The 57,671-nt window shown below is 34.1% G+C and carries 58 protein-coding genes, 1 tRNA gene and 1 other annotated feature (2 of these 60 cut by a window edge); of the genes, 6 read left to right on the top strand and 53 right to left on the bottom strand.

Annotated elements, in window-relative coordinates; all coding sequences use genetic code 11:
* The 14 genes from trmD to ACVPPR_RS04060 form a co-directional block, all read right to left on the bottom strand.
* On the bottom strand, window positions 1–167 hold the start of the coding sequence (gene trmD / locus ACVPPR_RS04125) for a tRNA (guanosine(37)-N1)-methyltransferase TrmD (RefSeq protein ID WP_462297513.1). It extends 565 nt beyond the left edge of the window; only the first 167 of its 732 coding nucleotides appear in the window; its start codon is at window positions 165–167; its stop codon lies beyond the left edge, outside the window.
* A gap of 2 nt (window positions 168–169) precedes the next feature.
* Complete coding sequence (gene rimM, locus ACVPPR_RS04120; protein ID WP_462304718.1) at window positions 170–685, bottom strand: ribosome maturation factor RimM; 516 nt, start codon at window positions 683–685, stop codon at window positions 170–172.
* Between the two features lie 71 nt (window positions 686–756).
* The gene (locus tag ACVPPR_RS04115) at window positions 757–1,002 is read right to left on the bottom strand and encodes a KH domain-containing protein (RefSeq protein WP_462304717.1); all 246 of its coding nucleotides are present in this window, start codon (window positions 1,000–1,002) and stop codon (window positions 757–759) included.
* 10 nt (window positions 1,003–1,012) lie between these two features.
* On the bottom strand, window positions 1,013–1,288 hold the full coding sequence (gene rpsP / locus ACVPPR_RS04110; RefSeq protein WP_409022599.1) for a 30S ribosomal protein S16: 276 nt from the start codon (window positions 1,286–1,288) through the stop codon (window positions 1,013–1,015).
* 139 nt (window positions 1,289–1,427) lie between these two features.
* Window positions 1,428–2,864, bottom strand: coding sequence for a signal recognition particle protein (gene ffh / locus ACVPPR_RS04105; protein ID WP_462304716.1), 1,437 nt, complete (start codon window positions 2,862–2,864; stop codon window positions 1,428–1,430).
* A gap of 15 nt (window positions 2,865–2,879) precedes the next feature.
* On the bottom strand, window positions 2,880–3,221 hold the full coding sequence (locus ACVPPR_RS04100; protein ID WP_462297517.1) for a putative DNA-binding protein: 342 nt from the start codon (window positions 3,219–3,221) through the stop codon (window positions 2,880–2,882).
* A gap of 112 nt (window positions 3,222–3,333) precedes the next feature.
* Window positions 3,334–4,341, bottom strand: coding sequence for a signal recognition particle-docking protein FtsY (ftsY, locus tag ACVPPR_RS04095; protein ID WP_462304715.1), 1,008 nt, complete (start codon window positions 4,339–4,341; stop codon window positions 3,334–3,336).
* 32 nt (window positions 4,342–4,373) lie between these two features.
* On the bottom strand, window positions 4,374–7,910 hold the full coding sequence (smc, locus tag ACVPPR_RS04090) for a chromosome segregation protein SMC (protein ID WP_462304714.1): 3,537 nt from the start codon (window positions 7,908–7,910) through the stop codon (window positions 4,374–4,376).
* 24 nt (window positions 7,911–7,934) lie between these two features.
* Window positions 7,935–8,627, bottom strand: coding sequence for a ribonuclease III (gene rnc / locus ACVPPR_RS04085; protein WP_462297520.1), 693 nt, complete (start codon window positions 8,625–8,627; stop codon window positions 7,935–7,937).
* A gap of 144 nt (window positions 8,628–8,771) precedes the next feature.
* Window positions 8,772–9,014 carry an acyl carrier protein gene (acpP, locus tag ACVPPR_RS04080; RefSeq protein ID WP_462297521.1) on the bottom strand — a complete coding sequence of 81 codons (243 nt, stop codon included), beginning with the start codon at window positions 9,012–9,014 and terminating at the stop codon, window positions 8,772–8,774.
* Between the two features lie 60 nt (window positions 9,015–9,074).
* On the bottom strand, window positions 9,075–10,085 hold the full coding sequence (gene plsX, locus ACVPPR_RS04075; RefSeq protein WP_462297522.1) for a phosphate acyltransferase PlsX: 1,011 nt from the start codon (window positions 10,083–10,085) through the stop codon (window positions 9,075–9,077).
* Between the two features lie 21 nt (window positions 10,086–10,106).
* Entirely contained in the window at window positions 10,107–12,140 is a 2,034-nt protein-coding gene (gene recG, locus ACVPPR_RS04070; protein WP_462304713.1) for an ATP-dependent DNA helicase RecG, read from the bottom strand.
* A 77-nt stretch (window positions 12,141–12,217) separates the two neighbouring features.
* The gene (locus tag ACVPPR_RS04065) at window positions 12,218–13,897 is read right to left on the bottom strand and encodes a DAK2 domain-containing protein (protein WP_462304712.1); all 1,680 of its coding nucleotides are present in this window, start codon (window positions 13,895–13,897) and stop codon (window positions 12,218–12,220) included.
* Window positions 13,898–13,936: 39 nt separating this feature from the next.
* Window positions 13,937–14,299 (bottom strand): Asp23/Gls24 family envelope stress response protein, encoded by a 363-nt coding sequence (locus ACVPPR_RS04060; protein WP_462297525.1) that lies wholly within the window; start codon window positions 14,297–14,299, stop codon window positions 13,937–13,939.
* Between the two features lie 239 nt (window positions 14,300–14,538).
* Between ACVPPR_RS04060 and rpmB the strand changes: the two genes are divergently transcribed.
* Window positions 14,539–14,724, top strand: coding sequence for a 50S ribosomal protein L28 (gene rpmB, locus ACVPPR_RS04055; RefSeq protein WP_462297526.1), 186 nt, complete (start codon window positions 14,539–14,541; stop codon window positions 14,722–14,724).
* A gap of 46 nt (window positions 14,725–14,770) precedes the next feature.
* Here the strand turns inward: rpmB and ACVPPR_RS04050 are convergent, their stop codons facing one another.
* The 11 genes from ACVPPR_RS04050 to gmk all read right to left on the bottom strand — a co-directional run bounded on the left by ACVPPR_RS04050 (window position 14,771) and on the right by gmk (window position 26,739).
* Window positions 14,771–15,424 carry a thiamine diphosphokinase gene (locus tag ACVPPR_RS04050; protein ID WP_462304711.1) on the bottom strand — a complete coding sequence of 218 codons (654 nt, stop codon included), beginning with the start codon at window positions 15,422–15,424 and terminating at the stop codon, window positions 14,771–14,773.
* Window positions 15,421–16,071, bottom strand: coding sequence for a ribulose-phosphate 3-epimerase (gene rpe / locus ACVPPR_RS04045; RefSeq protein ID WP_462304710.1), 651 nt, complete (start codon window positions 16,069–16,071; stop codon window positions 15,421–15,423). The genes ACVPPR_RS04050 and rpe overlap by 4 nt, the downstream gene beginning before the upstream one ends.
* Before the next feature lie 9 nt (window positions 16,072–16,080).
* A complete protein-coding gene (gene rsgA / locus ACVPPR_RS04040) occupies window positions 16,081–16,968 on the bottom strand; it encodes a ribosome small subunit-dependent GTPase A (RefSeq protein WP_462297529.1) in 888 nt (295 codons plus the stop codon).
* A gap of 101 nt (window positions 16,969–17,069) precedes the next feature.
* On the bottom strand, window positions 17,070–19,070 hold the full coding sequence (pknB, locus tag ACVPPR_RS04035; protein WP_462304709.1) for a Stk1 family PASTA domain-containing Ser/Thr kinase: 2,001 nt from the start codon (window positions 19,068–19,070) through the stop codon (window positions 17,070–17,072).
* Complete coding sequence (locus ACVPPR_RS04030) at window positions 19,067–19,813, bottom strand: Stp1/IreP family PP2C-type Ser/Thr phosphatase (RefSeq protein ID WP_462297533.1); 747 nt, start codon at window positions 19,811–19,813, stop codon at window positions 19,067–19,069. Before ACVPPR_RS04030 ends, pknB begins: the two co-directional genes overlap by 4 nt.
* A gap of 15 nt (window positions 19,814–19,828) precedes the next feature.
* Window positions 19,829–21,181, bottom strand: coding sequence for a 16S rRNA (cytosine(967)-C(5))-methyltransferase RsmB (gene rsmB, locus ACVPPR_RS04025; protein WP_462304708.1), 1,353 nt, complete (start codon window positions 21,179–21,181; stop codon window positions 19,829–19,831).
* On the bottom strand, window positions 21,178–22,125 hold the full coding sequence (gene fmt, locus ACVPPR_RS04020) for a methionyl-tRNA formyltransferase (protein WP_462297535.1): 948 nt from the start codon (window positions 22,123–22,125) through the stop codon (window positions 21,178–21,180). The genes rsmB and fmt overlap by 4 nt, the downstream gene beginning before the upstream one ends.
* Before the next feature lie 15 nt (window positions 22,126–22,140).
* Window positions 22,141–24,564 carry a primosomal protein N' gene (priA, locus tag ACVPPR_RS04015; RefSeq protein ID WP_462304707.1) on the bottom strand — a complete coding sequence of 808 codons (2,424 nt, stop codon included), beginning with the start codon at window positions 24,562–24,564 and terminating at the stop codon, window positions 22,141–22,143.
* 26 nt (window positions 24,565–24,590) lie between these two features.
* On the bottom strand, window positions 24,591–25,793 hold the full coding sequence (gene coaBC, locus ACVPPR_RS04010) for a bifunctional phosphopantothenoylcysteine decarboxylase/phosphopantothenate--cysteine ligase CoaBC (protein ID WP_462304706.1): 1,203 nt from the start codon (window positions 25,791–25,793) through the stop codon (window positions 24,591–24,593).
* Between the two features lie 113 nt (window positions 25,794–25,906).
* Window positions 25,907–26,122 (bottom strand): DNA-directed RNA polymerase subunit omega, encoded by a 216-nt coding sequence (gene rpoZ, locus ACVPPR_RS04005; protein ID WP_462297541.1) that lies wholly within the window; start codon window positions 26,120–26,122, stop codon window positions 25,907–25,909.
* Complete coding sequence (gmk, locus tag ACVPPR_RS04000; protein WP_462297542.1) at window positions 26,119–26,739, bottom strand: guanylate kinase; 621 nt, start codon at window positions 26,737–26,739, stop codon at window positions 26,119–26,121. Before gmk ends, rpoZ begins: the two co-directional genes overlap by 4 nt.
* Window positions 26,740–26,918: 179 nt before the next feature.
* On the opposite strand from gmk, the gene ACVPPR_RS03995 reads away from it, so the two are divergent.
* The gene (locus tag ACVPPR_RS03995; protein WP_462297543.1) at window positions 26,919–27,251 is read left to right on the top strand and encodes a hypothetical protein; all 333 of its coding nucleotides are present in this window, start codon (window positions 26,919–26,921) and stop codon (window positions 27,249–27,251) included.
* 39 nt (window positions 27,252–27,290) lie between these two features.
* Here the strand turns inward: ACVPPR_RS03995 and ACVPPR_RS03990 are convergent, their stop codons facing one another.
* The 20 genes from ACVPPR_RS03990 to ACVPPR_RS03895 all read right to left on the bottom strand — a co-directional run bounded on the left by ACVPPR_RS03990 (window position 27,291) and on the right by ACVPPR_RS03895 (window position 41,743).
* The gene (locus tag ACVPPR_RS03990; protein ID WP_462297545.1) at window positions 27,291–27,947 is read right to left on the bottom strand and encodes an ABC transporter permease; all 657 of its coding nucleotides are present in this window, start codon (window positions 27,945–27,947) and stop codon (window positions 27,291–27,293) included.
* Window positions 27,947–28,879 carry an osmoprotectant ABC transporter substrate-binding protein gene (locus ACVPPR_RS03985; RefSeq protein ID WP_462304705.1) on the bottom strand — a complete coding sequence of 311 codons (933 nt, stop codon included), beginning with the start codon at window positions 28,877–28,879 and terminating at the stop codon, window positions 27,947–27,949. The genes ACVPPR_RS03990 and ACVPPR_RS03985 overlap by 1 nt, the downstream gene beginning before the upstream one ends.
* A 13-nt stretch (window positions 28,880–28,892) precedes the next feature.
* Window positions 28,893–29,522 carry an ABC transporter permease gene (locus ACVPPR_RS03980; protein WP_462297549.1) on the bottom strand — a complete coding sequence of 210 codons (630 nt, stop codon included), beginning with the start codon at window positions 29,520–29,522 and terminating at the stop codon, window positions 28,893–28,895.
* Between the two features lie 2 nt (window positions 29,523–29,524).
* Window positions 29,525–30,736 (bottom strand): betaine/proline/choline family ABC transporter ATP-binding protein, encoded by a 1,212-nt coding sequence (locus tag ACVPPR_RS03975; RefSeq protein WP_462304704.1) that lies wholly within the window; start codon window positions 30,734–30,736, stop codon window positions 29,525–29,527.
* 58 nt (window positions 30,737–30,794) lie between these two features.
* Entirely contained in the window at window positions 30,795–32,474 is a 1,680-nt protein-coding gene (gene recN, locus ACVPPR_RS03970) for a DNA repair protein RecN (protein ID WP_462304703.1), read from the bottom strand.
* Window positions 32,475–32,532: 58 nt separating this feature from the next.
* Window positions 32,533–32,988: an arginine repressor gene (locus ACVPPR_RS03965; protein WP_462304702.1), complete on the bottom strand. Its 456-nt coding sequence runs from the start codon at window positions 32,986–32,988 to the stop codon at window positions 32,533–32,535.
* A gap of 87 nt (window positions 32,989–33,075) precedes the next feature.
* The gene (locus ACVPPR_RS03960) at window positions 33,076–33,900 is read right to left on the bottom strand and encodes a TlyA family RNA methyltransferase (RefSeq protein WP_462297556.1); all 825 of its coding nucleotides are present in this window, start codon (window positions 33,898–33,900) and stop codon (window positions 33,076–33,078) included.
* Between the two features lie 8 nt (window positions 33,901–33,908).
* Entirely contained in the window at window positions 33,909–34,796 is an 888-nt protein-coding gene (locus tag ACVPPR_RS03955) for a polyprenyl synthetase family protein (RefSeq protein WP_462304701.1), read from the bottom strand.
* Complete coding sequence (locus tag ACVPPR_RS03950) at window positions 34,789–35,022, bottom strand: exodeoxyribonuclease VII small subunit (protein WP_462297558.1); 234 nt, start codon at window positions 35,020–35,022, stop codon at window positions 34,789–34,791. The genes ACVPPR_RS03955 and ACVPPR_RS03950 overlap by 8 nt, the downstream gene beginning before the upstream one ends.
* Before the next feature lies 1 nt (window position 35,023).
* Window positions 35,024–36,367 (bottom strand): exodeoxyribonuclease VII large subunit, encoded by a 1,344-nt coding sequence (xseA, locus tag ACVPPR_RS03945; RefSeq protein ID WP_462297559.1) that lies wholly within the window; start codon window positions 36,365–36,367, stop codon window positions 35,024–35,026.
* Entirely contained in the window at window positions 36,360–37,211 is an 852-nt protein-coding gene (locus tag ACVPPR_RS03940; protein ID WP_462304700.1) for a bifunctional 5,10-methylenetetrahydrofolate dehydrogenase/5,10-methenyltetrahydrofolate cyclohydrolase, read from the bottom strand. Before ACVPPR_RS03940 ends, xseA begins: the two co-directional genes overlap by 8 nt.
* Window positions 37,212–37,316: 105 nt before the next feature.
* Complete coding sequence (gene nusB / locus ACVPPR_RS03935; protein WP_462304796.1) at window positions 37,317–37,754, bottom strand: transcription antitermination factor NusB; 438 nt, start codon at window positions 37,752–37,754, stop codon at window positions 37,317–37,319.
* A gap of 8 nt (window positions 37,755–37,762) precedes the next feature.
* Window positions 37,763–38,194, bottom strand: a complete 432-nt coding sequence (locus ACVPPR_RS03930) for an Asp23/Gls24 family envelope stress response protein (protein WP_462297562.1) — start codon at window positions 38,192–38,194, stop codon at window positions 37,763–37,765.
* Window positions 38,195–38,214: 20 nt separating this feature from the next.
* Window positions 38,215–38,775, bottom strand: coding sequence for an elongation factor P (gene efp, locus ACVPPR_RS03925; RefSeq protein WP_462297564.1), 561 nt, complete (start codon window positions 38,773–38,775; stop codon window positions 38,215–38,217).
* An 80-nt stretch (window positions 38,776–38,855) separates the two neighbouring features.
* Entirely contained in the window at window positions 38,856–39,635 is a 780-nt protein-coding gene (locus ACVPPR_RS03920; RefSeq protein ID WP_462304699.1) for a M24 family metallopeptidase, read from the bottom strand.
* Window positions 39,636–39,686: 51 nt separating this feature from the next.
* Complete coding sequence (locus ACVPPR_RS03915; protein ID WP_462304698.1) at window positions 39,687–39,905, bottom strand: aminopeptidase P family N-terminal domain-containing protein; 219 nt, start codon at window positions 39,903–39,905, stop codon at window positions 39,687–39,689.
* A 72-nt stretch (window positions 39,906–39,977) separates the two neighbouring features.
* Window positions 39,978–40,265 carry a 50S ribosomal protein L27 gene (rpmA, locus tag ACVPPR_RS03910; protein WP_462297568.1) on the bottom strand — a complete coding sequence of 96 codons (288 nt, stop codon included), beginning with the start codon at window positions 40,263–40,265 and terminating at the stop codon, window positions 39,978–39,980.
* Window positions 40,266–40,293: 28 nt separating this feature from the next.
* Entirely contained in the window at window positions 40,294–40,623 is a 330-nt protein-coding gene (locus tag ACVPPR_RS03905; protein WP_462304697.1) for a ribosomal-processing cysteine protease Prp, read from the bottom strand.
* Window positions 40,624–40,644: 21 nt separating this feature from the next.
* Window positions 40,645–40,953 carry a 50S ribosomal protein L21 gene (rplU, locus tag ACVPPR_RS03900; RefSeq protein ID WP_462297571.1) on the bottom strand — a complete coding sequence of 103 codons (309 nt, stop codon included), beginning with the start codon at window positions 40,951–40,953 and terminating at the stop codon, window positions 40,645–40,647.
* Window positions 40,954–40,971: 18 nt separating this feature from the next.
* Window positions 40,972–41,057 (bottom strand) — a sequence feature (ribosomal protein L21 leader region).
* A gap of 53 nt (window positions 41,058–41,110) precedes the next feature.
* Window positions 41,111–41,743, bottom strand: coding sequence for a TetR/AcrR family transcriptional regulator (locus ACVPPR_RS03895; RefSeq protein ID WP_462297572.1), 633 nt, complete (start codon window positions 41,741–41,743; stop codon window positions 41,111–41,113).
* A gap of 187 nt (window positions 41,744–41,930) precedes the next feature.
* On the opposite strand from ACVPPR_RS03895, the gene ACVPPR_RS03890 reads away from it, so the two are divergent.
* The 3 genes from ACVPPR_RS03890 to ACVPPR_RS03880 all read left to right on the top strand — a co-directional run bounded on the left by ACVPPR_RS03890 (window position 41,931) and on the right by ACVPPR_RS03880 (window position 43,959).
* Window positions 41,931–42,004, top strand: a tRNA-Arg gene (locus ACVPPR_RS03890).
* 321 nt (window positions 42,005–42,325) lie between these two features.
* A complete protein-coding gene (locus tag ACVPPR_RS03885) occupies window positions 42,326–43,096 on the top strand; it encodes a sunset domain-containing protein (RefSeq protein ID WP_462304696.1) in 771 nt (256 codons plus the stop codon).
* Window positions 43,096–43,959: a DNA/RNA non-specific endonuclease gene (locus tag ACVPPR_RS03880; RefSeq protein WP_462304695.1), complete on the top strand. Its 864-nt coding sequence runs from the start codon at window positions 43,096–43,098 to the stop codon at window positions 43,957–43,959. The genes ACVPPR_RS03885 and ACVPPR_RS03880 overlap by 1 nt, the downstream gene beginning before the upstream one ends.
* A 127-nt stretch (window positions 43,960–44,086) precedes the next feature.
* Here ACVPPR_RS03880 and ACVPPR_RS03875 read toward each other — a convergent pair whose 3' ends face one another.
* From ACVPPR_RS03875 to ACVPPR_RS03855, 5 genes are all read right to left on the bottom strand, one after another.
* Window positions 44,087–45,775, bottom strand: a complete 1,689-nt coding sequence (locus ACVPPR_RS03875; protein WP_462304694.1) for an alpha-glucosidase — start codon at window positions 45,773–45,775, stop codon at window positions 44,087–44,089.
* A gap of 31 nt (window positions 45,776–45,806) precedes the next feature.
* A complete protein-coding gene (locus ACVPPR_RS03870) occupies window positions 45,807–47,198 on the bottom strand; it encodes an SLC45 family MFS transporter (RefSeq protein WP_462304693.1) in 1,392 nt (463 codons plus the stop codon).
* A 160-nt stretch (window positions 47,199–47,358) separates the two neighbouring features.
* Window positions 47,359–48,327, bottom strand: a complete 969-nt coding sequence (locus ACVPPR_RS03865; protein WP_462304692.1) for a LacI family DNA-binding transcriptional regulator — start codon at window positions 48,325–48,327, stop codon at window positions 47,359–47,361.
* A gap of 909 nt (window positions 48,328–49,236) precedes the next feature.
* Window positions 49,237–50,598, bottom strand: a complete 1,362-nt coding sequence (locus ACVPPR_RS03860; protein ID WP_462304691.1) for an MFS transporter — start codon at window positions 50,596–50,598, stop codon at window positions 49,237–49,239.
* A 15-nt stretch (window positions 50,599–50,613) separates the two neighbouring features.
* A complete protein-coding gene (locus tag ACVPPR_RS03855; protein ID WP_462304690.1) occupies window positions 50,614–52,668 on the bottom strand; it encodes a glycoside hydrolase family 31 protein in 2,055 nt (684 codons plus the stop codon).
* A gap of 146 nt (window positions 52,669–52,814) precedes the next feature.
* On the opposite strand from ACVPPR_RS03855, the gene ACVPPR_RS03850 reads away from it, so the two are divergent.
* Window positions 52,815–53,702 carry a helix-turn-helix domain-containing protein gene (locus tag ACVPPR_RS03850; protein ID WP_462304689.1) on the top strand — a complete coding sequence of 296 codons (888 nt, stop codon included), beginning with the start codon at window positions 52,815–52,817 and terminating at the stop codon, window positions 53,700–53,702.
* 146 nt (window positions 53,703–53,848) lie between these two features.
* Here the strand turns inward: ACVPPR_RS03850 and ACVPPR_RS03845 are convergent, their stop codons facing one another.
* The 3 genes in view from ACVPPR_RS03845 to ACVPPR_RS03835 are tightly spaced (at most 35 nt apart) and all read right to left on the bottom strand, a layout consistent with a single transcriptional unit that may run on beyond the window.
* A complete protein-coding gene (locus ACVPPR_RS03845) occupies window positions 53,849–55,195 on the bottom strand; it encodes an MFS transporter (RefSeq protein WP_462304688.1) in 1,347 nt (448 codons plus the stop codon).
* A gap of 35 nt (window positions 55,196–55,230) precedes the next feature.
* Window positions 55,231–56,091, bottom strand: coding sequence for an AraC family transcriptional regulator (locus tag ACVPPR_RS03840; RefSeq protein WP_462304687.1), 861 nt, complete (start codon window positions 56,089–56,091; stop codon window positions 55,231–55,233).
* A gap of 28 nt (window positions 56,092–56,119) precedes the next feature.
* On the bottom strand, window positions 56,120–57,671 hold the 3' portion of the coding sequence (locus ACVPPR_RS03835; protein ID WP_462304686.1) for a hypothetical protein. It continues 806 nt past the right edge of the window; 1,552 of the gene's 2,358 nt are visible here — the last part of the coding sequence; the start codon falls outside the window, past its right edge — the gene reads right to left on this strand; its stop codon occupies window positions 56,120–56,122.

Here is a 57,671-nt window from a genome sequence, read left to right as displayed (position 1 = left end):
CCGCCATATGGGTAATCATCAACATGATTTTGTTTGTCAGTTGTGAAGTCTCTAAAATTAGTGACTTTCAAATCAAGCACCTTTTTTTCGATTGCTTTACCAACAATTGATTGTTTCATTGGACCATCAAACATTTCTGGAAATAAACTTAAAACGTCAATTTTCATATTTAGTCGTCCAATCCTTCTAAAAGTTCAACCGTTACAATATTATGCTCAACGTCGACATTTTTAATAACATCTTTAATAACTGGCAATAATAAATCACCTTTACCTTGACGTTTTACAACCCAGACGTCATTGGCACCTGGACTTAAAATTTCATAAATTGTCCCTATTTTTTCTTTGTTTTCGGTTTGGACATCTAACCCGATAATTTGGTGATAATAGTAATTATCTTCTTCTAATTCTCGAAGACCTTCATCAGCGACTTTTAAATCAAGCCCTTTATATTTTTCAACCAGGTTAATATCTTGTAAACCTTCAAACGTCACGAGTTCAAAATTTTTATGATGTCTATAAGTCATAACCGTTAACGAAATAATTTGTTTCCCATTCTTATCGAACAGATACAACACGGTTCCCTTTTTAAAACGCTCAGAAACGAAGTCAGTTGTAGCCATAACTCTGACTTCTCCTTTGATTCCATGAGTATTGACGATTGTTCCTACTTGATAATAAGCCATATTTGCTCCTTTTCATTGTAAAATAAAAACTCCTAAACAAAACATTGCTGCTTCATTCAAGAGTTACTATTTTAATCTAATATGTTTAGACGCACTCGTTTCGAACTCGTTAAACGCACACCATAGATTATTGTTCTAATAGCCTGCGCAACCTGTCCGTGCTTCCCAATAATACGGCCAATATCATCTGCACTCACAGATAATTCAAAATAGACATAATGATCATCTTGTTTCTGCCCTACTTGGACATCATCAGGATTTTCAACAAGCGGTTTGACAATTGTTAAAATTAAGTTTGTCACTTCTGCTTCAGTCATTTAATTGTCCTTATTTTTTAGAGAATTTAGCTTCATGGAATTTCTTCATGATGCCTGCATTTGAAAGAATGTTACGTACAGTATCTGATGGTTGTGCACCATTGTTCAACCAGTTTAAAATACTTTCTTCTTCAAGTGTTACTGTTTGTGGTTCTGTTAATGGATTGTAAGTACCCACGTTTTCGATGAAACGGCCATCACGTGGTGAACGTGAATCAGCTACAACGACACGGTAGAACGGTCTCTTTTTAGAACCCATACGTTTTAAACGAATTTTTACTGACATTAATATACACCTCCTGATATCTACTTCAACAGTAATTAATATACCAGTTATTTATCAGCTTGTAAAGGTTTTTTTCTTGACAGTTAAAATAAATTTCAAAAATACCTTTAAAGCCATACCAGTATTAGTTATTTTATGCTTATTTTCTAGAATTTTTATTTTTTTTCATGCGTTTTTTCTTGTTTTTCTTGTTCTTACGGACCATTGAATTCATCGACATCTTAGCTAAGCGACCTGTTACGCCTTTACCAAGCATACCTTCCATGCCTTCAAAATTACCACTGTTCATTTTCTTCATCATTTTCTTCATCTCGCCAAATTGTTTAATCATTCGATTAACTTCAACGATCGGACGACCAGCACCTGCAGCGATACGGCGACGACGACTTGGGTTCAAGACGTCTGGATGTTCTCGCTCTTGTGGCGTCATTGAATACACGGTTGCACGCATATGATCAATATCCTTTGGATCCATTTTAACATTCTTCATAGCTGGATTATTAGCCATCCCTGGAATCATCTTCATAATATCTTCCATAGGACCCATATTTTGTAGTTGATCCATCTGGCTTAAGAAATCATTAAAATCAAATGTATTTTCTTGGAATTTTTCAGCCATTTTAGCTGATGCTTTTTCATCAAAATCTTGTTGCGCTTTTTCAATCAGCGTAAGCATATCACCCATGCCCAAGATCCTTGATGCCATACGATCCGGATAGAAGACATCCAAATCAGTCATCTTTTCACCTTGACCAATAAATTTGATAGGTTTACCCGTTACTGAACGGATTGATAATGCAGCACCACCACGAGTATCACCATCTAATTTAGTTAAGACAACACCAGTAACATCTAATTGCTCATTAAAGCCCTTAGCAACGTCTACAGCGCTTTGTCCAGTCATTGAATCAACAGTTAAAAGAATTTCATTAGGCGTAGCTAACGCTTTAATTTGAGCTAATTCATCCATTAAGGCTTCATCGATTTGTAAACGACCAGCTGTATCAATAATAATATAATCATTTTTATTTTCTGCCGCTTGTGCTAACCCTTGTCGGACAATTTCAACAGGGTTAACTTTTGTCCCTAATTCAAAAACTGGAATTTCTAAATCACGGCCTAAAACTTGTAATTGATCAATAGCCGCTGGACGATAAACATCAGCTGCAATCATTAAAGGTCTTGCGTTTTCTTCTTTTTTTAATTTTAAAGCTAACTTACCAGCTGTTGTTGTTTTACCAGCCCCTTGTAACCCAACCATCATAATAATTGTTGGAATCTTAGGTGATTTATTTAGTGGAACAGCTGTTTCACCCATTACTTTAGTTAATTCTTCATTAACAATCTTAACGATTTGTTGCGACGGTGTTAAACTTTCAAGTACTTCCGCACCGATTGCACGTTCTCGAACAACTTTGACGAAATCTTTAACAACTGTAAAGTTAACATCAGCTTCAAGTAAAGCCAAGCGAATTTCACGCATAACCTCCTTTAAATCAGTTTCAGATATTTTACCTTTACGACGAAGCTTCGTCATCGCATTTTGTAATCTTTCTGTTAATCCTTCAAATGCCATTTTACCTACCTACCCTTACTCTTCGTCTAATTCTTCTAATTGATTAATTAGATCGGTTAATTTTTTGTCTTCTTTATAGGCACTATCCGTATAGTGCTTAATTTGGTCTAATTTTTCATTACGTTTAATAAAATTATGATACAAATTTAACTTGGCTTCATAATCCTCTAAAATCTTCTCAGTCCGCTTAATATTATCGTAAACGGCTTGCCGACTCACATCAAAATTATCCGCAATTTCACCAAGAGAAAAATCATCGCCATAATACATGGCCATATATTCAGCCTGCTTCTTAGTTAATAATGATTCGTAAAATTCAAATAATGCATTGACTCGATTGGTTTTATCAATCGCCACTAAAAAAACTCCCTCATTTTGTTTCGTTTAGTCCTACTAGAAGAGTACCGACTTTAAACCTAAACGTCAATAGTAAAAAGAAGTCAGATTAGATTAAATCCGACTTCTAAGCTTATTCTTCTTTTTCTGGTTGTTCACGAACGAGGCCTTTGAACAATCCATAAACAAAATCTTCTGCATTAAAATCACGCAAATCATCCATTTGTTCACCTAAACCAGCAAGTTTAACTGGTAAGTGCATTTCATTACGAATGGCTAAAACAATCCCACCACGAGCAGTGCCATCAAGTTTTGTTAAAACAATCCCACTGACATCCGTTGTTTCTTTGAATTGTTTAGCTTGGATTAAAGCATTTTGCCCAGTTGTTGCGTCCAAAACAAGTAGAACTTCATGCGGTGCATCTGGAATTTCTCTAGAGATAATGCGCTTAATTTTATCTAATTCGCTCATTAAGTTCACTTTATTTTGCAAACGACCGGCTGTATCAACTAACAAAACATCGTAGTCTTCTTCTTTAGCACGTTTGACAGCATCAAAAATAACAGAGGCAGGATCACTTTTTTCTGGTCCCCGAACAACAGGAACATCGACGCGACGGCCCCATTCAGCAAGTTGTTCAATTGCTCCGGCTCTAAATGTATCTCCAGCAGCCAAAAGCACTTTTTTACCTTCTTCATGGTAGCGATGTGCCAATTTACCAATCGTAGTTGTTTTACCAACACCATTAACACCAACAAATAAAATAACCGTTGGACCTGATTCAGCTTGGGCAATCGAATTATCTTCGCTTTGACCTTCTGATTCATATAAATCAACTAATTTTTCAATGATTGCGGCGGAAACGGCATCAGGATTACTAACATTACGCAATTTAACTTCTTCTTGCAGTTCACGACTAATTGTCATCGCCGTTTCAAAACCGACATCAGCTTCAATTAACGTTTCTTCTAATTCTTCAAAAAAAGCTTCATCAACTGTTCTAAAATTGGCGAATAGTGAATTTAAACGTTGACCAAAGGTTTTTCTTGATTTTTCAAGACCTTTATCATATTTTTCTTGGTTGGATGATTCTGTCTCTTCACCCGTAAAGGCTTGTTTAATTCTACTAAATATTCCCATTCATAACGCCTCCTAATCTTTTATATAGTATATCAAACCGCTCTATCTAATGATACCGAGACCATTTTAGATATACCCGATTCTTGCATTGTGACCCCATATAAAGTATTGGCTTCAACCATCGTTCCGTTTCGATGCGTAATCACAATAAATTGTGTTTCTTGATGAAATAATTTTAAATAACTCGCAAAACGAGCCACATTAGCTTCATCAAGAGCGGCTTCAGCCTCATCTAAAATACAGAAAGGCACTGGTTTAACTCTTAAAATAGCAAATAATAACGCAATCGCTGTTAATGCTTGCTCTCCACCAGAAAGTAAACTCAAACTTTGCACTTTTTTACCCGGCGGCTGTGCCAAAATATCAATTCCTGTGGTTAAAAGATCCTCTGGATTCGTTAACTGAAGTTTGGCCTTTCCACCACCAAACATAACTGGAAAGACTTTTTCAAATGCTTTAGAAATATCATCAAAACTAACTTTAAAGCGTTTTTCAACTTCAGCATCCATATTTGTCATAGTCTTTTTCAATTGTTCATCGGCTTCTAATAAATCAGCCTGCTGTTTCAATAAGAATGAATAGCGTTCATTGATTCTTTCAAATTCATCAATAGCTGCGACATTCACGTCACCAATTTCTTTCAACCCTTTTTTTAATAACTTTTGTTGCGCTAAAATAGTCTCCAGTGTTTGATGATTTTCTGATTTTTCAGCTTCTTCAAAAGTTTGCTGAAAGTCAGTCGCTAACTGATTCAACTTCTCGTCCAGTGACTGATCAATTTGTTGTTTTTGATTTTCAGTTTGACTTTTATCAGCAATAACATTGCGCTGTAAGTCGGATAAACGGGACAGATTTTCAGTTTCTTCAGTTAATGACTGATTAATCTCAGTTCGATTTTGCTTGAAATTAGCTAATCGTAAATCAGCATTATCTGTTTGCGTTTGAAATTCTTGAAGTTTTTTTTGACTCTTGCTCTCTTGCATTTGGCTACTTTCTGTATAATTAAGTAATGCTTGATAGCGCTCCTTAACTATTGTAACTTCTTCAGTCAATGCTTGAATTTCCTTACTCAACAGAACACCGTTATGATTTTGTTGTTTTAATTGTTCTTGAAAAACTAATAAACTCTCACGATGATTTTGTTTCTTAACTTGTTGTTGCTTTTCAAATTGATCAGCATTTTTTAACTGTAACTCAATAGCAGCACTATCGTCATTCGCCGCTTGGATTTGATTGCCCAATGTCGTGATTTCTTGTGTATTATCTTTACGTTTTGCTTCATTACTTATTTTAGTCAATTGACTTTTTTTAAATTCACTGCGTATTTCAGTTAACTTAAGTTCCTGTTGTTCTAAAATCAAACGACTAGTTGTTAACTGAGATTGTGTCTCTTGATACTGATTTTTAAAATCAACAATCATTAGTTCAACTGATTCAATCACTTGTTTCTGATTTCCAACAGAAACGCCAGCTTGATTACCTCGAACCTCACGAACTTCTAGTTCTTGTTGCATTTTTTGAATACTTTCATCCAATTGTGTGATAGCTTGTTTTTGGTCCAATAAACCGCCAGCTCGTTGTTGTTTACCACCAGTCATTGAACCACCAGCATTCATAACTTCTCCGGTAAGTGTCACAACTTTAACGCGATGATTCAGATGACGACTAACTTCAATCGCTACATCCAAGTCTCGAACGATTATCGTCGTCCCCAACAAGGATTGACTAATTTCAGCAAATTTTGGTTCCACCTGAATAAGCTCGGAAGCAATCCCAATGACACCCTCATGACTTAACACTGAACGTTGCCCCTCACTCATAAAGCGCCCTTTAATGATTGAAATGGGTAAAAATGTTGCTCGCCCATAATTTTTCTGTGTTAAGAATTTAATTGCACGCTTTGCAACAGATTCATCTTGAACAATTATTTGTTGTAACTGCGCACCTAATGCTGTTTCAATTGCTTGATTAATTTCCTTTGGTACCGTCATTAATTCAGCCACTGCACCATATAAACCAGGAAAATTCCTTTTTTCTTTTAAAATAGCTTTGGCACCCTGATAGTATCCATTATAACTATTTTGCGCTAAGTGTAGATTATCTTTTTTATTTTTTGCCTGTTGTAAGATATTGGCTGCTTCAAACCAGCTTCGTTGTTGTGCTTCATAAGACTCTGTATCAACCTTTAAAGTAACTTTCAATGCAGCCAATTTTTGCTCCTCATCCCTTAATTTGGTATTAATCACATTGAACGACTCATTTTTAATTTCAAAATCACTTCGTACTTGATTTAACCTTTTTTCCTCGGTAACTATCCGATTATCATTTTCACTTAATATCACATCAGGATTTAACAATTTTTTTAAAAACTCATTTTCACTCTGCAATCGTGTCTGTTGTTGAATCGCATCATTAACAAATCGTCCTAATTCCTTCAAACGTTCTTGACCAGACAAATCATTAGTCACTATTTTTTTATCAATAGCTTCAATAACGTTATTTTCATCGATAATATTTTGTTGTAATTCTAATAAACGTTTGTTTAAGTTCACTAATGCGTCTTGCTTAAATTTAATTTGATTATTCAATGCCGCTTGTTCATTTTTTAATTCTGTTATCTGCTGTTTTTCAAACGCTTTTTTTTGCGTTGATACGTTGTTTTGACCCAGTAAACGTTCTTTATTAATTGTTAAATCTAGTAATTCATTTTGAGTTTGATCAATACTTTTTTCAATATTGCCTAACTGTAAACGATAATCAGCGACTTCTTGCTCTTTTACCGTTACTTTTGTTTTATAGCTGAGATTCATTTTAATTAACTGTTCCAATGAACGCGTCACATCATTTTTCTGCAATGATTGGCTTTTAATTTCTTTTACTAAGCGACTGCGTTCTAATTCATCATATTGTTTCTTTTGAGCTAAGTAATCTTTTGCTAAACTACTTTGCTCTCGTAAAGGATCAACCTGCCCTTTAAGTTCAAAGATAATATCAGAAACACGATTAAGATGATCCTTTGTTTCTTCTAATTGACGAACAGCAATATGTTTCTCTTGCTTATATTTAAGAACACCAGCAACTTCTTCAATAATTGACCGTCTATCTTCTGGTTTACTACGAAAAATTTCAGCAACACGGCCTTGAGAAATAATCGAAAATGATTCTTTTCCAAGCCCAGTATCCATAAATAAATTCGTAATATCTTTAAGACGACATTGCTTTTGATTAATCAGAAACTCACTATCGCCTTCTCTAAATAAGCGTCTAGTGACCGTTATTTTTTCAGAATTCTCTTGAATATAAAAATCAGAATTATCAAAAGTAATGCTAACTTCAGCACGATTAACTGGTAACCGATCTTTTGACCCCGCAAAAATAACATCAGGCATTTTGCCACCACGTAAATTTTTAGCAGATTGTTCACCAAGAACCCAACGAATAGCTTCAACAATATTACTTTTCCCACTACCATTAGGGCCAACAATACCAGTCATCCCGTCTTTAAATTCAATTGTTGTTTTATCTGCAAATGATTTAAACCCATTAATGACTAAAGACTCTAATTTCATTCGTCACTAACCTCCTGAACATCTTTATGATCTTAACGACTCCAATGCATTACTTGCTGCTTGTTGTTCCGCAATTTTTTTAGAATGGCCGGCACCTTGCCCAATAATCTTGCCATCAGCACTAACAGTCATCACGTACTGTCTATCATGTTCCGGTCCAAGATCATCAACAACATCGTACGTTATCACGATATCGCCATTTTTTTGTAAAAACTCTTGTAGCGACGTTTTATAATCCATGACATGGTCAAACCAACCCAAATCTAATTTAGGAAAAATGACTTTTTTAATAAATGTTTCAACGGCCAATTTACCTTGATCTTGATAAAGCGCTCCTACAAAAGACTCAAAAATATCACATAATAATGCAGGTCTTTGACGTGCATTAGCTTTTTCTTCACCCTTACCTAAGCGAATAAATTCGTCAAATCGGCATTCTTTGGCAAATGCACTGAAACTCTCTTCACAGACCATTGCGGCTCTTAGACGCGTTAATTTGCCTTGTGGTAGCATTGTGTAACGTTGATATAAATATTCTGAAACGGTTAACTGCAAAACAGCATCCCCTAAAAACTCAATTCGTTCATAAAATTTTAAATTTTCTTTTGGATGTTCATTCACATATGATGCTTGCGTGAACGCTTCATCTAAAAGCGCACCGTTCGTAAACTTAATACCAAAATCTTCTGCTAACATTTCATTTAACCCTTTAATCATTTATTATCCTCCATTACTATCATTAACGTTCTCATAATTATACCCGTTTTACTGGTTAAAAGGTACTCAATACGCAAAAAAGCGCTGGCAAGCTAAACTGCCTAGACGCTTTTATAAACCTATTCAATTAACTACTTTTAATTATTATTTTGTATTCGTTTTAATATACGTAACAACGTCTCCGACGGTTGTTAAACTTTCTGCATCTTCATCAGAAATTTCTGCACCAAATGTATCTTCAAGTTCTAAAACGAACTCAACAACATCAATTGAATCTGCATCTAAATCCTTTTTAAAATCTAAGCTAGTCGTAATTTTTTCTACTGGTAAATCAAAATGTTCTTCGATTATTTTAGCAATTTTTCCAAAAATTTCTTCTTCTGTCATCCCAATAGCCTCCTTTTGAATCATGACGTAATTTTAACCATTTTTCAAAGAAATGTCTAGTTAATTTTCTTTTTTACTAGTCTCTTTTTCAAAGTAGTCAACAATATTGGGTACCATATTTGCGTTTACCATGTCATTAATTTGTTTGATTGTATAATAAATGACTTCAGCCTTACTTGATCCATGAGCCTTCACAACAGGCGCTTTAATTCCTAATAAAACTGCACCACCATACTTGGGTGAATCCATTTTATGCTTCAATTGTTTCAAGCTAGGTTTCAGTAAAAGTGCGCCGATTTTAGCACGTAACCCACCACTCATGATGGCACTTTTTAGTAATGAGAACATCCCCAAAGCCGTTCCTTCAACTGATTTCAAAACCGCATTACCAGTAAACCCATCAGAAACAATAATATCAGCCTTACCAGAAAGTAAATCATTTGATTCAATATTACCCACAAAATTCAATTCAGGATCATTTTGCAATAATTGATGTGCCTCTTGTGTCACTTTATTACCTTTATGTGGTTCTGTCCCATTATTCAATAACCCAATTTTAGGATTAGCAATGTGACGGACATTTTTAGCATAATAATTACCTAACACCGCATATTGATGCAAATGTTCAGGTTTACTTTCTGCATTTGCACCAGCATCCAATAAATTCACAGTACTATCACTTGAGATAACAGGCAACGTTGCTAGCAATCCTGGACGTGAAATGCCTTTAATTCGGCCAATCACAAAGAGACCCGCAGCAAGTAATGCGCCTGTATTCCCACATGAAAAGATAGCGTCATTTTCACCATCTTTAACAGATTGAGCTGCCAAAACCATTGATGCCTTTTTCTTTGAACGAATCGCTTTGACAGGTTCATCGTTGCCATCTATTTCTTCATCCGTGTGTACAATGACAATATTTTTATCATCTTTCAAAAATTCACGAATTCTTTTTTCATCCCCATACAATGTAAATTGAATGGTATTATCTTCATTTCTAGCGCGCTCTACACCTTCAACGATTGATTGAGGCGCAAAATCGCCGCCCATTGCATCGACTGCTAATTTCATAATTGAATTCTCCTAACTCGTTTAATCGAATTTTAAATCCGTATTTTGATGTCCTTTTAAATAATCGTTCAGTGGTTTAAATTCAGGATTACTTGCAAAATCATCCCTAAAAACAAGTTCATGTGCTTCTTGTTGCGCGACTTGTAATGCATTAATATCACCAATTGGATCGCCAATTTTAAAATCAGGTATCCCCGATTGTTTCCGTCCTAGAACGTCTCCAGCACCTCGCAATTCTAAATCCTTTTGCGAAATCACAAAACCATCTGTTGTCTCTGTCATAATTTGCATCCGTTGTCTCCCAAATTCATTTTTAGGGTCAGCAATTAACACACAATATGAGGCCTTTTTTCCACGTCCCACTCGACCTCGTAATTGATGTAATTGTGCCAAACCAAATCGCTCAGCATTATAAATCATCATCACTGTGGCATTCGGCACATCGACACCAACTTCAATAACTGTCGTCGATACTAGCAGCTGATATTTATTGGCTTTAAAATCAGTCATCATTTGATCTTTTTCATCGTTTTTCATTTTACCATGCAAAAGACCCACTTGATATTTTGGTTCAAATACTTCTTTCATATTCTCATATAGTGCCAACGCATTTTTTAAATCTAACGTTTCAGATTCATCAATTAAAGGTGTAATTACATAAGCTTGTGACCCTTGAGCTAACTGTTCTTTAATTAAATCAATTCCTTTACCCACTTGTGAACTTTTCAACCACGAAGTCGTAATCGGTTGGCGTCCTGCAGGTAATTCATTAATCGTCGACACATCCATTTCACCATAAGACGTAATAGCTAACGTTCTTGGGATTGGCGTAGCCGTCATCGCTAAGACATCAGGTTCAGCACCTTTTTCTCTTAAAATCCGGCGCTGATTCACACCAAATCGATGTTGCTCATCGGTAATAACCAGCCCAACACGCTTAAATGAAACGTCGGGTTGAATGATTGCATGCGTCCCAACAATTAAATTGACTTCACCAGATTCAAGATGCGTCAACAATTCACGTCTGGCTTTAACCTTCATTGAACCAGTTAAAAGAGCAACATTAACTGGAAAATCTGCGAATAACGCTGCCAAATTGTTAGCGTGTTGTTCAGCTAAGATTTCTGTTGGTGCCATTAAAACAGCCTGATATCCAGCTGTAATAGCGGCATACATAACAATAGCCGCAACAATCGTTTTACCTGATCCAACATCACCCTGAAGCAACCGATTCATATGAATGGGTTGCTTCATATCAGCACAAATTTCGTTAACCACTCTTTTTTGAGCCGCCGTTAATTCAAAAGGTAGCGTCTGAATAAATTTTTTTAATTCAGCATTTCGATAATTAATTTTAATGCCATAATTTTTAGTATCACTCTTTTTGACATATTGTAATTTCAACTGAAATAAAAAGAATTCTTCAAAAATAGCTGTTCGTTTGGCATCATGAAAATTTTTTTCATCCTGCGGAAAGTGGATATCATGTAGCATTGTCTGACGATCAATTAGCCGATACTTCTGAATTAATTCATTGGGTAATAACGAATCTATCTGATCAGCATATTGTTTAAATGCTTGCGTTATTAATTGGCGTATAGCTGTTTGATGAATATCTTTAGAAGATCGATAAATCGCAGCTAGTCCATCATCAGTTTGTTTAGTCAATAACTTCATGCCTGATAAACTTTTTCGCTTGTCATCCCATTTACCATATACAGCCACTTCTTTACCTATCTCAAACTGTTTTTGTAGAAAAGGTTGATTGAAAAAACTAACGGTTATATTACCGTCGTCTACTAATAATCGCACATTTAACAAATTTCTTTTTTGACCAAATCGAATTAAAACGGGTTCAGAAGAAACAGTTCCTTTTAAAGTCACTTTTTCTTGATCCGTAATTTCAGATAATTTTTTTGCTTTTAAATCGTCATATCGATAAGGATAAAAGGTTAGTAAATCAGCAATTGTATTGATACCTAATTGATTAAGCGCCGTTAATTTTTTAGGCCCAACGCCAGTTAAAACACTCACCGAATCATTCAATGAAGACATTATGATTCCTCACTTTCTACAGAATATAAAAAACAGGAGAGAACACAGTCTCATCCCGCCTTTATTTTGTTCTATTTTTATTCAACTGAAATTAAGTAAGGATAGACCGGTTGATTTCCCTCATGAATTTCAACTTCTAAATCTTCATCAATCGTGTAAATAGCTTCTTCAATTGCTTTAGCTTCATCTTCAGAGCCATCTTCACCCACAATAATGGTGATGATTTCACTATCTTCATTTAACATTTTTTTAGTCATTTCAATGGCAACTTTTTTACGATCATTATCAGTTACTTTGATGTTCCCATCAATAATACCCATATAATTATCTTTTTTAATCGCTACACCTTCGATGGTTGTATCACGAACGGCAATCGTTACTTGACCAGAAGTTACGGTATCCAAGTTTTCAATCATTGCGTCTTTATTTTCTTCCAATGTGCTATCAATATTAAATCCAAGCATTGCTGTCATCCCTTGCGCAATTGTGCGACTTGGCACAACAACTGCAGGAACAGCAGAAACATCAACAGCTTGTTCAGCAGCTAGGAAAATATTTTTATTATTAGGTAAAATAATCACATTCTTAGCTCTAGTTGCTTCAATTGCTTTAACAATATCCTCCGTACTTGGATTCATCGTTTGTCCACCACTTAAAATGTAAGACACACCTAAGCTCTTGAACAATGTCGCAACACCCGCACCAGATGAAATTGAAATAACCGCAATTTCACTAGGTTCAACAGCCTCAGACTTCACTTCAGCTTCTTCATCATTTTCTAAAATTGTTTCATGTTGTTGACGCATGTTATCAACTTTAACTTTCATCAATGACCCATAATGTTGACCGTAAGTCATCACTTCACCGGGATGTTCTGTATGAACGTGAACTTTAACGACTTCATCATCAGCAACCACAAGAAGAGAATCACCGATTTCACTCAAATGATTTCTAAATTCATCGTAATCAAACTTTTGATCAACTAAGCGACCAGCACCCAATTTAAGCATAATTTCCGTACAGTAACCAAATTTAATATCTTCTGTACTTAGTTGACTTTGCACGCTTTGATGATGGCTAGCATTAACCATTTCATCCATTTCTTTTTCGTTTGGTTTGTATTCTTCACTAACCGTTTCTTTCCCCGTTAATGCATCGTAAAAGCCTTCATAAACGAATGTTAACCCTTGGCCACCTGAATCAACAACCCCGACTTCTTTTAAAACAGGTAATAAGTCTGGCGTTGTTGCCAATGCTTTTTTAGCAGCTTCATAAGTAGCTTCCATAACAACGATAACATCGTCGCTCTCAGAAACAGCTTTATTTGCTGCCTTAGCGGCTTCTCTTGCAACTGTTAAAATAGTTCCTTCAGTTGGTTTCATGACAGCCTTATAAGCGACTTCTACGCCACCTGTTAAAGCATCTGCTAGATCAGCAGCTGTTAAAACGTCTTTAGCTTCAATTCGTTTATAGAAACCTCTAAAAATTTGCGATAAAATAACACCTGAGTTGCCTCGAGCACCCATTAATAAACCTTTAGCTAAAATTGATGCTAACTCCCCAACATGCTCAGAAGGTGAATCTTGAACATACTTTGCCCCACTTGCGAACGAAAGGTTCATATTTGTACCTGTATCACCATCTGGAACTGGAAAAACATTTAATGAATTAATAAATTCGGCATTTTTAGCCAATCGTTGCGAGCTAACTTGGATCATTTGTCTAAATTCTTGATCCGTAATTTTTGTAACAGTCACTTCGTTTTCCTCCTTGGTCCCTACTAAAATAGCTGGTTACTAATCGCCTAGTACGCGAACACCTTGCACTAATACGTTAACTGAATTAGCAGATACACCTAGCATTGTTTCTAAATTGTACTTCACTTTTTCTTGGACATTTCGACAAACTTCAGATATTTTTGTGCCATAACCAACAATAATATAGACATCAATAGCCACACCATTATCTTCTTGACGCACAACAACACCTCTAGAATAATTATCTCTTCTTAAAATTCCATTCACATTATCACGAATTTGATTTTTACTTGCCATTCCGACAATACCAAAAATCTCAGTTGCAGCACCGCCAACAACTGTTGCAATAACTTCATTATCAATATCAATCGTACCAAATTGCGTTTTGATCTTAACAGCCATAAGAATAGCCTCCTTATATTTTCACACAATCAATAAGAGTATTTTATCATAGGATATGATAGAATAAAAGAAAAATAGCAACCAAGAAAATTCAATTCCCCGACGTTTGGGAATTTCAAGCTGTCAAGCAAATTTACTTGAAAGAAAAGTATTGCATTATATGGCCAAATATGATATTTTGGTTTAGGTAAGTAAGCATAGCTTTGCTTTTTAAGTGAATTGCAGAGGAGGATATGAATATGGCAAAAGATTTTATTACAGGACGTAAGACTACTTTCGGTAAGAAACGTTCTCATGCATTGAACCAAACAAACCGTAGCTGGAAACCTAATTTACAAAAAGTTCGCATCTTAGTTGATGGTAAACCTAAAAAAGTTTATGTATCTGCTCGCGCTTTGAAGTCAGGTAAAGTTACTCGTGTTTAATTCAAATTAAAAAGACTCAGCATTATGCTAAGTCTTTTTTTTTACCCTATTTCTCATCATCACGGCTTTGAATCACGACAACAACACCCGATTCAAAGCTAAATTCCCCTGTATCTCCCATAAATTCATTACTAGCTAATGATACCGGATTCACAAAATCAACTTGATTCAAGGTATACTTTTCATCTACCAAGCTTAAACTTGTAACTGGCGTCAATGGAATAAAGGCAAGATACTTTTTGTTATTTTCTTTAGTTAAATGATAACTTCCCGGTTTAAAAAAACGAATTGAATTTTGTTTATCAACTAAACAAATTTTTTCAAACATCGTCTTAAATGGCTCTCTAAAAATAAAGAATAGATTTGCCAATAAATGATCAATTCGACCACCCGTTGCACCATAAATCGCAACTGAATCAAAATCAAATACCTTAATCGCTTCTTTCAAAGCTAATTCAGTATCCGTATCATCTTTTTCAGGGTTAGCCGTTTTAACTTGTTTACTATGATTAGAAACTAATTCAAACTCATTTTCAGTCATTGAATCAAAATCACCAATCGACAACTCCGGTGTAATCCCCAAATGAATGAGCCGTAACGCCCCTCTATCGACCCCAATCCACGAGCCCTGTACATTGCCAGCAATCAATTCTTCTGGCCACTGTTCTTTAGGTCCACCAACTAAGATATTGAGTTTCATTTTGTTGCTTCTCTTAATTTGTTAATTTGTTCAGTTGGATCATCACTATTGTAAATGTATGAGCCTGCAACTGCGACTGTTGCGCCGCTTTCAAGACATTCTTTGATTGTTTGTTCATTAATACCACCATCAACTTCAATATCAAAATTATAATCTTGAACTTGTTTAATACGGTCTAATTGATCAATTTTACGCTTCATTTCTGGAATAAATGATTGCCCCCCAAATCCAGGGTTAACAGTCATTACTAATACCTGATCAACAAATGGTAAAACTTGTTTAATAGTTTCCAATGATGTTCCTGGATTAATAACAACTTCAGCTTTAACACCCAATTTTTTAATTTGTTGGATTACACCAAAAATATGTGCCGTTGCTTCAACGTGCACGCCAATAATATCAGCACCAGCTTTAGCAAATTCTTCAATATAATTTTCTGGATTTTCAACCATCAAATGACAGTCTAAAACCATTTTTGTTAATGGGCGAATAGCTTCAACAACATTTGCGCCAAAAGTTAAATTAGGTACAAAATGACCATCCATAATATCGATATGCAAGTATTCAGCACCTGCTTGATCGACTACTTTAATATCCTTTTCCAAATTTGCAAAATTAGCGCTTAAAATCGAAGGTGATAATTTCATTTTGACATCTCATTTCTTATAGTTTGGTTTTTGAGCAACAATTAATTGATTAAATTGTACATAATTATCATAGCGACTTTGCAATAAGTCGCCTTGTTCAAGTGCCGCCTTGACTGCACATTTAGGTTCCTTAATATGTAAACAAACTCTAAATTTACATCCGACAGATAATTCATTAAATTCTGGGAATAATTTTGGCAACTCTTCTTTTGACATATCAAACAAATCAAAAGATGAAAAGCCAGGCGTATCAGCAATTAATCCACCGGCAATTGGCATCAACGTGACTTTACGTGTTGTATGTTTTCCACGATGTAGCGCTTTTGATATTTCAGCCGTTTGTAACGCCAATTCTGGCATAATTTTGTTTAATAAAGTTGATTTTCCTGCTCCCGTTTGACCCATCACAACAGCAATTTTACCTGGAAAAGTATCTTGTAATTCTTTAACAACAGCATCTTCATTTTCACCCAATGGAAAAAACGTTGGATAAATTTGGCTATAAGCCTGAATAATAGTACTTAATTCAGCTATTTTTTCTTCAGGAATTAAATCACCCTTTGAAAAATACAATACAGGTTTAATATGATGTGATTCTAACATAATCAACTGTCTATCCAATAAATTACTTGAAAATGCGGGTTCGACACATGATGTCACAACAATGGCTTCGTCGATATTCGCCACTGGTGGTCGAATTAAACTATTCTCACGATCATGAATATTAAGAATATAACCTTCTTTTTTATTTTCAGCTTTAAAATCAACCCAATCACCAACTAAGGGTGCCTGATTTGAATTTCTAAAATTACCTCGAGCTCTTGTTCGATAAGTTTCTCCTTCGACATCAATGTCGTAAAAGCCACTTAATGATTGTCTAATTTGACCTGTTACCAATAAATAATCCTCCTTTAACCGAATTGATGTAACCGTTTTATATCAAAAGTTTAAAAATAGGTGAGTCATTACCTCACCTTTAATTTTACCACATCTTGAATTTAATTCTTAGTCACATTATCATTTTCCGCAATAACTTTATCATCACGTAAAATCCTATAACTTCCTGATTTGCCAGAATCTAAAACAAATGACAATTTAAAATCAGTATTTTTTGTAATTATTTTACGTTCATACAAAGTATCTATGCTGTGTGTCTTATCTTTAATATACACTTCAATGACATTCTCATTCGTTTTTGATTCTGAAGAACTGGAACTAGTGCTTGAACTAGAACTGCCATCTGACGAAGAATCTTTATCTTTAGCAACTGAACTAGCACTTTCTGAAACAATCGACTTAAATGGAACAGCCACCGTTTTTACAAACTCATCCGTTGTATCTTCTTTACCTTTTGAAATAGTAACTGCCAAACTACCACCTTTAGAAAATGAAGTTCCAGCTGCTGGAGATTGTTTGATTACTTGACCCTTTTCAATCGTATTTGAATAAGCGTCACTAATTGATAAGTTAGCTCCAATTTCATCTACGTAATCCTGAACACTTTTTTTCGTGTATCCTGATAAGTCTCTAAGTGTATATACTTTAGCACCTGAACTAACCGTCAAAGTAATAACGGTATCACTAGGTACTACTTTTTTGCCTGCTAAAATATCCTGCGCCATAATTTCATTTTCAGGTACAGAAGACGAATGACTTGTCTCTTTTTCAACAGTAAATCCATCGTTTTCTAATGTTGCCTTAACATCATCATAGTCATCGCCAACATATTTAGCGATTTTAATTTTAGCTTTTCCTTTTGACACAATAACATTGACTTTATTTTTCTCTCGAATCGTTTCATTTTTCTTGGGTGTCGATTTAATGATATTCCCACTATCAACCGTTTCGTTATTCGTTCGAATAATTTTACCAATTTCTAAATTTTTATCTGATAAACTTGATTTGGCTTCACTGACCGTCATACCACTCAAATCAGGAACTTTAACCTCTTTTGGCGAACTCATCGCAATGACCGTACCACCTAAAATAATGACAATAAGCGCAAAGAAAATTGTCCCAATAGTCCACTTTTTGCGATGACTCATTTTTTTATTGTTAGCTATCATCGTTTCTGATTTCTTATCTGGACTAATTATCTTCCCTGTTTGCTTATCAAATACTGGCAATACTTTTGTCTCATCACTAACTAATTCTTCAGGTTGCCATTTTGTTGCATTCTTCTGTGCTAAACATTTTTCTAAAGCACTTGACATCTCTTCAGCCGATTGAAATCTATCTCGTGGTACTTTGCTGGTTGCTTGTAAAACAACATTTTCAAGTGATTGTGGAATAGTTGAATCAAACTTACGAACAGATGGTACCTCATTTTGAAAATGTTTAAGTGCAATTGAAACAGCCGTTTCGCCTTCAAAGGGAACCTTACCCGTTAACATTTCATACAAAATAATCCCCAATGAATAGATATCAGATTGCTTCGTTGCCATACTACCTCTAGCTTGTTCAGGCGAAAGGTAATGAACAGAACCTAACAAGGTGTTCGTCTGCGTTAATGAATGATCAGCCAATGCCACTGCAATACCAAAATCAGTAATTTTAGCATTGCCTGCCTCATCAATTAAAATATTTTGAGGCTTTAAATCACGATGAATAATATTATGATCATGAGCAACTTGTACAGCTGATAAAATTTGAATCATGATATCAACAACTACTTGGAATGGAATTGGAAATTGTTTCGTGATGTACGTTTTTAAATCATGTCCAGGAACATACTCCATGACCATATATTGCAGACCGTCAACTTCACCAACGTCATACACGTTCACAATATTAGGATGGACTAATTCCGTTGTCGCCAACGCTTCACGTTTAAAACGTCTAACGGTGTCCTGATCGTCTCTCAAATCAACTCGTAGTACTTTAACAGCCACTAGTCGGTCTAAAATTAAATCAGTTGCAAGATAAACATTGGCCATGCCACCTTCACCTAATGAATTAATTATTTTATAACGTTCATTAAAAATTGTATCAGGTTTCATTTTACTATCTCCTGTCGATCATCGTTAACTAGGAGTGCGGTAACATTATCTAATCCGCCCGCTTTATTAGCCAATCGAATTAATTCTGCACATTTTTCTTCAACTGTTCTAGAATTTTCTAAAACTTCTTTGATAACTTCATCAGAAATCATTTTAGTTAAACCATCCGTACATAATAATAATAAATCACCTGGTTCAGAATCATTAACCGCAATATCTGCGTCAGCTTCCGAAGAAATACCCAAACTTCTGGTAATCATATTTTTTTGAGGATAATTTTTAGCGTCTTCTACTGATAGTTCCCCACGCTTGATTAATTCATTTACTAATGAATGATCTTCCGTCAATTGATAAAGTTGCTGTTTTCGCAACAAATACCCCCGACTATCACCAATATTAGCAACGATAAATTTATCTTCAAAGAAAACTGCACATACAATTGTTGTCCCCATACCTGAAAGATCTTTATATTGATTAGATTTTTCGATGATTTTTTTATTTTCCATCTCTACTTCTTTGGCAATCCATTTTATTGCATGACTAGGTTCACTGAAATTTGTTTCTTCAAACCGGAATCCCATGTGTGAAACAGCCATCTCTGAAGCAACATCCCCACCTAAATTACCACCAATACCATCTGCGACCATCACAAAAGAAATGCCACTTCTATTATGAAAAACACCAACATAATCTTCATTGTTCTTTCTAACACTACCTACATCTGTTTGATAGGCAACCTTCATACTTACACCCCGAATCTAAAGTTGTTTTTCTAAGCACGTAATGAAGAATCCATCTGAATGATAATCATCTGGATAAATAGTTAATTCTTTATCATCGCGATTTTCTTTTAACGCTAGAGCAGTTGGTGTTTCGATTACTTTGAATTCAGGATGTGTGGCAACAAATTGGTTAACAACGTCCTTATTTTCAATATCTAAAATCGTACATGTACTATAAGTTAATCGACCACCTTTTTTCAAAGTTGGTGCAACCTTATCTAAAATAGCTAATTGGATTTTTTGTAAGTTATTTGAATCAGCCAACGTTTTTTCATATTTAATTTCTGGTTTACGACGCATTAATCCAATTCCAGAACAAGGCGCATCAACAAGAATTGAATCAAAATACTCATTATCAAATTCTTCTGAAATTAAACGAGCGTCCAACACCATCTCTTCAACGACACTTGACAGCCCTAATCGTTTAGCATTTTCACCGATTAATTTAACTTTATGTGCATGAATATCTAGCCCAATAACTTCTCCAAATTGTGACTCATCTAAAAATGAAGCAATATGTGTGGTTTTACCACCTGGTGCTGCACACGCATCTAGAACTTTATCACTTGGTTGGATATTCATTGCGTCAGCAACTAGCATTGCACTTTCGTCTTGAATCGTTATTAAGCCATCATGATAAGCCCCACTATCAGGCGCAAATCCGTTAGTCACTAATAAACCAACTGGTGAAACTTGACTACGTTTTACATCAAATCCCTCAGTTTCCATTTGTTCAACGACTTCATCGACCGTTGCTTTTGCCGTGTTGACTCTGACAGATTGATCAGGTGCTTCATTAATTGAAGCTAGTATATGCGTTGTTTTTTCTAATCCAACTTGTTTAATTAATTCGTTAACTAACCAAACTGGCGTACTACTCTCAATACTCAATCGTTCAATATCATCTTTAATTTCAGAAACAGGACGAATACCTTCACGTTCAATTGCATGCAAAACGCCTGTCACAAATTTACGCGTTCCAGCATGACCTTTTCGCTTCGCAATTTCAATTGATTCATTAAAAATAGCACGAGTTGGAATTTTATCCAGATAATGCATCTGATAAATAGCACTCAATAATAATTCTTGAACCCAATTATCCATTTTACTAGGATTTTTAACAAAGGGGGCTAACCAGTATTCTAAGGTAAGTCGTCTTTGAATAACACCATAGACTAATTGCGTTAATAAATGGGCATCACGAACTTCCATATGATTATTCTTAATCACTTGGTTCAATGCAATATTTGAATAAGTTCCTTGTTTAGCTACCCTTGTTAAAAGATCAACTGCTAAGAATCGGGGGGTTGTTTTTAAATCAGTTTTCATACATCAATCACCTGTTGTCCTTCTTTTATTCCTTGTCCACTACCGTTTAGATAATCAACAATGGTTTGTTTTGATTTACCATTTGGTTGGAGCGTATTAATTGCGACAACAGTCCCTTTGCCACAAGCTATTTTTAATGACTTCTTAGTGACTTCAACAACTTGTCCAACTGATAAATCAGTTTTCTCATCTAATACAGTCACATCCCAAATTTTAGTTCTTTTACCTTTAAAACTCGTATATGCGCCCGGAACTGGTCTTAAACTACGAATTTTCCAGTCAACTTCATTAGCTGTTTTCGAAAAATCGAGTGCTTCTTCTTCTGATTTAATAGTAGGAGAAAAAGAAACTTCATCTTCGTTTTGTGGTGTTGATTCACTTGTCCCATCAATTAATTTTGGTAATGTTTCAAGAAGAAGTTCCTTACCTAATAGACTCAACTTTTCAAACATCGAACCTGAATCATCATTATTTTCAATTTTGATTGCACGGCGACTAATGATATTCCCAGCATCCATTTTTTTAACCATATAAATAATCGTGATACCTGTTTCTTGCTCACCATTCATAATAGCATATTGAATTGGTGCACCACCACGATACTTAGGCAACAATGACCCATGCACATTAATGGCCCCAATTTTGGCAGCTTCTAACAATTTTGTTGGCAAAAATTGACCAAATGCTGCAGTTACCAAAAAGTCTGGTTCCATCGCAATCACTTTAGCCATCTCATCACTACCGCTTAATTTTTCTGGTTGTAAAACATCAATACCATGTTTAACTGCAACCTTTTTCACTGGTGATTGTGTTAATAATCGTTTGCGTCCAACCAGGCGATCTGGTTGGGTCATGACTGCTTTCACGTCATAGCCATTTTCAATTAAACTTTCTAAAATTGGTGCTGAAAATTCTGGTGTTCCCATAAATACGATTGATGTCATAATATTCTCCTTAATTTAAATAAAGTTCACTGGTTCAGAATCAATCGTTAATCTCAAGCCTTTTCGAACCTCAGCTTGAGATTTTGTCATTAATTCTCGTAATCGATCTTTTAAGTGATTTTCTGATTTATATTTAATGACAACTTGATAATAAAATCGGTTGTTAACTCGCATAATTGATTTTGGTGTTGGTCCAAGAATAATCGCTTGATCCGATAACACCGGCTTCAAAAATTGAACAGCTTCTATCATTTTTTTAGCCGCACCTGCTTCATCCGTGTAACTTGCGGTAAGTTGGATTGTATAATAATATGGCGGATAATTTTCCATATGACGAACGGACATTTCTTTTCTATAAAATGACTCATAATCATGATGTTTCGCATATTGAATAGCATAATGATCCGGATTAAACGTTTGAACAATAACTTGCCCTTTTTTTTCAGCTCGACCAGCTCGACCACTCACTTGTGTTAACAATTGAAAGGTTCGTTCACTTGATCTAAAGTCAGGTAAACTCAGTGCCGTATCTGCATTGAGCACCCCCACTAATGTCACATCAGGAAAATCTAGCCCTTTTGCAATCATTTGTGTGCCCAACAAAATATCCGCTTCTTTTGCACCAAATTTAGCTAGAATTTTTTCATGTGCTCCTTTTTTACGTGTCGTATCAACATCCATCCGTAAAATTCTAGCCTCAGGGTATAACGTTTTAAGCTCTTCTTCAACTTTTTGTGTCCCTGTCCCATAATACCTAATTTTTCGACTATGACAGTTAGGACAAACCTTAGGAATGCCTTCTTCATGGCCACAGTAATGACATTTCATCGTATGCGTATCCATATGCAACGTTAAGGATGTATCACAGTTAGGACAAGGTAAGACAAATCCACAATCACGACACATCACAAAAGATGAAAACCCACGTCTATTTAACATCAAGACAGTCTGTTCTTTTTTATCAAGTCGTTTAGTAATTTCATTTCTAAGAGGTTCTGAAAAATTACTTTCCCCTGTATTTTTCATTTCTTCTCTCATGTCAATTAACGTCACTTCAGGCATTGGTTGACCATTTATACGCTGTGGCAATTGTAACCACTCATAGACCCCTTTTTGAGCTCTAGCACGTGATTCGAGGGATGGCGTTGCACTCCCTAATATCACTGGGCAATGATGCCTCTGACTTCTCCAAAGAACAACATCTCTTGCATGATATCTTGGTGTTTCATCTTGTTTGTAACTTGATTCATGTTCTTCATCTACAATAATGACACCAATATTATCTAAAGGCGCAAAAACAGCTGAGCGCGCACCAACAACGACCTGCGCTTCTTTACGTTCAATTCTACGCCACTCATCATAACGTTCACCATCAGATAAACCACTATGAAGAACTGCAACTAAATTTCCAAAACGCGACTTAACTCGCTTTACCATTTGAGGGGTTAATGCAATTTCTGGAACAAGCATTAATGCCGTTTTACCAAGTTCAAGTGCTTTTGCAATTGTCTGTAAATAGACCTCTGTTTTACCACTTCCGGTAACACCCTGAAGTAAGAAGGTCTTATCAGTATCACTTTTAATAGCCTCATCAACCGCTTTAACTGCAACTTCTTGATCTGGTGTTAATTTTTGCATGTCAGTTGATTTAATAACAGTATCTTTATATGGATCTCGATATACTTCTGTTTCAACTTTTTGCAACCACCCATTTTTAGCACCAACCGTAATTGTCGAACTTGTTACACCTATTTGTTCAACGACCTGTTTCTGTGGAATCAGCTTATCTGCCATTTCAGTTAATGATTGAAGATAATTAATTAATAAATGTTGTTGCTTCGCATTTTTACGTAAGCCACTTTTAATATCTTCGTAGGCTTCAAAATTCATTTTGGGTTGAATTGATAATTGTTTTTTTACTTTAGCCTTATTACCAACTTCATAGACTATTTCAGCTTTTTCATTTTTAGTTAATTGTGACAATTTTTTTATGATTTCAGCATCCATATGTTCTGGATCAAATTCAATCGAATCCTGACCTTGAAATAATTCAGCCTGCAGTGTTTTATCAATTTCATCAATCAGGCGAATCCTTTTTTTATACGTAGCCCGCATGACGCTTGGTAATACTAGTTGTAAAGCAGTAATTCGAAATGAGAAGGTTTCATTAGCTATCCACTTAGATAGATCTAATAATTCGGTATTCACAACAGGTTTAAGATCAACGATTGATTGAATATCTTTTACATTACCATCAAACTCGTCATCATCAAGACTAATCACAAATCCTTGAACTAGCCGTTTACCATTTCCAAACGGCACAATAACACGCATTCCAATCTCAATCTCATCCGTTAACAATTCAGGGATTGAATACGTATAAGGTTGATCCGTTTGCATCGTAGGAACATCAACGATAATTTTTGCATATTGCATCATACCGAAGCCTCCTTTCATTAACCTATTTATTTCCTTAAATCACTTATAATAACCTCTAATAGGTCCTTAGCAATCTGGCTTTTACTAGTTTGTTTGATAAATTCATTTTCCATCTGTGGTCTAAGCAACGTTACTTCATTTTCATTACTGTTAAAACCAATGGCAGAATTTGAGACATCATTCAAAACTAATAAATCCAAATTTTTCTTTTCTAATTTTTCTTGTGCATTTACCAACCCATTTTGCGTTTCAGCAGCAAATCCAACTAGGTATTGCTTTTGCTTAATTTCACCCAAGTGTTTTAAAATATCTGGATTTTTTTCTAAGGTTAAAGTGAGTGTATCTGCAGACTTTTTAATTTTTTGATCCGCAACCGTTTGAACTCGATAATCTGAAACAGCCGCTGCCATAATTAAAATATTTTGTTTGTCGAATCGACTATTAATAGCTTCCGATAACGCTACTGCCGTTTTAACTCGAATTGTTTCAACCCCAACAGGATCAGGTAATTGGCTGACACCACTAATTAAAGTAACATTAGCCCCTAACTTTCGTGCTTCGATTGCAATTGCAAAACCCATTTTACCAGAAGAATCATTACCAATAAAACGAACTGGATCAATTCTTTCTTGTGTACCACCAGCCGTGACTAACACATTTTGACCTTTTAGTGGTTGAATTGAATCCTCAAAATTAGCATTAATAACGGACATAATTGTCGCTAATTCTGGAAAACGTCCTTTACCTGAATAGCCTTCTGCTAGAAATCCCGTTTCTGGTTCAATTATTTGCACATTATCTTGTTCTAATAATTTAAGATTGCGTTGCGTTGCAGGATTCATTAGCATATGCTCATTCATTGCAGGCACAACTACTTTAGTCGCTTCAGTTGCTAATATTGCAGTTGATACGAAATCATCCGCAATTCCATTAGCCATTTTAGCAATCATATTCGCCGTGGCTGGTGCAATAACCATCACATCTACCCAGTCTGCAAATTCAATATGAGCAACATGTTCAGACTCTTGTGTTGAAAATAAATCAGTCAATACTTTATTCTTGCTCAACGTTTTAAAACTCAATGGCGTCACAAATTCAGTTGCTGCATCTGTCATTGCAACTCGAACAGCTGCACCTTGTTTAATCAACGCTCGGACTAATTCCAAGCTTTTATATGCCGCGATGCCACCCGTTACAACAATCCCAATTTTTTTATTTTCAAGTGTCATTCTATATCGCTCCCATGACGAATTTAGTTTATTCTCTATTGTATCAATTTTCTATGAAATAAAATAGGAGTTAGGACAATTAGCTTGTCTTAACTCCTTTTCATTTAATTAAATTAACGAATATCTTCTTTTTCAACTGGATCAATAATTAAATCACCGGTAACGACTTCTTCCAAAGCACGTCCGACATTTTTAATTGATTTGTAATTAGAAAGCATTGGTAAGGCACCCGCATCCAATTCATGGGCACGTTTACTTGCTAACATAATTAATGAGTATCTTGAATCTACTTGTTTTAATAAGTCATCGACTGAAGGATATAAAATCATTTAAATACATCTCCTAATTGTTTTCTATAGTCAGGTAAAAAACGTTTAACACGCCAACGTTCAGCTTTAATAATCGTTTGGATTTTTTCAACGGCATCATTTATTTCATCATTAACAACCGCGTAATCATAATTTTGCATCATATCAATCTCGCCAATAGCTTTTAACATTCGCTTATCAATAGTTGCAGAGTCATCTGTTCCACGTCCCGTGATTCTTTGTCTTAATTCCATTAAATCAGGTGGCGTTAAGAAAATAAATAAACCGTCAGAAATTTTTTCTCGAACTTGCATAGCACCTTGTACTTCAATTTCAAGAAAAACATCTTGACCAGCGTCAAGCATCTTATTTACATATTTTAACGGTGTTCCATAGTAATTGTCAACATACTTGGCATATTCTAACATACCGCCCGTCGCAATTTCATTTTCAAATTCTTCTTTTGATACAAAATGATAATCAACACCATCAACTTCACCCTCTCGCATTTTACGAGTGGTCATCGAAATTGAATAAAGAAACTTATTGTCATCTTGATCAAAAATCGCTTTTCTTACGGTTCCTTTACCGACCCCTGATGGACCAGATAGTACGATCAACATTCCACGATTAGCCATTAATTTTGTAAACTCCTCTAAGATAAGTATTAATAAATAGTATGCACTTTTTATACCAATTATTCAAGCCTTTTATCCATTCGCTCTCCTTTTAAAATTTATTTTAAATTAATGCTTGCTTTACCGAACGTTTGTTCGTATAATAAAAATACAAACAGATGTTCGGGAGGAATTTTATTATGCAAAACAAACAACAAACGACAATTCAAACAATTGGTTCAACATTACAATACTCATATCACAAAATTTTTGATTTAGATGACTTTATTCTAAAACCACAAATGCCCCAATTTCAATTAAAGCTCTTTACTGAACAGAGTTTAAAATCCAAAAAAACAATTATTCTACAACTAAATCCAACTGGATTTCAAAAAGAGTTTCAAGAACTTCGTGGTACTTTGCATAGGCACTCTACTTCCAAACAATTACTATTTAAAACACAATATACTAACGTCACTTACCTACTTAATAATAACCAACTTCGTTATATTGCTTTGCTTGACTCCATATAAAAATGGTCACTTTCTATCAACTAGAAAATGGCCATTTTTTTATTTACGCTTAATTGTTGTTGGATCAATTTTCCGTTGAATAAACGCTAAAATCGCATCAGCAATAACAGCCATTAAAGCCGTTGGCAATGCCCCAGCTAAAATAATAGCAGCACCATCAGTTGCATTTGTTCCTCGGATAATAATATCTCCAAGTCCACCTGCACCAATAAATGAGCCAATTGCAGTGATACCAATTGCAACCACTAGAGCATTCCTGACCCCAGCCATAATTACCGACAAGGATAATGGCAATTCAATCATATAGAGAATTTGAAATCTTGTCATTCCCATTCCCTTACCAGAATCAAGAACCCCAGGATCAACATTAATCATCCCTGAATAAGTATTTTTCAAAATAGGTAAAAGAGAATAAAGTGCCACAGTTACAATAACCGTATTAACACCCAAACCTAGTCCTAACATAATGATAGACAACATCGCTAAAGAAGGAACCGTTTGAATAACATTAGCGGCACCAATAACCACATCACTCAATCCATGGCGTTTTGAGATAAAAATACCGACTGGAATACCAATAATTGCGGCGATTAAAACACCATAAATTGAAATTAAGAAATGTCGTGTAAATTCTTGTAAAACATATAACCCATTATTTCCAAAATAAGACATTAACTGATTAAAAGTATTCATCATTAATCACCCGCCTTTTCAAAATAATGATGCTTCTCTAAAAATTGTTTTGCAACCACTGATGGTTCATAAAAATCATTATCCACCTTATAGTTCAACGATTGCATCGTTGATAAATTAATTTTATTGGTGAGTCGACTAATAAGAGGTGTTAACTCAGGATGTTCCTTCAAAATAGAATCATTTGCGACAAGACTTGCCGTATATGGTGGGAAGAATTGACGATCATCCTTCAAAATTTTCAAATTATAACTTTTAATTCGACCATCCGTTGAATAACCAAGTACAACATCCATTTTTCCTTTTGCAAGTGCACTATACACTAACCCAATTTGCATTGGATAGATATTACCAAACTTTATATTATACTCTTTTTGGAAACCATCATAGCCATCACCAACACGACTAATCCAGTTAGCATCAACACCAACTGTTAATTTGGATTCAATTTTTTTCAAATCAGATACAGTTTTTAAGTGGTACTTTTTAGCTGTTTCTTGCGTAACCATGAATGCATAAGTATCTGCAAATCCTAAAGTATCAAACCATTTCATTTGGAACCTATTTTGAAACCCATCTTTAACTATTTTATTAGCTTTGACGGTATCTTTTTCTACCGGTTTATTTAATACAGCGCTCAAATCAGTTCCCGTATATCTAGCAGATGAAATATCTGCATCACCATTTTTAAGTGCATTAAAACTTAACGTACCCGAACCTAAGTTATTAATCAATTCAACTTTATTATCTGATTCATGTTCAATTAATTGTTGTAACATTGACCCAATAATTTGAGATTCTGTCGTTGATTGCGCAACAATTTTAATCGTTGACTTAGATCCACCTGTTAACCCAGGAAAGCCACAACTTGATAAGCTCACACCAACAAACAGGAGGCCTAAACTAACAAGCATTTTTTTCATCGTTATTTTCATGTTAAAGCCCTCCTTAATTTCTTGTTGTTTTTGGTGCTACCTTTTTTTCAACTTGTCCAAGTATAAAATCAACTAGCAATGCTAATAATATAACTGGAATTGTCCCACCCAGAATTAATTTTGGTTGGTATAAGTTTAAGCCATTAAAAATCATATCCCCTAAACCACCAGCACCTATATATGAAGCCAACGTTGCCCAAGCAATTACGTACGTTGCAGCTAGTCGAATCCCAGACATAATAACTTGAGAAGCCATAACTAGTTCAACTTGCATAATTGATTGTAAGTTTGTCATCCCCATACCTTTAGCAGCATCTTTTAACACTGGGTCAACATCGTTAATACCAATATATGTATTTCTTAAAATTGGCAACAATGAATAAACAAATAACGCAATAATAGCTGGAAATTTTCCAATACCAAATAATGGAATCATCATAGCTAATAAAGCCAAGGCTGGAATTGTTTGTAGCATACTGGCAATTGCAATGACAATCGTTGCCGTCTTAGGTAATCTCGTTAGTAAGACTCCTAAAGGAACGGCTATGATAACTCCGAGAAATAGCGCCATTCCAGATATTTCAATATGTTCCCATAGTTTCGAGACAATCATCGCCCCATATTCTTGTAAAAATGAAGTCATCCTTAACCCTCCTTCGTTGAGCTTGGGTTAGTTCCGTCTATATTTGTATCTGTCACTTCTGGTTTTGTTTCAACTGTTTCTTCATGAGATAAACTATTTTCATCACCCCAAAGTGCATCGTAAACGATATCAACTAAGGTTGCACGGGTAACAATCCCAACTAAAATACCTTCTTTATTAATAACTGGCACATTTTTAAAGCCACGTTTTAAAATACGTTCAACGGTATCACGAACTAATGAATCTTCTTTAACATAGAAAATATCCTTGTTCATAATATCGCTGACACTACTTGACGTATTAAAGTTATAATCTAAACTTTCAATATCAATATAACCTTTCAAAATACCTGCATCATCAGTCACTAATAACGTATCAACTCGACGATCATGCATTAAACGAATAGCCGTTACTAATGATTTACCTGGTGTGATAGAAACTGGACTAGCTAGCATCACTTGCCCAACAGTTGTAATACTTGGACGTGCCTGAATTAATCGATCTTGACCAATCAAATTTTCCACAAATTTATTAGCTGGTTTTTTCAAAATATTGTCCGGTGTATCTACTTGGACAATTTTGCCTTCAGACATAACGACGATACGTGTTGCTAATTTCAAAGCTTCATCCATATCATGCGTTACAAAAATAAATGTCTTACCTAAACGTTCCTGTAAATCCTTAACTAAATCTTGCAAAGCTTCCCTAGTAATAGGATCTAATGCACCAAAAGGTTCATCCATTAAAATGATATCTTGATCTGCTGCCAAAGCTCGAACAACACCAATTCTTTGTTGTTGCCCCCCAGAAAGTTCAGATGGATAACGATCTAAATAGGATTCTGGTAATTCAACTAACGCGATCATCTCTTTAGCACGTTCATTTCTTTTTTCTTCAGGCCATTTTAATAATTTTGGTACTAAAACAATATTTTCCCGAATTGTCATATGTGGCATTAATCCAATATTTTGAATCACATATCCAATTTGACGACGTAGTTTAACGGGGTCCATTTTTGCGATGTCTTTACCATCAATCGTAATTGTTCCTTCTGTTTGTGTCAGCATTCGATTAATCATTCTCATGGTCGTTGTTTTACCAGAACCAGACGTTCCAATAAAACAAATAAATTCACCATCTTGAACCTCTAAATTAAAGTTATCTACGGCTTTATTGCCTTTATAGATTTTTGATATATTGTCAAACTTAAGCATATTAGCACTCTCCTTTTTTATAAATAACCAATCAGTTATTTATAAAGTTATCTTGGTTCTAATTATTTTTTTGAGCCATATCCAATAACTCTTCAGCATGTTTAACAGTCAACGGGGTAATTTCAGACCCAGCTAGCATTCTTGCAATTTCTTGAATACGTTCTTTCTTTGATAACAATTTAATTGCTGTTTCTGTGCGCTTGCCAATGACCTTTTTAGATATAAAATACTGATGTTCACTAATTGCCGCAACTTGTGGTAAATGAGTAATACATAATACCTGTGAATTTTGGGCGATTTGATTGATTTTTTCTGCAATTGCTTGCGCGACACGGCCACTAACACCCGTATCAACTTCATCAAATATAATACTTGTGACACCCTGCATTTTAGAAAAAATCGTCTTTAGCGCCAACATCATTCGAGATAACTCACCACCAGAAGCAATCTTAACCAAAGGACCCATTGCTTCCCCGACATTAGTTTGTATATAAAATTCAACTTTATCTTGTCCAGTACCATTTAATTGACTGAGTAATCCAAATCTAACTTCAAAAATAGCCTTATCCATATATAACTCACTTAATTGTTTATGCACTTCTGTTTGTAAAATAAGCGCCGCTTTTTTTCGTGCTTCAGTCAGCTGATCAGCCAATTTTTGTGTTGCTTTTTTTGCTAGATTAACTTGGGTATCCAAATCATCCGCATTTCCTTCAGTTGCTTCCATCTCGGCTAATTCATCTGAGATCTTATTTAAATAGGATAATATTTTTTCAACTGAATCACCATACTTATGCTTCAACTGACCAATTAGTTCAAGTCTACTTCCAATTTCGTTCAACCTTTGCTCGTCCCATTCCAAAGCATCCAACTGACGCAATAAATCACTAGAAGCATCCTGCAACATATAGTATGCAGACGATAAACGTTCTGTTAACTCTTTGTATTCAACATCTAAATTATCAATTTTTTGCATATTAGACATTGCTATGCCAACTCGATCGACTGTATTTTCGTCATCACCTGCTAATGCTTGATAACTAGCATCTAAAGATTGATTAATCGTTTGAAAATTTTCCAAACGTTCTTTTTCAGCATTTAATATGTCTTCTTCATTTGCAATTAAATCAGCACTTTCAATTTCATCTTTTTGAAAATGTAACATATCTAAACGCTGTGCCCATTCGTTCTGATTCGTTCGTCGTTTAGTTTGCAGTTTATTTAAGTTTTGATATTGTTCAAACGCTTCTTGATAATCTGCCTTCAGCGATTGAATATCATTTTGAATATATTCATCTAACATGCCTAAATGTTTATCCTGTTGCATCAACTCTTGATGTTCATTCTGTCCATGAATATCCACTAACGTTTCACCAATTAATTTTAACGTACTGGTATTAACTAACATGCCATTTATCCGGCAAATATTTTTACCAGATCTATGTATTTCACGTTGTAAAATAACAGAATTATCCTCATGTCCAATGCCTAATTGATCTAATTTTGTTAACGTATTTGAAGGTTCTACTGGAACAAATAAACCCTGTAACACCATTTTTTTAGCGTCTTTTCTAATAAATTCTTGGGACCCTCTACCACCTGACAAAAGACCCAAAGCATCAATGATAATTGATTTACCAGCACCAGTTTCACCAGTTAAAACTGTCATATTAGCCATGAAATCGATATTCAAAGAATCGATAATGGCAAAATCTTTAATTGTCAATTCTTGTAACATGTTTTCACTCCTTTAAAAGAAAAGAATCTGAAACAAAATGTCACAGATTCGTCTTTATTTATTCAGTTACAATTTCATTTAAAATCTTACTTAACTTTAACGCGTCTTTATTTGAATGACAAATAATTAAGGCTGAGCCATCTCCACCTAAAGTACCAAAAACAAATGAATAATTCATTTGTTCAATCAATGAGACAATTGCCGGGCCACTTCCCGGCGTTACTTTAACAAGACACATTTCATTTTGAACACTCGTTGAAATAAAAGCATCTTTCAATGTCTTCGTTAATTTTTTTTCTGTATTTAACTGTTTTTGAACGGGTAGATTATAACTATAACTCCCATCAGCCGACGGAACCTTAACTAATTGCATTTCTTTAATATCTCTAGAAATCGTTGCCTGTGTGACCGTAATCCCTTGTTTTCCCAATAGAGTCACAAAGTCTTCTTGCTTATCAATATTATTATTTTTCAATAATTCGCGGACATAACGTTGACGTTCTTGCTTTTTCATTAAAGTTCCCCCTAACCTCAAACCCATTACTTAATACAGTTAGTATAACGTAATACTAGCGATGGTTAAAGAAATTCACTTTAAAGACTATTTAACAGCGTTCAAATCACTATATGCAACGGCCAACGTCTTATCGACGCTAACTTTATCTGCAATTTTACCAAGTTCATCTGTTGCTGACTTTAAATGGATTAAAAATTCAATATTACCTTCGCCACCTTTAATTGGTGAGTAACTTAAATCTGCAACATCAAATCCATTGGCAATAGAAAATTGGACAATATCTTCAAGAACTTGACGATGAATTTTCTCATCTCGCACAATACCATGTTTCCCAACATTTTCTTTACCAGCTTCAAATTGAGGCTTAATTAACGCCACAACATCCCCATTTTCAGTAATTATCTTTTTCAAAGCAGGCAAAATTAAATGTAACGAAATAAACGAGACATCAATCGTTGCAAAATTAGGTTGTCCTGATTCAAAGTCTTCTTTTTTACTATATCTGAAGTTAGTATTTTCCATGACGATAACTCTTGGATCTTGTCGTAATTTCCATACTAACTGGTTGGTACCGACATCTAACGCATAACTTAATTTGGCACCATTTTGTAAAGCGACATCCGTAAATCCACCTGTTGATGATCCAATGTCTAAAACCGTTTTATCTGTCACAGTTGCATCAAACACTTTAAGGGCTTTTTCTAATTTCAAGCCACCACGACTGACATAAGGCAATTTTTTACCTTTAAAATGAAGTTCAGTTTCTTCAGAAATTTTAACACCTGGTTTATCCAAGCGTTCTTCATTTTCACCTAATATTTCACCGGCCATAACTGCCCGTTTAGCTTGTTCCCGAGTTTCAAATAATCCTTGTTTAACCAATAAAACATCAATGCGCTCTTTTTTCATAGTAACTCCTAATTTTTAAATTTAAAGTAATGCAACAATTCTTCTAAATATCCAGTTTCTAAACCCGTTTGTTTAAGCGATTGAACAGTCGCTTTGGCTTGGTTAATCACTTTTTCAAGTGTGTCATAGGCCCCGTTTAACCCCATCAATCCAGGATATGTATTTTTATTTTCTTGACTGTCTTTATGAACAGCCTTACCCATTTCTTTAGAAGTCCCGACCACATCCATAATATCATCATAAATTTGAAAAGCTAATCCAAAATGACGCCCATATTGAATGAGTAATGTTTGTTGATCAGTCGTCGCTTTTCCAAGTATACCACCCGCATAAACCGCAAATTCAATCAAATCACCCGTTTTACGTTTATGAACTTGTTTTAACTGAGCAAGCGATAATGCTTTTTGTTCCCCTTCAATGTCAGCAACTTGCCCACCAACCATACCTTCAGGACCAGCCAATCTAGCCAATTGACTCACAAATAACATTTTTTGTGAGTCGGTTAAATTAACCTGACTAAGCCACTCAAAAGCTAGCGTATTTAAGGCATCTCCTGCCAAAATTGCTATACTCTCACCAAAAATAATATGATTAGTGGCTTTACCGCGCCTTAAATTATCATTATCCATTGCTGGTAAATCATCATGAATTAAGGAATACGTATGAATTAATTCTAAAGCGCCTGCAACAGAATAAACTGAGTCATCAATGTCACGATCTAACATCTGACAAATCACAAAAATAAGTAACGGACGCATTCGTTTACCGCCAGCTTCAACTGAGTAAATCATTGCTTTTTTTAAATTTTTTTCAGTATCTAATTCTTGTAATCTATCCAGTAATTTATAATTAAATTCTGGCAAAATACTATCTGAAAAAGTAGCTAAACTAATCATTTTCGACGCCTTGCTCAAAAGGAACTTCTTCACCGGAATCGTTCATCACACTAGTTAATGTTTTTTCAGCATCTTCTAATGTCTTTTGTAATTTTGAACTTAGTTTAACCCCATTCTGAAATTGTGTTAATGCTTTTTCTAAAGGCACATCCCCTTGCTCAAGTTCTGTCACAATTTTTTCAAGTTCTACTAGGTTATCTTCAAATGTTGCCTTTTTTTCAGCCATTTTATTGTTCCTCTTTTTCTATTTTTTTAATTTGCGCATGCACTTGACCATCCGTAAGATGTAACACAACATTATCATCCACACTCACTGAATCAACACTCTTAATAATTTTATTTTCCATTGATACATAACTGTACCCTCGACCCATAATTTTCAAGGGACTTAATAAATCAAGCGCATTAATTTTTTCGCCAACCTGTTGTTTCTTTGTTTCAAGTAAATAGGTCATTATTTGACGTAACTGCTTATCTTGTTGTTGCACCTGATCCTGTAACCGACCCATCAATTGTTGTGGGTTTTGATAACCTAACTGATTACGAGCTTGTTCAAATTGTTGTTTCTTAGTCATAATCGTTTGTTTCATAATTTGCATTAAACGTTGTGTTAGGTTATCTAAATTTTGCAGATAACCCTCATACAGCCGATTAGGTTGTTGAAAAACATATGATTGTCGAATTTTATTTAGTTGTTGCCGTCTTAAATTCAATAGATTTTGTGTTACTTGTAGTAATCTAACTTTTAATTGATTAATTTTAATCAATTCTTCAGCATAGACAGGCACGGCTAATTCTGCTGCCGCTGTCGGTGTTGCTGCTCGAACATCAGCAACTAAATCGGCAATCGTTGTATCCGTTTCATGTCCAACTGATGAAATAATTGGAATCTGACTAGCAGCAATTTCTCTTGCAACAGATTCTTCATTAAATGGCCACAAATCTTCAATTGAGCCACCGCCTCGACCCATAATAATGGTATCAAAATGACCTAATTCATTAATTTGTTTTAAGCGTCTAATTAAATCACTGGCCGCTTTGTCTCCCTGAACAATAGCAGGAAATAAAACGAGTTGAGCAATTGGATACCGTCTTTTAACAGTTGTCATAATATCTTTAATGACAGCCCCCGAAGGACTAGTAATCACGGCTATTCGCTTAGGATATTTAACTAACGCCTTTTTCGGTGCTGAAAATAATCCCTCAGCTTGTAACTTATTTTTTAGTTGTTCATAAGCTTGGTACAATGCACCCACACCATCAGGTTCCATGCGCTCAATATAAATTTGATAATTGCCAGTTGCTTCATATAAAGAGACACGACCCATAACTAACACTTTCATCCCATCTTCTGGTTGAAATTTTATCTTGTCAAAAGATGACCGAAACATAATCGCACTAATCTTAGCGTGGTCATCTTTTAAACTAAAATATTGGTGAGCATTAGGTCGTGGTCTTAAGTTAGAAATTTCACCAGTTAAATAAACGGTCCCAAGATAAGGATCGGCATCAAATTTTTTCTTCAGATATGTAGTTAGTGACGTGACCGATAAATAATTATCTTTATTCAATTCCAACACTCCGTTTTGTTAATTCAATTGTTTGTTCCATCAACATTGCGATTGTCATGGGACCAACACCTTTGGGTACTGGCGTTAAATAGCCCGCAACTTCTGCAACATTCTTATCAACATCTCCTGTTAGCTTGCCACTGTCTAAGCGGTTCATACCAACATCAATGACAACTGCAGCTTGTTTCACATCTGCCTTTTTGATAAAGTTCGCCTGACCAATTGCAACAACCAATATATCAGCCTGTTTCGTTATCTCTGATAAATTTTTCGTATGGCTATGGGTCACCGTTACTGTCGCATTCGCATTTAAAAGTAATGCTGCCATCGGTTTACCCACAATATTACTGCGACCAACAATGACCGCATTTTTACCATCTAAATCAATATTGTATGCTGCAAACATTCGCATAATCCCCATTGGCGTACATGGAATCGCCAACGGATCATTCATCACTAATCGTCCAATATTAACCGGATGAAATCCATCAACATCTTTTTCTGGTTTAATCGATTCTGTTATTTTTTTCTCATTAATTTGTTTTGGTAACGGTAATTGAACCAATATACCATGAATATCTGAATTCTCATTATACTTAGTAATAAGAGCCAATAACTCATTTTCAGAAACTGATTCAGGCAATCTTGTGACAATTGACTTAATCCCAATTTTCTCCGCAATTCGATGCTTATTTTTAACATAAATTTGACTTGCTTGATTTTCTCCAACAACAATAACAACTAATGCAGGAAAAATATTTTTCTTTGCCAAGTCTTCAATTTCTAATTTTAAATGATCAGTCGTTATTTGTGCTAATTTTTTACCATCAATCATTTCAACCATATTGGCACCTCTATTCCGCGTTTACTTCTTACATTTTATCATATTTCCAGTATTAATTTCTAAAAAAAAAGTGTCGCAAAAAACTGCAACACTTTCTAATACCGATTATTCATTTGTTTTTTCAGTTTCAATTGGCATTTTTTCAACAACTGGATCTAACACGCCATTAATGAATTTTCTTGATTCATCATCACTAAATTCTTTAGCAATTTCTAATGCTTCATTCAATGCAACCTTAGCAGGAACATCATCAACATCATTCATTTCATAAATAGCTAATCTTAAAATAATTAAATCTGTGTTGTTTAAACGTGATAATTTCCAACGCGATGTTAAATTTTCTTCGATAATAGTATCTAATTCTGATTGTTTATCACTAACACCTGAAACCAATGCTTCTAAATAAGGTGGAATGACAGCTGACTCTTCATCAGGAACCTCTAATAATTCACGGTAAATTGCTTCTCTATCTGCATCTGGATTAGACTTCAACGCAAATAATGCTTGAAATGCCTTCTCACGAATAGCATGTCTAGTTAATATTACACTCACTAATTTTCACCATCTTTTTCTGAAAATAAATCATCCGTATCCATTTTATTGGCTTCCTTTTCAGGAATGACCCCTTCAACATGGACATTTACTTCAATAATTTCTAAACCTGTCATAAATAACAATTGTTGTTTAATTTTTTCTTGCATCATCAATGCCACTTTAGGTACAGATACACCATAATCAAGGTAAACATAAACGTCAATATTTACTTGGTCATCAGTTAAATCCAACTTAACACCTTTACCGAGGGCTTTTTTACGACCAAATAATTCAGTTAAATTTTTGGCAATTGTCCCACGCATTGAATAAACGCCATCAATTTGATTAGCAGCAATTCCGACAATAATTTCAATAACTTCAGGTGCAATCTTAATATCACCTAAAGAAGGTTCTGTACTTTTTAATACAATATTTGTTTCTTCAGCCATAAGCTTTTACCTCCGTTGATTTATTGTGCTCTGGAAATATATGTGCCATCTTGCGTATTAATAATTAACATCTCATCTTCATTAACAAAAAATGGTACTTGAACAACCAATCCCGTTTCCAAAACAGCAGGCTTTGTCCCACCTGATTGTGTATTCCCTTTAATACCCGCTTCAGTAGATGCTACTTTTAATTCCACTGTGTTAGGAACGTCAACACCAATTGTTTCTGTTCCAAACATAATAACATTAACAATTAAATTTTCTTTCAAATAGTTTAATTGTTCATGCACGCGTTCTTCAGGTAATTCCAATTGTTCATATGTATCCATATCCATGAACACATAGTTATTACCATCAGCATAAAGATATTGCATTTTTTTATTATCAATTTGTGCTTTTTGAACTTTTTCACCAGCACGGAATGTTTTTTCTTGAGCAGCACCTGTACGAAGGTTCTTTAGTTTTGAACGAACAAAAGCTGACCCTTTACCTGGTTTAACATGTTGAAATTCAACAACACGCCATAAATCTCCATCGACCTCAATTGTAACACCATTTTTAAATTCATTAACGGACATCATAATACAAATTCCTCCTACTATCTCGTGTATCTCATAGTTCTAATAATAGCAATAATGAACCTACAAAAGCAAGTTAAAGTCTATATTATCATTAATTTTTTAGAAGAATCCGTTAACATTTGAAAACCAGTTTCAACAACTAAAATATCGTCTTCAATTCGAACGCCACCCATTTTTGGTACATAGATTCCAGGCTCAATTGTAATAACATCCCCCACCTCTAAAACACCATTTAAATCATCAAGTCTAAAATTTGGTAATTCGTGAATGGATAGTCCAATTCCATGATTGAAATAGGCGCCATATCCCGCTTCATCGATCATTTGATTTGCAACTCTAGCTAATTCACTCAATTTTAATCCTGGCTTAATCAGTGAAATAACATGTTCTTGTGTCCTTAAAACGACATCGTAAATTTTTTTCAGTTCATCGCTTATTGACCCAACAACAATAGTCCGCGTTACATCAAAAGTATACTCTTCATAATAATAGCCGAAATCTATCGTGATTAAGTCTTGATTTTGAATCTTTCGATTCGAAACTGTTGCATGAGGCCAGGTTGAATGAACACCACTGGCCACAATTGTTTCAAATGATTCATTTGTAGCACCCAAGTCCTTTATATACGCATCTAAACAGTCAGCGATTTCAATTTCTGTTTGGCCAACTTCAATTGTTTTCACAATATAATTAAAAGCCGCGTCAGCTAATTTGCCTGCTTTAATTAATTTAGCCTGTTCGCCACTATCTTTACTACGTCGTAATTCTTCAATTATGTTCGTAAATGGCACTAAATCACTAGTAAGTTCTTCATCTAATTGATCGTATTCTAAAAATGATAGCGACGATTCAAATCCCATAACGGTAAGTCCATTTTCTTTAATTACATCAGCTACCGCACCAAGATAATTTCATGTAAATATAATTTCTAGTTTTCTGTCATGATTTTCTAGTGCCAATTCATACCTTAAGTCAGTTATTAAAAATTGTTGTGAGTCCGTAATTAATAAGACGCCATCACCTTCAAAATTGCTTAGATAGCCCATATTTGTTGCGTCGGTCACTAAAAATGCATCAATTGAAATATTTTCAAAATTTGACCGTAATCGTTCAATTCTATCCATATTCATTTGAACTCTCCTTTTTAGGTACAAAAAAAGGAAGTCTCTATCATAAATGACGAGATTTCCTTTAAAATGTTGCTATTCAGCTACAGGGTATACAGAGACTTGTTTCTTATCGCGGCCTTTACGTTCAAAACGAACGATACCATCGACTTTAGCAAACAAAGTATCATCTCCACCTTTACCAACGTTAACACCAGGATAAATACGTGTTCCACGTTGACGATAAAGAATTGAACCACCTGTTACTTCTTGTCCGTCAGCTCTTTTAGAACCTAAACGTCTACCGACAGAGTCACGACCATTAGAAGTAGAACCCCCACCTTTTTTATGTGAGAAAAATTGTAAATCCATATTCATTAACATAATCAATGCACCTCCTTGTTATAGTTTATTATTTAAGTGTTAATTTAATGTAATCTTGATAGTTTTGCTCAATTGACTGTAGTCCTAAGACTAAACTTTCTAAAAATAATTGTCCTGTAGAATTAACTATTTCAGATTCTAATAATTTAACTTTCATTAAACCACCATTTTCTTCATCCATTAAAACCTCAGGATTCATTTTAGCGAGCTCAGTTAAGCTGTTAATCGTATTAATAGTTAACACCGAAACCGCAGCACACACAATATCTTGACCATATTCACCAGAATCAGCATGCCCTGTTATTTCAAACGCATCGATGATTTTGGCATCTCTCCGAGAAATAACTGCACGTATCATACTAGTAACCTACTTTCAAATTTATGCGTTGATAGCATCGATAACAACCTTAGTATATGGTTGACGATGACCTTGTTTTGTATGAGAATGTTTTTTAGCTTTGTATTTGAAAGTAACAACTTTCTTTTCGCGGCCTTGTTTTTCAACAGTCCCAGTTACAGTAGCACCTTTAACAAAAGGAGCACCAATAACGGTTTTTTCGCCACCAACTAAAACAATTTCATCAAATGTAACTTTTTCACCAGCTTCTGCTGATAATTTTTCAATGTAAATAGCTTCTCCGGCTTCAACTTTAAGTTGTTTGCCACCTGTTTTAATAATTGCGTACATGTGTATTACACCTCCTTATAGATTACTTAGACTCGCCGTAATTTAGTGGTCAGATTAAGCTAATCCGACGCTTAAAAACTTAAAACGTGCGGTTGCAGTTGTGGTGTTCACAAATACAACGTTATTATAATATCAAATGTAACTTCTTAAGTCAACGTTATCCATCATTTTCAACAAAAAAATGTGTCAAATTAATACCATGCGTTGTATCGACACCAGTAATTTCTTTTAAAACCCTAGCAACATAATGTGGTGTATAAATCATGCCATCCTGTAACCACCGTTTAATAAAACCTAAATGTGCCGATACAACATACGATACTTGTAGTTCATTAGGTATCTTAGACGCTTCAAAATCGCCTGCTAAACGTTCTCTAAAATTATTCAAGTAAACAACCAGTCGATCGTAAACTTTATCAGAGAATGCAACATCTTCTTGACTATTAAAAAGAACACCAAACATCATTGATTCATCTTGTAAATAATTAAATACTCTATCTAAACAACAAACTTCTACTGGATTTGAATAAACATATTTTTTATCTGGCGTTTGTTTTGCTAAAATCATAATATTGTCAAAAAAATCATCTAAAATTTCATCCATTGCCCGATCAATAAAATCTTGTTTATCATGATAATGTAAATAAAATGTTCCTCGAGTCACATTTGCTTCTTGGGTAATTTTTTGAACACTAATATTTTCAACTTTATAATGTTGCATGAGCACAACTAATGATTTTTTTAAATTTTGCCTCGTTCTCTTTACCCTTGGGTCACTAGAATCAACCATTTCTAACCTCTTTATTATATTTAATAGACTTTATCTTTATTTATGTATATTATTTCATTAGTATAGTACATTTTAACAGTATAGTACATTTTAACAAAATATTCATTCATATTTAATATAATTTAAAGAGTTTTCCCAAATTTGATTGACAAGTACTAACATTTTATCATATAATATTTGTTGTTATGACTCGGTAGCTCAGCTGGATAGAGCATCCGCCTTCTAAGCGGACGGTCGTGAGTTCGAATCTCACCCGAGTCATGGATAGTCATATAAGAACGATTTTAAAAAACAGGAATGCCTTTAAACGGGCATTCCTGTTTTTTTATTTGTCTGAAAAAGGACTAAAAAACATAAGATGGTAAAAACATTTTGCGCTTTTTTTGTGCTTAACTATTATGGCATAATTTATTATTTTTTCTTTTCTATCACATCTTTTACAGTCAGCATCAAATCAGCCAATATTCTGGTAATTAAGCCTACAATTAGATTATTTATAATTTTTTGAAAAGCATTTTTTTCACATTTATGATATAATTCTTGCCGTTCACTTTGAACTAAAAAAACTCTGGAGGGGTTAACATGACCACATTTCTAACACTATTATTTTTAATTTCATTTGGTTTTATCATCTATTACGTTATTAAAAGATTTCTAACAAAAAAGAAAGATATTGATACATATACTAAAATCAAGAACCGTGTTTGGTACGCTGTCATTATATTTATAATTTCATTTGTGGCAATAGGCATAACCAGTGGCTCTGATTCTACTCAATCTAAGGCCACTGCTCGTACAATCGTTAAAAAAGTTGGGACTGCCGATAAGAAAAAAGCAGAATCTAAATATGAATCGATTAAGACAGAAGTTTCTTCAAAAAAATCTGAAGCTAAATTACTAACTGTTAAATTAGATAAAAAAGAATCTGAAGCCAAAACTGAAAGTAAGAAAAAAGAAAGTGAAGCTAAAGTTAAATCTGAATCTGAAAGCAAGAAAAAATTAGCAAATGAAAAAGCCCAATCTGAAAGTATTCAAAAAATTAATAAGCAAAAAGTTGTAGCTGCGTCTAAAACTGAAAGTTCTCAAAAAGTAAAAGCTGCAGTCCCTAGAACCCGTACTACAAATTCAGTATCCCATAAACAACAAACGAGACCACAACAAAAATCAGCCACTCCTACTCACACTGATGCCAACAAGGTTACTACTGGTGGAGAAACTATTATTGGTAACATTAATTCTAAAATTTACCATGTTCCAGGCCAAGCTGGCTATCATATGAATTCAGCCAATGCGATAACATTCCATAGTGAGCAAGACGCACAAAATGCTGGATACAGAAAGGCAAAAAGATAATGAAAATTAATAAACACTTATTAACAAGTACCCTAATTTTATCAGTCATTTTTCTAGGCATCAGTCATACTCCCGTTGCTTTAGCAAAAACAGGAGATCATATTACATACGATTATACTGATAAAAAACAAGCTCAAAAAATTAATAAAAAAACTGATAAAGAACAAGAAAAATTAGATAACCTTAACCAAGAAATTAAAGATTTAAAAGCTAAGTTAGCTAAGTATGATGAAAAATCAAAAAAGAAAATACCCGCCACCAAAATAATACATAAGAAATCTAAAACCCCAACCCTTTCATCTTTAAAATATAATGGCACAAATGAAATCCAAGTTAATAACAACAAGCCTAATTTCAGTAAAAATACCTTATCTACTAGTAAAGGAACATGGGAATCATATAGTCATTTAGATCACCTAAATCGTGCTGGTGTCGCCAACGTAATGTTAAATAAGTCATTAATGCCGACTGCAAAACGTACGGGCTTGACTTGGGACCCTACTGGTTGGAACAATAAACGAATTAGTAGTGGTTGGTTATATAATCGTAGTCATTTAATTGGTTATCAGCTAAGTGGCCAAAATAACAATCCCAAGAATTTAATTACTGGTACTCGGGAACTTAATGCACCAGAAATGCTCGCTCATGAAATGGATATAGCGACTTATCTTAAAGAACATCCTAATAACTATATTAGATATCGTGTGACGCCTATCTTTAAAGGAAATGAGCTTCTTGCTCGAGGTGTGCAAATGGAAGCACAATCCATCGGCAGCTCTACTATTAAATTTAATACTTATATTTTTAATGTAGAAGCTGGTGTCACCCTTAATTACAACGACGGCACTAGTAAACTAAAATAAATGAAACGGTCTAATCCCTTATTCTCTTAGGAATTAGACCGTTTTTAAGTACCCATTTGAACACAAAAAGTGCGCCATATTCATTAGATTTTATGTCTAACACTTATGGTACACTTTAAATTATCGCCTATTTGTTATTGATAATGATTGCTTGATAAGGTTGCAAGTTGTACATTCCTTGACTAATTTTAACATCAACAGCAATATTTGAACATAGTATTAATGCTGGATTCAATAACTCAATTTTTTGCTTATCATTTGATAAATTAACTAAAATAATAAGTTCCTGACCAGCCATCACACGTTTATACCCAATAACATCATCAGGTATTCCCATTATTTGCTGTAATTCACCAGAGATAATCGTTTCATGAAATTTAGGATCATTACGTAAAGTTGCAAGCTTACGATAGTATGATAATACTGATTCTTCATCATTTTCTTCGTCAGCGACATTGATACCCTTACGATCATTACCCATTTCCACCCATGGTTCTGTATTTGAAAAGCCTGCATATTCATCAGAATTCCATTGCATGGGTGTCCGTGCGTTATCACGAGATTTCTCGTTAACCAGTTCCATAGCTTCGGTTTCAGAATACCCCTCTTTTAATGCCATCTGATAATTATTAACAGTTGACACATCTTTAAATTCATCAATAGAATCACGGTGCATATTCTTCATACCAATTTCTTGACCTTGATAGATAAACGGAACCCCAGGTAAGAAATAGTACATCGTTGCTAAAGCTTTTGCAGCTGTTGGTGTTTGATCTTCTTTGTTAACAATTAATTTAGAAATTGTTCTAGGTTGATCATGATTTTCCAACACATTAGCACTAATCCCATGTGCATTTGTAATTGATTTTTGACTATCAAAAATAATTTTTTTCAAATCAGAAATAGTCCAATTTGAGCGTCCTTGATACCACTCATCAACATTTTTAACTTCAATATTTAAATATGAAAAATCAAATATCATTGAGAAGTACCCGTTTTCACCAATATATTTAGGTAAATCTTTAGCAGGAACACCATACGCCTCGCCAATCGTAACCGCATCATATTTATCAAACGTTTCACGCTTAAGTTCATCCAAAAATACATCAATTCCTGGACGATTTTGACCTTTTTTAATAACAGCGACTAGGCCATCTTTACCATCTGGCTCTAAACTTGCCCAATCAAGATCTTTTTTCAAGTGAGTAATTGCATCACAACGATACCCTGCCACACCTTTATCTAACCACCAGTTAATCATATCGTAAATCTCACGACGTAATACTGGATTCTCCCAATTTAAATCGGGTTGTTGCTTAGCAAATGTATGAAAATAATACGTCCCAGGCTCATCAGGGACTTCCGTCCAAGTTGAACCACCAAAAATTGATCGCCAATTATTAGGGACTTTTCCATCAGTTGTCGTTTTAAATATATAATAATTACGATATTTGCTATTTTTATCTGCTAATGCTTTTTTAAACCAATCATGTTGATCCGATGTATGATTGATAACTAAATCCATCACAATTTTAATACCACGTTTATCACATTCTGCTAATAATTTATCAAAATCAGCCATCGTACCAAATTGTGGATCGATGGCTTGATAATCAGCAATATCATAACCCATATCAACCATTGGTGATTTATAAATGGGTGATATCCATAAAATACTAATTCCTAGGGATTTTAAATAATCAAGCTTTTGAATAATACCACCAATATCACCAATCCCGTCATTATTCGTATCTTGAAATGAACGCGGATAAACTTGATATGCAATACTATTTTGCCACCATTTTAGTTCAGCCATATTAAACGCCTCTTTATTTTTAATTTTATACCTATTTATTTTCTTCTGCTGCTTCTTTTTCTGCTTCTTCAGTTTCCGCAGAAGTTTCTTTAATAACCATTACTGATACAGCACCAAGTAACAGCATAATTGCTGAAATCATTAGCATTTTAGGCATACTTGAACCAAGCAATGGGAATAAAGCAAAACTAGCAATAGATGCTACGATTTGTGGTAAACAAATTGACCCATTAAACAATCCAAGATAAGTGCCCATATGACTACCTGAAAGTGCATTTGTTAACATAATGAATGGAAAGGCCATCATTCCAGCCCATGCAATACCGATTAATGTAAATGAAACAAGTAATGCCATTTGACTATGAATAAAGAAGATTGAGCCAAATCCAATAGCTCCAAGGAATAAGCTTAAACTATAAGCTAATTTGTGCTTGTCATTATGAATTTTAGATAAAACAAGTGACCAGACAACGGCTGCGATTGATTGAACAGCTGATAAAATACCAAACCAGTTACCAGCAGATTGAAATCCAGATGATGCAGCATTAGTTGTATGCCAAACGTTGACTGCAACGGCACCAGTTCCATATGTCCAAAGGTATTGGAATCCAATCCAACAGAAGAATTGTACTAATGTAATTGTCCAGAATACTTTTGGTGCTTTTTTTAGAAGTGTAAACATGCCTACTTTTTCAGTATTGGCTTCTTCAGTAATACCATGATATATCGCGTATTGTTCTGGCGTGTATTCTTTAACCTTAAACACGGTGAACAATGAACAGATAATTAAAATAATTGCTCCAACATAAAATGAAACAACAACTGATTGTGGAATAACCCCATTTGGAGCCACATTTGAAACACCAATAGCTGTTAAAATAAATGGAAAAATACTTGCTAATACTGCACCAGTATTAGATAAAAAACTTTGAATTGAATAAGCAAAACCTTTTTGATCTTCGTTAACCATATCCCCAACCATCATTTTAAAAGGTTGCATTGCCACGTTTGAAGACACATCCATAAACATAATTGTAATGGCTCCAAACATCAAGGCTGTCATTGAGCCAGCCCCGAAACCGAAACTACCTGAATTGGGTAATAAACACATAACAATAACGGCAACAATTGCACCTACCAAAAGATAAGGTATCCGACGTCCAAGCTTAGGCATCCATGTTCGATCTGAGTAATAACCAACAATGGGTTGTACAACAATTCCGGCCAAAGGTGGTAATATGAAGAAAAATCCTAATTTAGTTGGATCCGCACCTAATGTTTGAAAAATTCGTCCCATATTTGAACTTTGAAGTGCAAATGCCATTTGAACACCTAAAAATCCAAAACTCATCATCCAAATTGTACTGATCGGTAAGGTTGGCAATTTAGCAGCTTTTACTGCTGTTTTCTTTGTATTATCCATTATAATTTCTCCTTATCTATATTTGATAATAACGTTGAACGTCTTCAACAATTTCTATTATGCAACCGTTTGCACTAAAATGCAAACGGTTGCACGAATTAAATAAAAAAAGCGAAATTTCTTTCGCTTTTCAATCTTTTTATCATCTTAATCATACTTATCAAATAACCTTGTGTGAAACAATAACAGAACCTTGCATATCCTTTGAAAATACCAGTTTCGCAGCTTCCTGTCCTAATTTATTCGGATATAAATCTACACAATGAAAATCATTGTTGCCCATTCGACTAAATAATTGATTATTATTAAAAACAATTACTGGTATTTCTTTTTTAAACGTTTGTTTCCAAAAATTTAAAAAAGTAAATCCTATCATATCATCAGCAGCTACAACACCATCTAAATCAGAATGGGCTTTAATATACGCAATTAACGCGCCACTATCGTCATTCCCGTGTCGTAACCCTAAGTTAATACTATTATGTTTTATTTTTAAATGGTTAGTTGCCTGCGTAAATCCTTGCTCTCGTTGAATTTCAAAATTCCAATTTTTAGCTGATTTAACATATAATATATTTTTAGTGCTATATTTTTCTACTAAAAATTTAGTCGCATCAAAACCTGCTAAAATATTGTCATTATTGACGTAAAATTTAGTCTCAGAATCTGCTGACTCGCCAATAACTACATACTTCACACCTTTTTGAGTTGCCAAAAATTGTGTAACTACGTCATCTGTTTTTGAATACAGTAAAATAAACCGACGTACCTGCGCCTCAAGAACCATCGCCTGAACATTCGTTAACAAGTCTTCATCTGTTTGTCCCATTGCAACAGACATCACATATTTTCTAGGGGCTAATTCTTTATTCACCCCTCGCATCATGTCAATATGAAACGCATTTTCTTGATTACCCACTTTAGTCACAGGGAAAATAACTCCAACGACATTGGATTCACCAAGACTGAGATTTTTTGCATTAGAATTAACACGATATCCCATATCGTGTGCCAGTGCTTGAATTCGATCACGACTTTTTTGACTGATACGTGGATTATTATTTAACGCTCTTGAAGCTGTTGATACTGCTACATCGGCTGCAGTGGCCACGTCACGAATTGTTACCATTTTATTTTTACCCTCAAAATTGTTATTTAATGTTCCCTAATTTTTGAATCTTTCTATTTATGGATTAACCACATTATTTATAGTTATGTTTAAATTTAAGAATACTAGTTTTCCTACTTAACTGTCAATAACTCGGACTTATTTTAAAGACTTCAGAATTACTTTTCCAAAAATTTTGTTCATGCTTATCCATAGATTTAATTTTTAACATTTCTTATTTCTTATTTTTTCTTTTTAATAAATACTTACTTCCCACATTCCCCGCCTGAATCATTCACATCATTACTACAATCATTGCTAACCATAAATCTCCAATAAGATACCTGCAATAAGTCTATTAATTAGATGTATTTAATAATATATAGCATTGTATCAGTACAAATATCACACCTATTCTAAAAAATAATAGTCCATAATCTTTTTGAGTGGTATGAATAGATGTAATAATCTAATCTATTTCTCACTGTTGGATATGACACTCCATATTCAACTACTATTTTTTTAATAATCCTGAGTTTATAACAAAACTTTTTACTTTCTTCTAATAAATCTAAAAACCAGTCTTCATTGTTATCACCCATTAATTTTATTCCCATTGTCTTCGTTAAATAATGTTTATTTTTTATTTAACATTTTTGACTATATATGCATTAAAAAATCAATAAATACAAAAAAACTCAAAGTAATAATTCTATCCATGATAAAATTATTACTTTGAGCACTGCTATTTAAAAATTTCTAGTCCACTATTCTATCCTTTATACAACAAGATTTTAACTAACAAAATATATATCCTCAATTCAAAAGAAGAAACTCATTAAAGCTTATATAGTTCCGTCTATATATTCTTAAAACTATCCAAGTACTGTATTAACCATAAATTATGCTATTTACTTCATGAATAATTAACTATATCTGGTGTCGCTTTTCTAAATCAGCTTTAATAACATGCTCGTTATTTTCCCATTTACGATAAAATAACATAATGATTAAGCTAATAGAACAAATAATGATTGGAGCCCAAATAAATGAAAAAGCAATACCTTGTATACTATCTTTAGTTTGGATTTTATTTGCAGCGTCAAATCCAAATATATTCATTATCATAGAGGTAATAAAAGGTCCAATTCCTTGCCCCATTTGAATACAGAAAGATGCCCCAATTGCTGTTAAAAATCCATTAGCTCGAATACCAGTTTTCCATTCACCAAAGTCAACAGTGTCCCCAATCATTGCAAAAAACATTGTTAATGCACTACCTGATCCAATACATACAACGCACCAACCAACCAAGGCAAAATTAACATTTGCACCTGCCATTCCTATCATCAAATGTCCTACGATAGTGGTTCCTAACATAAGTACGGTAGTTCCCCACTTATGCAAATATCGAGCAATAAATGGAACCGATGCCATACCAATAACCTGAATGATAGAAAATCCATTAAATATTGAAGTCAAATGCTGGTCTCCCATATTATATTGAAAATAATATGGTAATGCTGCATTCCTAGTTGCGTAAGATGTCCAGAAAATAACATTTGCTAAAACAATGATAACCCATGGCCAATTTCCTTTTGCCGATTTAAAACTGTCTTTAATTGAAATAACTTTTTCTTGATAAATATTTTTTTCACGCATGTCAAAAAATGCAATTATTAAAAGAATAAAGGCAATTACTGCATACATTCCAACTGCCAATGACCACCCTTTTTTATCATTACCATTCCCAAATAATACTGCCAAAGGGATAACGAATGTTACTGCTAACCAATTTCCAACATTGCCTAATACAAGTCTTATTGAATTCGCTGACATTCGTTCATTAGAATCCGAAGTGATATTAGGTAAAACTGCTGTAATAGGCGTTGATAACGTTATATAAACAAAATCAGCTAAAAGATACATCACTCCTGCATAAACAATTTTACTAGTACCACTTAAATCTGGCGTTGTAAATAATAACCATACTACTACTGAATAAGGAAGCGCCATCCATAAAAACCATGGACGACTTTTGCCAAACTTGCTATGCGTATGATCAACTAGAATACCTATAAAAGGCGCTCCAAATGCATCTACAAATCTTCCTAAAAGTAATATCATTCCAGCTACTGTAATAGATAATCCATATACATTAGTAAAAAAATACAGCATGTATGAACCAATAATAGAAAATAAAATGTTCCCTGCCATATCAGTAAATCCATATGTCACTTTTCTATGAAACGGAAGAGAGTTAGCAGTAACTTCTTTTTTTTTAGTGTTCATCAGTTATAGTCTCCTTTATTTAATAACTTCAAAAGCTTCTTTTAATGCATCATATTTATTTTCACGGATATAGACAGGAATCGTTTCCATCTCAGTATAAATTTCCAGTTCTGTACCACCTTTTGAAAGTAACCCTGTCTTACTATCAACCCAGTTGGCTCCCTCTGGAAAATATATTTGGCGGTTTTGTCTATCATTTGAAGAAAATAAAATTGGGATAACTAAAATGTCATTTCCGAACATATATTCATCCTCAATATTCCACGCCCGCTCATCTTTATTAAAATCATAAAAAATTGGTCGAATTACTGGTGTTCCTTTTTCATGAGCCAAACTCATTGTTTCTTTAATGTAACCCTTTAAATTTTCACGTAATTTCATATATTTTGTCATTACAACTAGTGCATCATTCCCGTACGACCATGGCTCTGTTGCTCCACCAGAAGGCATTTTCCCACCACCCACACTACTTAACGGTAAAGTATGTGGTTCTCGATCACCATGCATTCTCATGACTGGACAGAAAGTTGCAAATTGAAACCATCTTGTAACCAATTCTTGAAATTTTGAATCATCATTAACACCACCGTGAAATCCTCCAATATCCGTAGTCCACCAAGGAATCCCAGCAATACCCATATTTAATCCAATAGCCACTTGATTGCGTAAAGATTGAAAACTTGAATCAATATCTCCAGACCAAACTAAAGCACCGTATTTTTGACTTCCTGCCCAAGCACTTCTGACAAGATTAACTATCTCATTAGATTTACCAACTTTTTTCATACCCTCATAAACCATTTGGCTATATTTAACAGGATATATATTTCCTACTTGTAAATTACTTCCCTCATAATAACGATAATTATCAAAATCATATACACTATATTCAGGTTCAGCTTCATCCAGCCAAAAAAGATCAATCCCTTTATCAAGATAATTCTTTTTTAGTAAATCCCATACGTATTCACGAGCTTCTGGGTTTGTAAAATCTACAAATCCGTTGTTTCCAAGAAAATTCATAGTTATTGGCACTCCACGTTCTACTTGAACTAAATATCCATGTTCATCCATTTCTTTATAATGACTGCTAGTTTCATCAACCGTTGGCCAAACAGATACCATTACTTTGATACCCATTTCATGTAATTCTTTAGTCATTTGCTTAACATCAGGCCAGTATGTTTCATCAAATTTATATTCACCGGATTTAGTCCAATGAAAGTAATCAATTACAATAACATCAATGGGTAAATTTCTTTTTTTAAATTCATGTGCAGCATTCAAAACTTCTTCCTGAGTGCGATATCGTAATTTGCATTGCCAATAACCTAGCCCATAATCTGGCATCATAGGCACCTTGCCTGTAACATCTGCATATTGTTCCTCAATTTGAGCAGGATTATCCCCTGCTGTAATCCAAAAATCAACCTCTTTTGATGATATTGCATGCCACTCTGTTATATTTTTTGCAAAGCTTACATCCCCAATTGATGGATTATTCCATAAAAATCCATATCCAATATTTGATAGCATGAAGGGTACACTAGCTTGCGAATTTCGATGTGCTAATTCAAGTTTTGCATTTTTTAAATCAAGAAAATCTTGTTGATACTGGCCCATACCAAATATTTTTTCATCATTTCTAGTTTCAAATCGCATACGAATCTCATAATCACCACCGACATTAGATTTAAATTCACGAGAATCAATATTCAATGCACTGTTAAAGTGACTCGTCTTACTTGTATCAACTCCAGGTTTCATCGTATCAACACGATTACGCTGATACCCTTTTAGCAATACCTCTCCTTTTTGATTATAAAAACATAAATTATTAAATTCATCAATTTTAGCTATCAGTTGTCCATTTGTTATCTGCCCATGACCATTCGCTGTTAAAACATCTACTGATGATTCTTCCAATTTTTCAGTCAATGCATTTTTATTTCCACTAAAATTAGGGTACTTTGTTGCTCGAACTCTAAAACTATTAACTCCCCATGGTCGTATTTCTAAAATTTCTTTCCCGTTTCTTAAATATAAGCATCTATCTTTTTCATATATCATAATAATCTCCTTACGTTTATTGACTAAATAGTTTCAACGACATAATACTTTTATATTTGTACAAGTTCATTGTAACCGTTTACAAATGTTGTTAAAACGACTATATTAATGTAATGAGTACACATAATAAACATGGAGGTAACCATATGATTAAAAAAGTATACAAATTCAACTTAGATATTCCTTTTTCATTTTATAAAGCTGGTCAGTATCAAACAGATAAAAATTGGCAACACAAAGATATTACCAATATCAACGATTTTGAGTTTTTTGTTGTTATTAGCGGTTCAGTGTACATTCAAATTGCAAATGAAAAATTTGAATTACATGAGCAAGAATGCTTAATCATACCTCCTAAAATTCGCCATTTTGGCTACAAATCATCACCTGAAAATACAGAATTTTTTTGGGCTCATTTTTATCCAAATGGGCTATTTACTGAATCAAATGACATTATCGTTGGAAAAGAGCCAATAATCGGTCAAAAATTTCCACTTTTTAAATTTAGTAAAATTATATTATTATTTCGTCAAATGTTAGATTCTGCCAATGATCCAGATGCATCATTACTATCAAATGATTTTTTTATATCCAGTTTGGCATTAGAACTTTCAAGTCAATTTATACATTCTGCTGTATATAATAATCAAATAAAAGACAACTCACGTTTTGAAACTATTAAAAATTGGATAAGAACCCATAGCCATACAAGTCTTTCAGTTAAGCAAGTCTCTGACGAATTTAGCATAACAACACCAACATTAAACAGAATGTTTCACAAACATTTAAATTGTACAACCATTCACTTTATCAATAAAATTAAAATTGAACAATCTATCGAAATGTTATTAACTACGGACATAACTATCAAGGGTATTGCATTTAATTTAGGCTTTTATAATGAAAAATATTTTTTTAAAGTTTTTAAACAAATAATTGGTGTTACTCCCTCAGAATTTAGGAATGCTAATAGTCGAACCTACTTGAACAACCAATTAGTTGATCCTGAAATTCCAGATCCAACTATCCATTAAATATCAACTCATACGTCTTCAAAATTTCGCATTAATTAAAAATACCCTTCAAAGAAAACAAGTTAAAAAATAAAAACTTGTTTTCTTTGAAGAGTATTTACTAGTCCAATATTAAGAGATTTTGAAGTTCAACCTATTTATTAAACTTAATTATCACCTCTAGTTGCTAAATCTAATTTTACTTGATCTTCATTTTTTTCATATTTAATATAAGCCAACATTATTAATGCACCAATAATAAAACAAACTGCTGGTACCCACACAAATGATATTTTAATAGAAGCTAATGCGGCTGATGTTTGTTGATGTTTAGCCACATAACCAGCCTTTTCCATAATCATAGATGGGATAAATCCTCCTAATCCAGATCCCATTTTAATACAAAATGCACTTCCAATGGCAGTCAAAAATCCGGCCGAACGTATACCCGTTTTCCATTCCCCATAATCAACAGTATCAGATAGCATAGCAAATGGCATAGACACAGCAATACCAGTTCCCAATGATGTAAGAATCCATGATGCAATAATTAATGTAAAATTATTACCAACAACTCCCATTAATATCTGACCAATAGCTGCAATTATAAATCCTAAAATAAGTGTTTGAGCTTTCGAAATTTTCTTAACTAAGAATGGGATAAAAATAATTCCGACTATTTGAACTAAAACAAGACCATTTAAAATAGATGCGTACCCAATATGTCCTAAGTTGTATTGCGCATAATATATAACGGTAGAAGTTCGAACTGTATTTCCAAGCCAATACATAATATTAGCTAGAACAATAATTACCCATGGCCAGTTACCTTTAATTGAGCGGATACTGTCCCGAATGGGAATGCTTTTAATTTCTTTATTATTAGGTGTTACTTCTTTTGTTTTAGCAAAAGCAAATAAGAACATTACTATTCCGATTATTGAATATATTAGAGTAGTAACCGCAAATCCTTTTTTATCGTTTCCACTACCAAAAAATGCCACTAAGGGAAGTGTAAATGATGCTGTTACAAAATAACCGACATTCCCTCCTATCATCCGATATGAATTCAACTTAACACGTTCATCTGAATCATTACTTAAATTAGGTAAAATTGACGTAATAGGTGTCGATATCCCCGTATAAATAATACCTGTAATTAAATAAGTTACTAAAGCATATATTGCCTTTAACGACGTTGATAAATCAGGCGTTATAAATGACAATGTTAAAAATAATCCAAATGGAACTGCTAACCATAAAAACCAAGGCCTACTTTGACCATACTTAGAATGTGTGTGGTCAATAATTAATCCCCAAATTGGCGCATCAAATGAATCAATAATTCTGGCAATTAGTAAAATGGATCCTGCCACTCCCACTGAAATACCAAATACGTCAGTATAAAAGTACAATATAAAACTTGTTAATGTACAATATAATAAATTGCCAGCAGTATCAGTACTTGCATATGCTAATATATTTGTTAAACTTAATTTTTCATTATTTTTCATTATTACTCTCCCAATTTTTATTTAATAAACAACAACTATACATGCTTATCCCTATACGACTTTGGTGCAATACCCGTTATTTTTTTAAAGCGACTAGTAAATGAAATATATGTTTTAAATCCAACCAACTGTGATATTTTTTTTAACTGAAAATTAGTATGGATCATATATTGTTTAGCTGTATCTATACGTATTTCTTCTAATATTTCCATTGCCGTCTTACCATAAATATTAGACATAGTTCTAGAAATATAATTTGGATGTAAATGAAATGATTTAGCAAGTTCTGCGTTATCAACATGCTTTTGAAAATTTTCTTCCAAATATAAATGAATTCTTTCAGCTAATATTGTTGCATGATCTTTATAAATTCCTTTATCCTCCACATATTTTAAAAATCGTAAAAATAATTCCTCAGTATACCAAATACTATCAATACGTTCATTTTTTGTACTTTTTTGAATTTCTTCAAGTAATTCAAATATTAAATCTGGTTCCCTAATTTTACCAAGCTTTGGTAATTGTAAAGTATATGATTTTTGATGGAAATGTAACTCAGGTATAGGTAGTTCTGAAATGAATCTAACTGGATAATTACTTTGTGACCATCTAGCTGTGGTATAAATATGAATCCAGAAAAATTCTGTTTTTTCTTCACATGGTTTCCATGAAGAATGCTCTTTATCTGGTAATAAAATAAACATTTCATTTTCATTAATAGTATAATTTTCATTATTTTCTTGTAAATAGAGCGTTCCTTTTTTAACAAAAATTAAATCAAAAAAGCGAATATTTTTACGATGAGGATGCTCTTGCCCAGGTTTAAATAGTGTAAAATTACCTTCAATAAAACTTGGAAACGGTGGTATTGAGATAGAAATTATTTGATTTTCCATAATTCTTCTCCTGACACATTTATATTATCTATAAATCTTTTAATAAAAGTGTAATACTCTCTTCTTCTGTTAATTCTTCTAATAATGTTTCCCCATTAGAATTTATTAGCCAAAATTCTTTTTTATATGGTGCAAAACTAACTAATTTTAACTTTTTTTCATCAATTTCATATGTTCCATTAATTACTTTCAAATCATCGCCATCTTGTATTAAATACGTTTTTTGACCAATTCCATCTAAATATGCAACAAGTTCTTCCCCCATATCCCAATCAGGTGTTTGTTCTGCATTATCAAATAATCGTGCAAAAATGCCACCATCTGTATAAAATGTCGACTGTCCAAAACGTGCTCTTGATAAATCGGGTCGATTAATATGTGGACCAGCAACTGCATACGTTGACGCTGCCATTCCTTTTTCTAATTTAGCCGTTGTTGTTGAATGCGTATCATAACAATACATAACAGCTGCTGTTGCCCGATAACTAGCGTTAAGATAATTTATTTCATGCAACTCTTGAAATACTTTAAATGTTGATGCCGCTGTGACACCTCCCCATAACGAATGAATCATATAGGTCAGTGCTTCCCACCAACGATCAGGATTTTGTGCTCTAAAATCATTCGAGTATCCTATATTCGCTAATAATAATTCACCATATCGATTAGCCCCATCATCAAGTCTTGCTTCACTCAACGCCCCAGCAGTAGGTCCGAACCCAGCATTATCATAAAAGTGCTCCGTTATTGCGGCCTTATAGTTCGGACTTTCGTTATTCACTCGATTAGTCACTTTTCCCCAAAGATTATTAATTTTATTATAACTATCGACCATTCCTTTATTTTTTAATTTTTTTAATAACTCTTGGATATACAGAAAGTAAACTCCCAACATTTGAGCTTCTTCCTTTCCTCGTTCTGTTGAGTGTAAATCAGGATCAACACGTAACGTAAATACCTTTGTGGCCCATTCTAAATAGTCATTAGCGTTATTCAAAGCCAATACTCCATTATTAAATTCGGAAAGTAAAAAGAATAGATGACCAATATATTCAAAGTCCATACAACGATAAAAATCACCATATAAATTATTAGGCATCAACAAATTGCCATCTTTAAACCATTTATTGCGAACGTAATAAACAGCACTTGCTTCAACTTTTCGAACTTGTTCAACGTCCAACGTCCCCATAAGATTTTTTTTAAGAATTAAATTTAATTTTCCTAACGATTCTCCTTGATTTGATATGGGACTGAAAGCATACGGTACAGCTCCATCTGATCCTAAATATAATTTTTCTGAAATATAAGATACTCTTTCATCTATTACTTTATCTAAAGAATTCATGACGTTTAAAACAATAAAGTCAACTGTACCATCCTTAAATAAAAATGAAATTTTATGTTCACCCAATACCTTAGGAATGAATTCTAATTGAATCTCATCATTATTTTTTTCTTTTATATCATGTAGATAATATTTTAGTGATCCTTTTATCCCAGATTCAACAAGAACCTTAGTAAGTTCTCGCCTACCCGATTGAACTGATAGATGACTTTGTTTCCCAATAATATTAAGT

This window comes from Dellaglioa sp. L3N, assembly GCF_054941095.1.
Note: the sequence above shows the minus strand (reverse complement) of the source record. Positions and strands in the feature narration are given on the sequence as shown.

What these genes read in the sequence shown, in the direction of transcription:
- ACVPPR_RS03860 (WP_462304691.1), bottom strand. Translation starts at nt 50,598, where the DNA reads ATGAACACTAAAAAAAAAGAAGTTACTGCTAACTCTCTTCCGTTTCAT.
- ACVPPR_RS03965 (WP_462304702.1), bottom strand. Translation starts at nt 32,988, where the DNA reads ATGAAAAAGCAAGAACGTCAACGTTATGTCCGCGAATTATTGAAAAAT.
- ACVPPR_RS03880 (WP_462304695.1), top strand. Translation starts at nt 43,096, where the DNA reads ATGAAAATTAATAAACACTTATTAACAAGTACCCTAATTTTATCAGTC.
- ACVPPR_RS03950 (WP_462297558.1), bottom strand. Translation starts at nt 35,022, where the DNA reads ATGGCTGAAAAAAAGGCAACATTTGAAGATAACCTAGTAGAACTTGAA.
- ACVPPR_RS04050 (WP_462304711.1), bottom strand. Translation starts at nt 15,424, where the DNA reads ATGAAACTCAATATCTTAGTTGGTGGACCTAAAGAACAGTGGCCAGAA.
- pknB (WP_462304709.1), bottom strand. Translation starts at nt 19,070, where the DNA reads ATGAAACCTGATACAATTTTTAATGAACGTTATAAAATAATTAATTCA.
- ACVPPR_RS04115 (WP_462304717.1), bottom strand. Translation starts at nt 1,002, where the DNA reads ATGACTGAAGCAGAAGTGACAAACTTAATTTTAACAATTGTCAAACCG.
- ACVPPR_RS03940 (WP_462304700.1), bottom strand. Translation starts at nt 37,211, where the DNA reads ATGGTTGAAATGATTGATGGTAAAAAATTAGCACAAATAACGACTGAT.
- ACVPPR_RS03955 (WP_462304701.1), bottom strand. Translation starts at nt 34,796, where the DNA reads ATGATTAGTTTAGCTACTTTTTCAGATAGTATTTTGCCAGAATTTAAT.
- rpoZ (WP_462297541.1), bottom strand. Translation starts at nt 26,122, where the DNA reads ATGATTTTATATCCTTCAGTCGATGACTTATTAAAACAAGTAGATTCA.
- ACVPPR_RS03975 (WP_462304704.1), bottom strand. Translation starts at nt 30,736, where the DNA reads ATGCTTAAGTTTGACAATATATCAAAAATCTATAAAGGCAATAAAGCC.
- recG (WP_462304713.1), bottom strand. Translation starts at nt 12,140, where the DNA reads ATGTCTTCATTGAATGATTCGGTGAGTGTTTTAACTGGCGTTGGGCCT.
- ACVPPR_RS03985 (WP_462304705.1), bottom strand. Translation starts at nt 28,879, where the DNA reads ATGAAAATAACGATGAAAAAAATGCTTGTTAGTTTAGGCCTCCTGTTT.
- ACVPPR_RS03895 (WP_462297572.1), bottom strand. Translation starts at nt 41,743, where the DNA reads ATGGTTGATTCTAGTGACCCAAGGGTAAAGAGAACGAGGCAAAATTTA.
- ffh (WP_462304716.1), bottom strand. Translation starts at nt 2,864, where the DNA reads ATGGCATTTGAAGGATTAACAGAAAGATTACAAAATGCGATGACGAAG.
- ACVPPR_RS04030 (WP_462297533.1), bottom strand. Translation starts at nt 19,813, where the DNA reads ATGAAGGTTGCCTATCAAACAGATGTAGGTAGTGTTAGAAAGAACAAT.
- ACVPPR_RS03920 (WP_462304699.1), bottom strand. Translation starts at nt 39,635, where the DNA reads ATGGGATTTGAATCGTCGCTATCATTTTTAGAATACGATCAATTAGAT.
- efp (WP_462297564.1), bottom strand. Translation starts at nt 38,775, where the DNA reads ATGATGTCCGTTAATGAATTTAAAAATGGTGTTACAATTGAGGTCGAT.
- rplU (WP_462297571.1), bottom strand. Translation starts at nt 40,953, where the DNA reads ATGTACGCAATTATTAAAACAGGTGGCAAACAACTTAAAGTTGAAGCC.
- ACVPPR_RS03960 (WP_462297556.1), bottom strand. Translation starts at nt 33,900, where the DNA reads ATGAAAAAAGAGCGCATTGATGTTTTATTGGTTAAACAAGGATTATTT.
- rpe (WP_462304710.1), bottom strand. Translation starts at nt 16,071, where the DNA reads ATGAAATTATCACCTTCGATTTTAAGCGCTAATTTTGCAAATTTGGAA.
- priA (WP_462304707.1), bottom strand. Translation starts at nt 24,564, where the DNA reads ATGATGCAATATGCAAAAATTATCGTTGATGTTCCTACGATGCAAACG.
- ACVPPR_RS03885 (WP_462304696.1), top strand. Translation starts at nt 42,326, where the DNA reads ATGACCACATTTCTAACACTATTATTTTTAATTTCATTTGGTTTTATC.
- ACVPPR_RS03865 (WP_462304692.1), bottom strand. Translation starts at nt 48,327, where the DNA reads ATGGTAACAATTCGTGACGTGGCCACTGCAGCCGATGTAGCAGTATCA.
- ACVPPR_RS03845 (WP_462304688.1), bottom strand. Translation starts at nt 55,195, where the DNA reads ATGAAAAATAATGAAAAATTAAGTTTAACAAATATATTAGCATATGCA.
- rimM (WP_462304718.1), bottom strand. Translation starts at nt 685, where the DNA reads ATGGCTTATTATCAAGTAGGAACAATCGTCAATACTCATGGAATCAAA.
- ACVPPR_RS03980 (WP_462297549.1), bottom strand. Translation starts at nt 29,522, where the DNA reads ATGACTTCATTTTTACAAGAATATGGGGCGATGATTGTCTCGAAACTA.
- recN (WP_462304703.1), bottom strand. Translation starts at nt 32,474, where the DNA reads ATGTTACAAGAATTGACAATTAAAGATTTTGCCATTATCGATTCTTTG.
- gmk (WP_462297542.1), bottom strand. Translation starts at nt 26,739, where the DNA reads ATGGCTAATCGTGGAATGTTGATCGTACTATCTGGTCCATCAGGGGTC.
- fmt (WP_462297535.1), bottom strand. Translation starts at nt 22,125, where the DNA reads ATGACATCAATCGTATTTATGGGAACACCAGAATTTTCAGCACCAATT.
- ACVPPR_RS03905 (WP_462304697.1), bottom strand. Translation starts at nt 40,623, where the DNA reads ATGATACGTGCAGTTATTTCTCGGAGAGATGCCAAAATCATCGATGCG.
- ACVPPR_RS03930 (WP_462297562.1), bottom strand. Translation starts at nt 38,194, where the DNA reads ATGGCTGAAGAAACAAATATTGTATTAAAAAGTACAGAACCTTCTTTA.
- acpP (WP_462297521.1), bottom strand. Translation starts at nt 9,014, where the DNA reads ATGACAGAAGAAGAAATTTTTGGAAAAATTGCTAAAATAATCGAAGAA.
- ACVPPR_RS03995 (WP_462297543.1), top strand. Translation starts at nt 26,919, where the DNA reads ATGCAAAACAAACAACAAACGACAATTCAAACAATTGGTTCAACATTA.
- ACVPPR_RS03870 (WP_462304693.1), bottom strand. Translation starts at nt 47,198, where the DNA reads ATGGATAATACAAAGAAAACAGCAGTAAAAGCTGCTAAATTGCCAACC.
- rpmB (WP_462297526.1), top strand. Translation starts at nt 14,539, where the DNA reads ATGGCAAAAGATTTTATTACAGGACGTAAGACTACTTTCGGTAAGAAA.
- plsX (WP_462297522.1), bottom strand. Translation starts at nt 10,085, where the DNA reads ATGAAATTAGCAGTCGATGCAATGGGCGGCGATTTTGCGCCTCAATCA.
- ACVPPR_RS03990 (WP_462297545.1), bottom strand. Translation starts at nt 27,947, where the DNA reads ATGATGAATACTTTTAATCAGTTAATGTCTTATTTTGGAAATAATGGG.
- ACVPPR_RS03850 (WP_462304689.1), top strand. Translation starts at nt 52,815, where the DNA reads ATGATTAAAAAAGTATACAAATTCAACTTAGATATTCCTTTTTCATTT.
- rpsP (WP_409022599.1), bottom strand. Translation starts at nt 1,288, where the DNA reads ATGTCAGTAAAAATTCGTTTAAAACGTATGGGTTCTAAAAAGAGACCG.
- rnc (WP_462297520.1), bottom strand. Translation starts at nt 8,627, where the DNA reads ATGATTAAAGGGTTAAATGAAATGTTAGCAGAAGATTTTGGTATTAAG.
- ACVPPR_RS04060 (WP_462297525.1), bottom strand. Translation starts at nt 14,299, where the DNA reads ATGGCTGTTAAGATCAAAACGCAATTTGGTACGATTGATATTGATAAT.
- ftsY (WP_462304715.1), bottom strand. Translation starts at nt 4,341, where the DNA reads ATGGGAATATTTAGTAGAATTAAACAAGCCTTTACGGGTGAAGAGACA.
- ACVPPR_RS03915 (WP_462304698.1), bottom strand. Translation starts at nt 39,905, where the DNA reads ATGAATATGGATAGAATTGAACGATTACGGTCAAATTTTGAAAATATT.
- ACVPPR_RS03840 (WP_462304687.1), bottom strand. Translation starts at nt 56,091, where the DNA reads ATGGAAAATCAAATAATTTCTATCTCAATACCACCGTTTCCAAGTTTT.
- ACVPPR_RS03875 (WP_462304694.1), bottom strand. Translation starts at nt 45,775, where the DNA reads ATGGCTGAACTAAAATGGTGGCAAAATAGTATTGCATATCAAGTTTAT.
- coaBC (WP_462304706.1), bottom strand. Translation starts at nt 25,793, where the DNA reads ATGACACTTGAAAATAAAAAAATTGGGATTGTTGTAACGGGTGGCATC.
- ACVPPR_RS03855 (WP_462304690.1), bottom strand. Translation starts at nt 52,668, where the DNA reads ATGATATATGAAAAAGATAGATGCTTATATTTAAGAAACGGGAAAGAA.
- smc (WP_462304714.1), bottom strand. Translation starts at nt 7,910, where the DNA reads ATGAAATTAGAGTCTTTAGTCATTAATGGGTTTAAATCATTTGCAGAT.
- rpmA (WP_462297568.1), bottom strand. Translation starts at nt 40,265, where the DNA reads ATGTTAATGAATATGGATTTACAATTTTTCTCACATAAAAAAGGTGGG.
- rsmB (WP_462304708.1), bottom strand. Translation starts at nt 21,181, where the DNA reads ATGAAAACTGATTTAAAAACAACCCCCCGATTCTTAGCAGTTGATCTT.